Origin of the sequence: Methanoregula sp., from assembly GCF_035543475.1 — an archaeon.
In the GTDB taxonomy this organism is placed as follows: domain Archaea; phylum Halobacteriota; class Methanomicrobia; order Methanomicrobiales; family Methanospirillaceae; genus Methanoregula.
In genome coordinates, this window is sequence record NZ_DATKKA010000031.1 from 1 (window position 1) to 42937 (window position 42937).

Here is a 42937-nt window from a genome sequence, read left to right on the forward strand (position 1 = left end):
TCCCACAACACTTATTAGCCCTCCCCTACCATAGTATAAAGCACCATTCATGGAGCAGCGGATCATCCGTTGCGAGTGTCTGAGAAGATGCGAGATTCCTCTGTTGAGGTAGCCAAGCCTGGTATGGCGCAGGTTTGCTAAACCTGTGTCCCAAAAGGACTCGAGGGTTCAAATCCCTCCCTCAGCGCTTCAAAGAGACAATCTCAAAATCGAGGGGATTGGATGGCTCAGGAAGAAGAAATACGATACTTTGTACGGATTGGCACGACCGATCTGGACGGCACGAAGTCGGTGCGGGTTGCACTGACCGGCATCAAGGGTGTCGGCAGGCATACCTCCACGGTCATCTCCCGGATGGCCAAGGTTGACGAGTACGCAAAGCTCGGCCTCATGGACGAGGAATCAGTCAACCGGATCCGCGCCGCGGTGGAGAAGTACGCCGGCAGCATCCCGCAGTGGATGGCAAACCGGCCCAAGGACCTCTACACCGGTGAGGACAAGCACCTCATCGGTGGCGACGTTGCGCTTGCCCGCGATGAAGACATCAACATGATGCGGAAGATCCGCTGCTACAAGGGCATCCGGCATGAAACCGGCCAGAAGGTCCGCGGGCAGCGCACCAAGTCCACCGGCAGGACCGGCACGACGGTTGGCGTCAGCAAGAAGAAGGAAGGAGGCCAGTAAGCCATGGGATATCCAGGTAAGAACCATAAGTCATACCAGACGCCCAAGCGCCCGTTCGAGAAGACCCGGATCGAGGATGAAACCCGGCTCGTCATCGAGTACGGCCTGCGCAACAAGCGCGAGGTCTGGAAAGCCCAGAGCCACTTAAGGAAATACCGCAAGGCCGCCCGTGAACTGCTCGCCCTTATGTCGAGCACAACCAACCAGACGGTCTTTGAGGCAAAGAAATCCGAGCTCATCAGCCACATGCAGCGCGCCGGCCTCCTTGGTCCCGATGCGGACATCGACAATGTCCTCGCGCTCAAGACCCCGGCCCAGCTCGAGCGGCGGCTCCAGACCCTTGTCTACCGCAAGGGTCTCGCCCGCTCGCCCAAGCAGGCACGCCAGCTGGTCACCCACGGCCATATCGCGATCGGCGGCCGCCGGGTTACCATCCCGGGCTACCACGTTACCCGGGGGGAAGAGACCACCATCTCCTATGCCGGGAAATCCCCGTTTGTCGATGCAGCACATGCAGAGCGGACCCGGATCACCAAGCCCACGGGCGCAGGGGTGAACTAAGATGGCGGCAAACGATAAGGAAAAGTGGGGCATTGCACACATCTTTGCCTCATTTAACAACACGATCATCACCGTCACCGATCTCTCCGGCGCAGAGACGGTCACCAAATCGAGCGGTGGCATGGTCGTCAAGCAGGACCGGAACGAGAGCTCCCCGTACGCGGCTATGCAGATGGCAGCCAATGTTGCAGCCGTTGCACGCGAGAAGGGCATCGTTGGTGTCCACGTGAAGGTACGGGCCCCCGGTCAGGGCAAACAGCGCAGCCCCGGCCCCGGCGCCCAGGCAGCCATCCGTGCCCTTGCCCGTGCGGGCATGCGCATCGGACGGATCGAAGACGTCACGCCAGTCCCGCATGACTCCTGTCGCCCCAAGGGCGGCCGGCGCGGAAGGAGAGTGTGATGGAGATCGAATTCGCGAGTCTGGACGACACCGTTGCACGCTTCACGCTCTCAGGAGCGAAGCCCGGCCTGGCAAACGCGTTCCGGCGGGCAATGATCGGCGAAGTGCCGACCCTTGCCATCGAGGAAGTGCGCATCTACGACAACACGAGCGCACTTTTCGATGAGATGCTGGCGCACCGGCTCGGGCTCATTCCCATCAGGACCGATCTTACCAGTTATTCGACTCAGGACAACTGTTCGTGCGGGGGGGCGGGCTGCCCGTCCTGCACGGTTACCTACACGCTCAGCGTTGAGGGTCCCAGGCTGGTCACCTCCAGTGACCTCATCCCGCAGGACCCCAAGGCCGCACCCGTCAGCGACAATATCCCCATCGTGAAGCTCATCAAGGGGCAGAAGCTGGTTATCGAGGCGCGTGCCGTCCTCAACATGGGCAAGGTACACGCAAAATGGCAGCCGACCCTCGTGTGCGGGTACAAAAACCACCCGATCATCACGATCAGCCCCACCTGCGACGCGTGCGGGATGTGCGTGGACGAATGTCCGCGCAGCATCCTTGCGGTCAAGGGCAAGAAGGTCGAGGTCATCGAAGGCAAGCTTCCCGACTGCTCCATGTGCCGGCTCTGTGAGCGGGCCTGCATGGCAAGCGGCATCGGGGAGGAACCGGCGATCAGGATTTCAGCGGCTCCCGACCGGTATATTTTTGCGGTCGAGAGCGACGGGTCGTTATCCACCAAGGAGATCATGGTCCAGGCGCTCCGCTTCATAAAAGAGCAGGCAGAAGAGCTGGAGAAACAGACTAGCGAAATTTCAGGGGAGGAGAAGAAATGACACGAATCGTGGAGAAGACGAACCCCCGTCTGAGCAACCTCATTGTGCTCCTGAAAAACACGTCACGGGAGAATGAGGCAAAGATCTGGCGCGAAATTGCAGGCAGGCTGGAGACCCCCAACCGGAACTATGCGGAGGTCAACCTGTCCAAGATCAACCGCTACGCCCACAATGGCGAGACCATCCTTGTCCCCGGCAAGGTACTGGGCAGCGGCGTGCTGGAGCAGTCCGTGAAGATCGCGGCGCTGAATTTTTCCGAATCAGCGACAAGCAAGATCCAAGACGCAAAAGGGCAGTGCATGACCATCGAGCAGCTGTTAAAGGACAACCCCAAGGGAAGCGGTGTCCGGATCCTGAGGTGAACAAAGTATGGTTACCGTAATCAACGGGGACGGGCTCATCTTGGGACGGCTCGCAAGCACGGTCGCCCAGCGTGCCCTCGCCGGCGAAGAGATCGCGATCGTGAACGTCGAAAAGGTCATTATCTCCGGCAGCCGTGCACGCGTACTGGGCAACTACTACCACAAGCGCGAGCGCGGGTCAACCGACTGGGGTCCGTACTTCCCCCGCCGGCCAGACCACGTGGCCAAGCGCACGATCCGGGGGATGCTCCCCTACAAGCGCCCCCGCGGCGTGGAAGCGATGAAGCGCATCAGGTGCTACGTCGGCGTGCCGGTACAGTTTACCGGTGCAACGATGGAGGTCCCCGAGGGAATCCACATGGACCGGCTCAACACCCCGCAGTTTGTCACGCTTGCAACGGTCTGCACCGCGCTCGGGGCAAAATTCTAAGGTGGTCACCATGGCAAAGATCATAAACACCAGCGGAAAACGTAAGACAGCAATCGCCCGGGCCACCGTCAAGGCCGGCAAGGGCATCATCCGGGTCAACTCCGTGCCACTCGAGCAGTACGGCACCGAGACCACCCGCATGAAGATCGCCGAGCCGCTCCTCCTCGTTCCCGGCGCAAGCAGCGAGATCGATGTGACCATCGACGTATCCGGCGGCGGGGTCATGGGACAGGCCGAGGCCGTGCGCACCGCGCTCGCCCGGGGCATCCTTGAGTGGACCAACGATCCCGCGATCAAGGACGTGTACCTGGCATACGACCGGACGCTCCTCGTCAACGACTCGCGCCAGAAAGAGACCAAGAAGCCTCACGGCCGTGGCGCACGCAAGAAGTTCCAAAAGTCTTATCGTTAAACCAAAAGATATATGAGAGGTCGAAAATCTTGATACCCGTTCGATGTTTCACCTGTGGGAAAGTAATTTCCCCGGCGTGGGAAGAATTTAAGGCGCGGCGGGAGAAAGGCGAGGATCCCAAAAAGATCCTCGACGATCTCGGTATCACCCGATACTGCTGCCGGCGTATGCTTCTCACCCATAAAGAGATCATTGATGAGCTCAACCCGTACCAGTAAGATGACAAAAGGGGTCGTGGGGTAGCCTGGACTATCCTATTGCGTTCGGGACGCAGTGACCTGAGTTCGAATCTCAGCGACCCCATTTTCAAAAAGTACACAGATCATGGAATTATTTTGAGGACAAGGAATGCAGGCACAGGTTTACACCCGGTATGAACGGGCGAGGATCATTGGAGCAAGGGCTCTGCAGATATCAATGGGTGCTCCCTTACTTATCTCTACTTCCCGGATCGATCCCCTGGAGATCGCAATCGAGGAATTCAACGCAGACATTATCCCCATTACCGTAAAGCGAAGATGAGAGGAGAGGCGTATATGACGATCATTGAGGCAATCGAGCTGCGGACAATTCTCGACAGCCGGGGCAACCCGACCATCGAGGCCGAGATCGTGACCGCAGGCGGGTTTGGCCGGGCTGCAGCCCCGAGCGGGGCGAGCACCGGGGCGGCAGAGGCAAAGGTCCTGCCCCCCGGTACGGCGATCGAGAACGCCGTCCAGAACCTGATCCCGGCGCTCATCGGGATGGACGCAACCGATCAGGAGGCGTTTGATGACCAGCTCCGGGATATCGATGGAACGCCGAACTTTTCCGGGATCGGGGCGAACGTGGCGGTCTCCCTCTCCCTTGCAAACGCCAAGGCTGCGGCCTCGGCGCAGGGACTCCCGCTCTTCCGGTACCTGGGCGGGGCATTCGTGCGCGAGCTCCCGCTCCCGCTCGGGAACGTGATCGGCGGCGGTGCACACGCCACGAACGCGACCGAGATCCAGGAGTTCCTGGTGGTCCCGGGTGGCGCGACGGACGCGGAAGAGGCGGTCTTTGCCAACGCCGCAGTCCACCGGATTGTAAAGGATCTCCTGAAAAAGAAAGGGATTGCCGCCGGCAAGGGTGATGAGGGTGCATGGGCACCGCAGATTGACGATGCCCTCGCATTTGAGCTCATTGCCGAGGCAACCAGGCAGGTGGAGGACGAGATGAATGTCTCGGTCGATATGGGCATCGATGTTGCATCGAGCCAGATGTGGAACGGTTCCGGTTACCAGTACCGGGACCGCGTCCGCTCGACCGAGGACCAGATCGCCTACATTGCCGAACTTGTCGACAAATACGATCTTGTCTATGTCGAGGATCCGCTCCACGAGGACGACTTTGATGCATTTGCCGAGCTGAACAGCCAGGTCGGCGACCGGTGCCTGGTATGCGGGGACGACCTCTTTGTTACCCAGGTCGACCGCATCGAGAAGGGCATCGAGACCGGATCCGCAAACTGCGTCCTTATCAAGCCAAACCAGGTCGGGACACTCTCCGACACCTTCGAGGCAGTACGCCTCGCCCACGCCCATGGTCTGGACACGGTGATGAGTCACCGGTCCGGTGAGACCACGGATACCACTATTGCGCACCTTGCCACCGCATTCTCCTGCATTTTCCTGAAATGCGGCGTGGTCGGCGGTGAACGCATCGCAAAACTCAACGAACTCATCCGCATAGAGGAACAACTATGACCCAAGTCAACGAGATGGAAATAGAATTAAAAGAACCGCTCATCCCCGTCGAGGAGTACCTGGCCGCCGGCGTCCACATCGGCACCCAGCAGAAAAGCGAGGACATGAAGAAGTTCATCTACCGCGTCCGCGGTGATGGGCTCTATATCCTGGACATCCGCGAGACCGATGCCCGGATCAAGACTGTTGCCAAGTTCTTAAACCAGTACGAGGCACCCGACATCCTCGTCGTCACCTCCCGGCAGTACGGCCAGTACCCGGCCAAGAAGTTCGCCGACACCATCGGTGCGATGTCCGCCACCGGCCGGTTCATCCCGGGTCTCCTGACTAACCCAGTCCTTGACGGTTACATCGAGCCCAAGGTTGTCGTTGTCACCGATCCGATCGGTGACGCCCAGGTCATCAACGAGGCCGTCCAGTGTGGTATCCCGGTAGTAGCACTCTGCGATACCAACAACATGACCAAGTTTGTCGACCTTGTGATCCCCACCAACAACAAGGGCAGAAAGGCGCTCTCGATGATCTACTTCCTCCTCACCCGCGAGATGCTGCGCCTCCGGGGCATCGCCACTGGCCTGACCCAGGAAGATTTCGAAACCGAGATCTAAAAAGGATCCCTTCGATCCCCTTTTTGGATCGATCGTTACATATAACAGAACGACCAGAGGGTTGATCCGATGAAGACGCGTTCATGCGCCGTTAGTGGAATGTTCTATCCCCGGGATCCCTCCCACCTGACACAGCTCCTGGAAGGGTTTTTCTCCCGGACTGTACCGGGAGAACCGGCCCTGGGGATCGTCAGCCCGCATGCCGGCTACATCTATTCCGGGCAGGTGGCAGCCCACGCGTTTTCCCGTATTGAGCCTGGTTTTTCCGGTACCTTTGTGGTGATCGGCCCTTCCCACCACGGGTACCTGACCAGCGTTTCTGCCATCCCCTGGGAAACCCCCCTGGGGCTTGTCGATACCGACACGGAGTTTGCCGAGAAGCTCGACATCCCGGTCGATGAACCCTCCCACGCGGAAGAGCATTCGATCGAGGTACAGATGCCGTTTATCAAGTACCGGTTCCCCCGGGCGAGGGTGGCCCCGATCATGATGGGCGAGCAGGACCCTGCCCATGCTGCTGCCGTTGCCGAGAAGATCGTGGCTGCAGTCCGGCTGACGAAAAGGGAGATCCGGGTGGTGGCCTCCAGCGATTTCTCGCACTATGTACCCGATGCACAGGCAAAAAGCGGGGATCTCTATGCGATCGAACCGCTCGCACGGCTCGACACAAAAGAGTTCTACCGCAGGATCCGGGAGAAACGGGTGACAGCGTGCGGGTACGGACCAATCAGCGCTATGGTGGCCGTCAGCCAGTGCATGGGGGCTGGCCGGGCCGAGCTGATCCGGTACGCAACAAGCGGGGACGTGACCGGCGACCGGGACCAGGTTGTGGGGTACGCGGCCATTGCGGTGATGTAGGTTGGCAACGTGGAGTGCGCCGGGCAAGGTGTTTTTGTTCGGCGAGCATGCAGTGGTATACGGAAAGCCTGGCATCGCCATGGCTATCAAGCCCCGGGTCTTCGTGACCGTCCGTAAGTCAAAGCGCCCGGCGCGGGCGAAATCGCCCTATATTGACGGGTGTTTCGAAGCGATGGGCGTGACGGGGAGCGTGTACATCAACTCCCAGATCCCCAGTTCGTCGGGCCTGGGGTCGTCTGCGGCGGTTACGGTCGCGACGCTCTCCGCGATAAACGATGAATTTGCCCTCGGCAAGAGCAGGGAAGATATCGCAAACATGGCATTCGAGATCGAGAAGACCGTACAGAAAGGACGGGCGAGCCCCACGGACACCACGGTCTCCACGTACGGCGGGATCGTCCTGATCTGCAAGGGGTCGCGAAGGCGGCTCGCGCCCCAGAATATGTATCTGGTGATCGGCGATTCCCTGGTCTCGCACAGTACATCAAAGATGGTAGAACAGGTAGCAGACCTCAAGAAGGCAAACCCGGAGATTGTCGACCCGATCCTGGATGCGATCGAAGGGGTGAGCCTTGCGGCGATCCATCACCTGAGTAACCCCCGGGAGCTGGGACGGTACATGAACATGAACCACGCGCTCCTCGAAGCGCTGGGCGTCGGGCACCCGCAGCTCTCCCGGCTGGTGCTTGCATCGCGGTCTGCCGGGGCATTCGGTGCAAAGATCACCGGGGCAGGTGGCGGTGGCTGCATGGTGGCCCTCTGTGCAAAGCCGGTCCGGCACCGGGTGGCCCAGGCGATCCAGTCCTGCGATGCGCGGGCAATCGTAACCGGGCTCGATACCGAGGGCGCACGGAAGGAGAAGAATGTCTGATCGCATTATTCTCAAGCTGGGCGGCAGCGTAATCACGGATAAGGGCGCAGACTGTACTGTCAATAAGAGCGCCCTTGCCGGGATTGCATCGGCCATTGCCGGGGCCCCACCCGCGACCCAGATCGTGGTGGTCCACGGTGCCGGCTCCTGCGGGCACCCTGAAGCCCGGAAATACCAGCTGGATCGCGGTGCGACGGCTGGTCACACGGAAGGGATCGGCATTACCCACGATGCGGTCAGCTCCCTCAACACCGCGGTCGTTGCAGCGCTCCGGGATGCCGGCGTGCAGGCAGTGGGTATCCACCCGCTCCATGCCGGTGTTGCCGACCAGGGCAGGCTGGTCGCGTTCGAGACCGGGCACATGGAAAAGATGCTCGCGCTCGGGATGGTTCCTGTGATCCACGGCGACGTGGTGATGGACCTTTCACGCGGGGCCTGCATTGTTTCGGGCGACCAGCTCGTGCGGCATCTCGCGGTGGCACTGAAGTGCACCCGCGTGGGGCTCGCCACCGATGTACCGGGAGTGCTGGATGGAGGACGCGTGGTCCGGGAGATTACCCCGCGGACCGTGCACACCCTCCAGATCGGCAGCTCGTCACATACCGATGTTACCGGTGGAATGAAAGGGAAAATTGACGAACTGCTCGGGCTTGCTGCTGCAGGCACCGAGTCAGGCATATTTTCGGTCTCGCGCCTGGGCGATTTCCTCGCCGGAAAAGATCATGGCGGGACCACCGTGAGAGGAGGGTAAGGAAATGGCTGATAAGAAACGGTTCACATCATCGCGCAAACTCGACCACCTGCGCATCTGCGCAGAAGAGGCGGTCGAGTCCGGCGATGCAGGGTTTGGTGATGTCAGGCTCGTTCACAACGCGCTGCCGGAATGCGACATGCGCACCATCAACCTGTCCACCCGCTTTTTAGGCCACACCCTCTCTTCCCCCCTCTTTATCTCGGCCATGACCGGGGGTCACCCCGGTACAAAGGATGCCAATGCCCGCTTAGCCCGGATCGCCGAGCGCTTCGGCCTTGGCATGGGTGTGGGCTCCCAGAGGGCGGCCCTGGAGAACCCGGCGCTTGCGGAAACGTTCTCGGTGGTCCGCGATGAGGCACCCCATGCATTTCTCGTGGCAAACCTTGGCGCTGTGCAGCTCCGGGACCATGGGACAGCGTGGGCCGAGGAAGCAATCGGGATGATCGGCGCGAACGCGATCGCGATCCATCTCAACTTCCTCCAGGAGGCCATCCAGCCGGAAGGCGACCATAATGCCACCGGCTGCCTGGCAGCGGTAACCGATCTCTGCGCAGAGATCAAGACCCCGGTTATCATCAAGGAAACCGGGTGCGGGATCTCGCGGGAGGTTGCCCGCCAGTGCTGGAGCGCGGGTGCGGCGGCGATCGATATTGGCGGCTGGGGCGGGACGTCCTGGGCGGCAGTCGAGAGCTTCCGGGCCAACCGGAAGGATGCAGAGGGCCGGGCCCTCAAAACCCTGGGCGAGGACTTCGCCGGCTGGGGGATCCCCACGGTGGTAAGTCTTGCCGAGGTGGCAGGCACCGGAAGCCCGGTGATCGCATCGGGCGGTATCAGGAGCGGTATCGATATGGCAAAGTGTCTGGCCCTCGGTGCAGACCTCTGCGGCATGGCACTTCCGCTGTTGAAACCGGCACTGGAGAGCGACGAGGCACTTGCGTGCAGGGTCGAGACGATCCACCGCGAGCTGGCGGCCTCGATGTTTCTGTGCGGCGCCGCACGGATCCGGGATATGCGCCGGGCACGTCTCCTCATTACAGGGAGGACCCGGCAGATGATGGATGATGGCAATCCTGCGTAATGCAGGAGAACCCTGACTGATTACAACAAAGACACCACGCGGGTGGTAAAGAGTGCCCGCGGGTGAGATACACAGGAGAAAAACATGGATATAGAAATTATTGCAGTGGGCGGATACGACGAGGTCGGGCGGAATATGACCGCTGTCCGCTGCGGAAAAGAGATTGTCATTTTTGACATGGGGCTCCGTCTGGACCAGGTGATGATCCACGAGGACGCAGAGCTCGAGAATATGCATTCCCTGGATCTGATCAAGATTGGGGCAATACCTGACGACACCATGATGAACTCGGTCGAAGGGACCGTAAAGGCGATTGTCTGTTCCCACGGGCACCTCGACCATATCGGGGCGATCCCGAAGCTCGCGCACCGGTACAATGCGCCGATTATTGCCGCGCCCTATGCGACGGAACTGATCCGGCAGCAGATCTCCGGCGAACAGAAGTTCGGGGTCAACAACAAGCTCTTCGCGCTTCGCGCCGGCCAGCGGTACACCATCTCGCAGCACCTGGTGCTCGAGTTTGTCCGGGCCCAGCACTCGATCATCGATACCGTGACCCCGGTGCTCCACACCCCGCACGGCGCGATCGTGTACTCCTGCGACTTCAAGCTCGACCGGACACCGGTCATCGGGGAGCCCCCGGACTTTGCGCGACTCCGCCAGATTGGAAAGGAAGGCGTGCTCGCGCTTATCGTAGAGAGCACGTACATCGACCGGCCCGGGCGATGCCCGAGCGAGCGGATCGCCCGGGACCTTGTCCGGGACGCCATCACCAGTTACGAGGACGACAAGAGCTCCATCATGGTCTCGACCTTCTCCTCCCACATCGCCCGTGTCAAAACCGTGGCGGAGTGCGCCCATGAGATTGGGAGAAAACCGGTGCTCCTTGGCCGCTCCATGGAGAAGTACGCAGTTACTGCCGAGCAGATGAAGATGGTCTCACTCCCGCAGGACACGAGCGTCTTTGGGAACCGCCGGACGGTCGACCGGACCCTGCGACGGATGATGAAGGCGGGAAAGGACAAGTTCCTGCCCATCATCACCGGCCACCAGGGAGAACCGGGGTCTATCCTGACCAGGATTGCTCTCGGCGATACGCCGTACCAGATCTCCAAGGGCGACAAGATCCTCTTCTCGGCAAATGTCATCCCCAACCCGATGAACTTCGGACAGCGGTACATGGTCGAGGCGCACCTGAAGATGGCCGGCGCCCGGCTCTTCCCGGACCTTCACGTGAGCGGGCATGCGTACCGCGAGGACCACTACGAGTTTGTCAGCCTCTTAAACCCGCAGCACATCATCCCGGCCCACGGCAATATCCGGATGACGGCATCGTACGCGGAGTTCACCAAAGACCTCGGCTACGTGCTGGGCAATGATGTGCACGTGATGTCAAACGGCCAGCGGCTCAAACTGAACTGAAGGAGTGCATCCATGTCCGACCTATCCGCCTACTTAAAATCGGTTGCACAGCAGATCGACGGCATGATCGGGAAAAACTTCACCCATGCCGGTGGGGAGCTTGACAGGGCATCGGCCCACCTGCTCTCTGCGGGGGGAAAAAGGCTCCGCCCGGCAGTCGTCATGCTCTCGGCAGATGCGATTAGGCATGGCAGCTCACGGGATGTCATGCCGGCGGCACTGGCACTCGAAGTCACCCACACCTTCACCCTGATCCATGACGATATCATGGACGGGGACTCGCTCCGGCGGGGTGTGCCCACGGTCCATACCAAGTGGGATATGCCGACCGGGATCCTTGCCGGGGATGTCCTGTACGCCCGGGCATTCGAGTTCATCTGCCAGGCAAAGGCGGACGAAGGCCCCAAGGTACGGGCTGTTGCCCTGCTCGCCCGGGCCTGCGCCGATATCTGCGAGGGCCAGCACCAGGACATGTCGTTCGAACACCGGACCGATGTGACCGAGCAGGAATACATGGATATGGTCGCAAAGAAGACCGGAGTGCTCTACGCGGCCGCAGCGGCAATTGGAGGAACGCTCGCGGGAGGAAACGAGGAACAGGTCCATGCCCTGTACCAGTTCGGGCTCAACACCGGCATCGCGTTCCAGATACAGGACGATCTTATCGATCTCCTGACACCTCCTGAGAAGAGCGGCAAGGACCAGGGTTCTGACCTCCGTGAAGGAAAGCAGACCCTTGTCATGATCCTTGCCCGGCAAAAGGGCGTGGATCTCCTGAAGTACCGGCGCGAGCTCTCGCCGGCGGATATTAAGGCAGCCATTGGCGAGCTCACTGATGCCGGTGTCATCGATGCCGTGAAAGGAAAGGCATTTGCTCTCGTGGCGGACAGTAACCGGCTGCTCGGTGCGCTGCCGGCAACAAAGGAGCGGCAGCTCCTCATGGACATCGGCGAATTTTTCGTCACCCGGAGCTTCTAGGATGGCCGGGGACGAGATCCGGGCCGCCCTCTTTTTGTGTGCACTCCAGAACGCGGTCAAGCACGGCGGGGTCCCGCAGGCAGGGGCGGTCATCGGGATGGTGATGGGGGCACACCCCGAGCTGCGCAAACAGGCAAAGGAAGTGTCTGCGGCGGCAAAGGATGCGATTGCTGACGTGGCCGCGCTCTCCCCGGAGGAGAGAGTAGCAAAACTCCAGGCCCTCTCCCCGGAGATGTTTGCCGCCCTCCACGAGAAGCACGAGCACAAGAAGGTGCTCCCGGATCTGGAAGGAGCGGAGAGAGGCGTGGTCATGCGGTTTGCCCCCAATCCCTCGGGCCCGCTCCATATCGGCCATGCCCGCGCCGCGGCGCTCAACGATGCCTACGTGAAGCAGTACGGCGGGCGGTACATCCTCCGGATCGAGGATACGGACCCCAAGCGCGTTGACCCCGAAGCCTATGAGATGGTAAAAGAGGATATTAAGTGGCTGGGCCTTGGGATCACCGAGACGGTGACCCAGAGCGAGCGCTTCCCCATCTATTACGATCTCTGCAAACAGCTCATTGAACGGGGCGGGGCGTATGTCTGCACCTGCGAGAACGAGCATTTCAAGGCGTTAAAAGATGCGAAAAAGGCCTGCCCCTGCCGCGACCAGCCGGTTGAGACGGCGCTTTTGCTCTGGGAAAAGATGCTGAATGGTGGATTTAAAGAAGGCGAGGCCTCGGTCCGGGTCAAAACGGATCTTTTGAACCCCGACCCGGCAATGCGGGACTACCCGATTTTCCGGATTCTCGATTCCCCGCGGCACCCGAAAGTGGGGGATGCAAGGGTCTACCCGCTCATGAACTTCTCGGTAGTCGCCGATGACCACCTGCTGGGCGTGACACACGTGATCCGGGGCAAGGACCATATCGCCAATACCCGGCGCCAGCGCTACATCTACGATCACTTCGGCTGGACGGTGCCGGTGTACCGGCACTATGGCCGGATGGGTATCGAGGGCGTGGTCCTCTCCACCTCCCAGATGCGCCTGGGGATCACCGAGGGAAAATATACCGGCTGGGACGATATCCACCTCGGGACGCTCCGTGCACTCGATCGCAGGGGGATCCTCCCCGATGCGGTAAAAAACGCCATGCTTGCAATTGGGATCGGGGATACGGATATTTCGTTCTCGTGGGACAACCTCTATGCCGAGAACAAGAAGCTCGTTGACCCGGTCGCCAACCGGTACTTCTTTGTGCCGGAACCGGTGAAGGCCGTGGTCGAGGGTGCCCCGCACCGGACCGCCCAGGCCCCCCTTCACCCGGGCGATGCAGCCAAAGGCACCCGGGCGCTCCCGTTCGAAGGTACGGTCATGCTCCCGGGTTCGGAGATCGTGCCGGAAGCAGCGATGGTGCGCCTCAAGGATCTCTTCAATGTGAAGATCGCCTGGAACGGCATGGCAGCCTCGTTTGCCTATGGCGGCGATTCCCTTGCCGATGCTCGTGCAGCAAAGGCGCATATCATCCAGTGGCTGCCGGCGCAGCAGACCCTGCCCTGCACGCTGCTCACGATGGAAGGTGAGCTCTCTGGTGTGTGCGAGCCTGCCGTGGCAAAAGAGCAGGGAAACGTGATCCAGTTCGAACGGATCGGTTTTGTCCGGATTGATGCGGTGACACCCGGCGGAGTCCGGGCATACTTCACCCATACATGAGCCCCCGTTGCATCCCCGGGGAAAGGCAGGTATCCCGCACCCGGGCCTTTTTTTAGAATACGTGTATCCTCGTGAGAGTTTCCGGGTGACAATCAAGTCATAATATTTTAATAACTCAATACCGGATATTGATACGTGGAGAATCCACCCCGCTACTATAAATTTACCGATGAATTTCCTAGTGTAACCGAGATCGAGAAGTGGGTTGCCGGCTACCCGAATGCCGAACAGCTGGCGCAGATCATCTCCCGATCCTACGATTACATCCGCAAGCTCCCCCTCTCCGGGCTCCGCGAGCACTATTTTGACGAGGATCTCTCGATATCCTGACGGCTGGCTGTGCACAATCTGCCGGAACAAGAGGAGATATACGATTATCCCGCACACCGGTATGCAGCGGAAGTGATCGAAACGGGGGGCCGCCGGTCTGTGCCACAGTCATCTCTCCTCCACACGTACCTTGCGGGGTTCCACGGCCCCTCGGGCGAACCGGTGGAGACCGATGAAGGTACCGGCCTGAACCGGATCCGGCAGTATACCGGGGAGTTCTGGACAGCACGCCAGCGTCAGGCTTCCTCCCTGCACGAGGTCTCGTACCGTGCCTGTTTCAAGCCACAGCTGCCCCTGTTCTTCATCGACCTGCTCACGCAGGAAGGCGATATCGTGTACGATCCCTTCAGCGGGAGGGGGACCACCGCGATCGAGGCCGGGCTCCGGGGCCGGCGGGTGCGGGCAAACGATGCAAACCCGCTCTCGCAGGTTCTTACCGAGCCGCGGTTCTCTCCACCCTCCGCCGGGGAGGTGGCAGAACGGCTGGAAACCATCCCCCGGGGGGACGATCGGGCAGAGATCGATCTCTCCATGTTCTACCATCCCGATACTGAACGCGAGATCGTGGCCCTGCGCCGGTACCTTCTCGAAAGAAAGGAGGACGGGACCGCCGACGCCGTGGACCGCTGGATCGCGATGGTGGCAACGAACCGCCTGACCGGCCATTCGAGTGGCTTCTTCTCGGTCTACACCCTCCCCCCCAACCAGGCGGTTTCGCCCAAAAGCCAGGAACGGATCAACCGGAAACGGGGCCAGGTACCGGAATACCGGGATACGCACCGGCTCATCCTCCGCAAGACACGGAGCCTTCTTGCCGGCCTTACCCCTGAAGAGCTCGCGAACCTCCGCCGTGCCGGGGCCGATGCCCGGTTCTTTACCGGGGACGCCAGGAACACGCCGGGTATTGCCAGCGGCTCGGTACGGCTCACCGTCACCTCGCCGCCGTTTCTGGACATCGTCCAGTACCGCGAGGACAACTGGCTCCGGTGCTGGTTTGGCGGCCTCGACAGCGGGGCAATCGGCCGTCGCATCACGATGGCACGGACGGTTGCGGAATGGGAGGACGTGATGGGTGAGGTGTTCCGGGAGCTCTTCCGCATCACCGCCCCGGGGGGGTATGTGGCCTTCGAGGTGGGTGAAGTCCGGAAAAAGACCATACGGCTCGAGGAACATGTAATCCCCCTGGGCATCGCTGCCGGGTTCCTCTGCGAGGGAGTCCTCATCAACCGGCAGGTATTCTCCAAGACCTCCCATATCTGGGGGGTCGGGAACAACCGGTCCGGTACCAACACGAATCGGATCGTGGTCTTCTCCAAACCATGAGGGGTTTTCCCGGATTACCGGGCGTATCTTTCTTTTTTGGCGCTTTGTGCGGCCACACGCGGGCCGGCAGTCGGAGGGGATAAGCCAGTGTTAAGTATCCCCACTGCCAAACTGTATCCATGGTCACCCGTATCCGGCGGTATGCGCAGATCATCGATATCCTTTGGAAGTACGGTTTTGGTATTGCACTGGAGAAAGCGTTCCCGGGCAAGACCCGTTTCCGCCTGCCGGGTACGGAGGAGAAGCAGCCGGACCAGTCCACGGTCTATGAACGGGTGCGGCTGGCCCTGGAGGAGCTCGGGCCCACGTTTGTGAAGTTCGGGCAGATCATGAGCACGAGGACGGAGATCTTCCCTCCTGAGCTCATCGCCCAGCTCAAGAAACTCCAGGACCATGCCAAGCCCCTGCCTTTTTCTGAAGTCATCGGCGTGATCCAGCAGACCTGCCCCAACCTCGAGGACTGGTTCTGCGAGATCGACGAGGCCCCGGTAGCCTCCGCCTCGATCGGGCAGGTCCACCGTGCGGTCCTCCGGGACGGGACCGTGGTGGCGCTCAAGGTCCAGCGCCCCGGGATCCCGGATGTTATCGAGAACGACCTTGCCATCCTCCAGTCCATGGCAGAGCGGATCGAGGCGGTCTTCCCGGAGAGCCGGATGTACAACCCGGCGGGGCTCGTCCAGGACTTTGCCACCCAGATCCGGAAAGAACTGGACTTCACCCGCGACGGCCGGAACGCGGAACGGATGGCACGCAACTTCCGGGATGTGCCAGGCATCCATTTCCCAAAAATTTACTGGGAATATTCGTCCTCCCGGCTGCTTGTCATGGAGTTTGTCAAGGGTGTACGGATCGACAACGTTGAGGCGATCACTGCCCAGGGAAGCGATAAGCACGAGATTGCTGTCCGGGGATTTAACGCGTACCTGAAGATGATCTTCGAGGACGGCTTCTTCCATGGTGATCCCCATCCCGGCAACCTTCTCATTTCAGAGATGGGAGACCTGGTCTTCCTGGACTTCGGCATCGTCGGGGTACTGCGCCCCGAAAAGAAACAGCTCTTCATCAACCTGCTCTTTGCCCTGACCACCGACGATGTCGATATGATTCTCAAGACGCTCGAGGGCTTTGGGATCTTTATTGCCGAGGAGCACCGCGAGGAGCTCCGGGACGACCTGTACATCATGTTGCATGATTTCGGGGGCGGGGACGAGATCGCCCAGTTCAATTTCGGTCTCATGATCAACGAGCTTACCGAGGTAATGCGGCGGTACAGCCTCAAGGTGCCCATGAGCCTCATGCTCCTGTTAAAGACCCTGGTGATGGTCTTTGATGTGGCAGTACGGCTCGACCCGCAGTTCTCCTTTGGCGGGGAGGTCACCCCCTACCTGCGCAAGCTTGCAGACTCAAACGTGCTCTCGGCAGGCTACATGAAGCGGGCATCGAATTCTCTTCTCGAGGCGGTCGATGCGGCCTTCGACCTGCCCCGGAATGTTAACCTGATGCTCAAGCGCCTCTCGACAGGGACCGTCCGGCTCGAAGTGGTTGATACCGACCTAAAGAAACTCCAGATGGCACTGGACCGGGCCAGCGACAAGATCATGATCGGTCTCGTGGTGGCAGCGCTCGTGGTCGGTTCATCGCTGGTGCTTCAGGCCTCGCCCGTCACCCTGCCAAAAGAGATCATGTGGGTCGCGATCCTTGGGTATACCGCGGCGGTACTCTGCGGGTTCTATGCAATCTACCACGTCATCTTCCTGAAACTGCGGCTGGAGCGGTGAGGCGGGACAGCGTCTTTTTTTTAGACTGTTGACCGGGGGCAGATGCGTGCCCAGTGACGGATCTTTTCTGCGAGGGGCATGCCGGCATAGGCAGGGCTGGTCGAGGGGAGGACAAGGCCGGGCAGCCCCGGGTTCAATCGGTTAAAGTAGCGGCCGGCAGTGCCTCCGTTCAGTGCGATGCACCGGATGGTCGGGTGCGCTGCAATAAATCCCCGGATATCGTTCGGGACCGGGTCACGGATCGCAGTGTCCATACTCCCTTCGCGCCTGCAGCTGCAGAGTACGTCCCAGAGGGCGATCCGGTGTTCTGCGAGGAGGGCGGTACGGGCAGCATAGGGAAGGTCTGGATCGATCCCGAACAACTGCTCCATGATCTTCCAGAACTGATTCTTGGGGTTCCCGTAATACTCGCCTTTTTCAAGCGACATCCGGCTGGGGAAACTGCCAAGAATCAGGACTTCCGGGTCCCTGCCGGTGACCGGAGAAAGGCCGGGGGCGGGTTGTGTCATAGAGACAATACCAAAAAAGAAGGATGTTCTATGGTTTTTTGTAATAGAGGAGACAGTGGCAGTGCCCGTCCTTTGCAATCTCGTCCTTGTGGTAGACACACGGGCATTCGATGGCGCGGTCACGTTCCTCGTCGCCGCTCCGCAGCCGGCAGGGGCAGTAGGGCCTCCCGAACTTCTTCTTGTTCCGTACCAGCCCCCGGATCACGATATTGAGGTGGTCTTCGTCAGGATTGAGTATCCATCCGTTCTTGCGGGCGATCGCATGCGCCCATTTGAGCATATCTGCTTCCGTTTCCGCATCGTCAGTCATGACAGATCACCCCGTCTGGTTGGTACACGCGTATTTTCTTTGGACCACTTATGTGTTGTGGAATTCTTACCGGGTCCGTTTTTCGGGTTTTTTCGATGATTTGGCCTTCTTTCCCGCCGATGCGGTTTTTGGCGCCCTGGTGATCCGTGCCGCCACCCGGTTGTAGGTCGCCATCACGTCACCCTTGTTGAACCGGTACACGTCCTTGTCGAGAGACTCGCCGGTTTTTTTGTCCCACAGGCGCATCGAGTCCATGCTGATCTCGTCGCCGAGATAGATGGTCTTGTTCTGCCGCCCGAACTCCAGCTTGAAATCCACAAGGGTGATTCCCTCTTTTGCAAGCAGGCCAACGAGAAGAGTGTTGATCTTCAGCGCGATTGTCTTGATCTTTTTGAGTTCTGTCGGTGTTGCGAGTTTCAGGGCCACGATCAGCTCATCGTTGAGCATCGGGTCATGTCGGGAATCGTCCTTGTAATCGATCACGATGACCGGCGGTTTCAGGGGGCTCCCCTCCACAAACGGGTAGTTCCTGACAATAGAGCCCGCCGCAAAATTCCTGACAATCACTTCAAGAGGGATCATGGACAGTTCGCGGACTGCCATCCGGTTCTCGTCCAGCATCTCGAGAAAATGGGTTTTGACACCGTTCTTTTCCAGGTAGGAGAAGAAGAATGCCGAGACGCCGGCATTGTAACTGCCCTTGTTCTTGAGCGTGTCCTTCTTGCCACCGTCAAACGCGGTGATGTCATCGCGAAACTCGACGATCAGTGTTCCTTTCGCATCCGTACGGTAGACCGATTTGGCTTTCCCGGTATAGAGGAGTTTTTTCTGCTTCACGGTTGGCCGCTCCCTCTGCTAATACGTTGGTCGAGCCGGTTTATTAGGGGTTGCAGGCCGGGGTCGAACCAGCCCATCCGGATGAACCGTGGATAAATGCACAGACGCTCCTGCAGGAGGGTGGCCTCCCCTGCGATCTTTCTCAGGTCTGCGAGAGCCGGCCAGGGGTGCTCCGGGTTCACATAATCGATGGTGACCGGGGAGATCCCTCCTAGATCGCTGACCCCGCAGCCGATAAGCCGGGATGCGTCAATGAGGTTGGGGGCTATCTGGATGGAGATCTCATCGGGCAGGATCCGCCGCGCCATCGTTATTGTATCACAGATCTCCTGTGTCTCCGGCACCCGGAACGCTGCCATCGGCGTATTGTCCTTGGGGCAGAAGTTCTGGAGGATGATCTCCTGGATATGCCCGTATTTCTGATGGATGTCCCGGATGGCCACCAAAGACTCCTCGCGGTCGCGAGCGCTCTCACCAATCCCGAGGAGCAGGCCGGTGGTAAACGGGATCTTCAGCCGTCCTGCGTCCTCCATCATTGCGAGGCGCACCTCCGGATCCTTTCCTTTCGATCCCTGGTGCGCCGGGATCCGTGCGGTGGTCTCCAGCATCAGCCCCATGCTGGCATTGACGGGCCGGAGCCGTTTCATCTCCCCATACGTGAGGATACCGGCATTGGTGTGCGGCAAAATCCCGTACCGGATGGCGAGCCGGCACATGGCCTCACAGTAATCGAGAATGGAGTCATACCCTGTCTGTTCCAGGCAGGTACGAAAGCCGGGCTCCTCTTCCGGGTGCTCGCCGAAGGTGAACAGTGCCTCGGTGCACCCGGCCTCCTGCCCCCGCGCGAGGACTGCCTCCACCTGGTCCGGCAGCATGACGCACCCGTCGCGGACCGGGGTGCGGAACGAGCAGTACCCGCACCGGTTCCGGCAGACACTGGTGAGTGGCAGAAAGACATTTTTGGTGTAGGTGACCACCCGGGGCTGCATACAGTACGGTTCTTTTTGTACATGTTAAACACTGGCGGCGGGGCGTCTCCCTGTGGGGTCATGGCCTGCTGGATGGCATTTATATGTTCCCCGCGAAATAGAATGTTCATCGGATTCGACCAAGGTCCCGTGATACACCGTGATCCCCCTCATTCTCATCGATGCAAAGACCGACCGCTGCGCTGCTACCGGAAAGTTCCTCGCCGGGACCGGCGCCTACCGCGTGATCACGTCATCGTCCCCTGAGGTGACCCTCAGCCGGAACATCACCGCCGGGCCGTGTGTGGTAATTGCCGTCCGGGAAGAGGGACAGGACGGCCTGGTCTTTGTTCGCCACCTGCGGGAGAAGAAGATCGAGCTTCCGGCGATCATCCTTGCGGCGGCCTATGAGCCGGAAGCGTTCCGCATGGCCGTGGAGAACCGGGCAGAGTACCTTGTCATGGCAGGGGCCCCGGACACCTGGTACCCGGTCCTCTCCCTGCTGGTGGAAAAGGCCCTTGCAATACGCCGGCTGCAGGACGAGGCCGAGACGCTTTCCAAGAAACTCAATCTCGTCGGGAGCGTCACCCGCCACGACGTGTTAAACCAGCTTACGGCTGTCGGCGGATACACCGAACTGCTGGAGATGATGGTGACCGATCCTACGATGAAATCGTATATCGAGAAGGAGCGGTTTGCCCTTGACAAGATCCGGAGGCAGTTCCAGTTCGCCAAGGACTACCAGAACCTCGGGACCGAACCCGCCGTCTGGCAGCCCATCTCCTCCGTGATCCGGCGTGCCCGTGATATTGTTCCTGTCAAGGAAGTGACGATTACCGATACCAGCGGGAATGCCACGATCCTCGCCGACCCGATGGTGGAGAAGGCCGTTGCCCAGCTGCTGGACAATGCCGTACGCCACGGTGGCAAGGTAACGGAGATCCGCTTCTCTGTCCGGGACGAGGAGACCGGAGGGCTTCTTGTTGTCGAAGACAACGGTACCGGTATCCTGCCTGCAAACAAGGAGCGGATCTTCGAACGCGGGTTTGGGAAGCGTACCGGCTGGGGACTCTTCCTCGTTAAAGAGATGCTTGCGCTCACCGGGATAACAATCGCGGAGACCGGCGTGCCGGGCACCGGGGCACGGTTCGAAATCCATATCCCTGCCGAATCGTTCCGGAAGAACGGGAAAACGGCGGCAGCCTGAATAAGCCTTTTTTACGGATCCCGGATACCCACGTAGATATCTACTTGGGGTTTCTTTTTATCCGTGAACCTGCTGTCGTACACCTCGAAATCGCAGGTATAGGTCCGGGGCAGGTCGGTTCCCCAGATCCCGGCCCAGATGTTTACCACGGCATCCGGCATCCGGCCCCGCGCCGGAAAATAGGCATAGGTCTGGGCGGGGATCTGCCGGACGGCAAGGCCTTTAGGGGGAGTCCCTGCTTTTACCACACCGCAGCCGAGAAGATAGCTGTATTCTCCTGTCCAGTCCGAGGCATAACCGGAATAGACTGCATACATCACCGGCGGGATGATCCGGTGGGGGATCCGTGCAGCGGCGTTCGTGGTCAGAAATTCCTTCCAGCAGGCCGGGATATCGGTCACACTCCTGCCGTCCGCATTACAGGTCCTGCGCTCGATCCCGATGACTGTCCGTGCGGGGAGCCTGACCGTGGTGTAAGGGGGTGCCTCCATGCTGTACACTATTGCTGAGCGGTGTTGTTAAACCTGCACCCGGAACGAGCGTGGGGGAGATATCAGCACCTTTTTTTGATCGTCCTGCATATGGACGTATCACATGTGTCCCCATGCCCTGATCCCGTTTAAACCGGCAGGCCCCAAGAGCCGGCTCTCCGGCATCCTCTCCCAGGAGGAACGGGAAGCCTTCGCCCGCGCCATGCTCGAGGATGTGATCGCTGCCGCCAAGGATGCCAACTGCAGCCCGGTGATCGTTGCCACTGAGCTCTTCGACTCCGAGGATGTCCAGGTCACCATCGCCGACAAGGACCTGAGCGGTGCACTCAACGAAGTGCTCTCCCAGGCAGCAGGGCCGGTCCTGATCCTCATGGCCGACCTTCCCCTTGCAACCGGCCCTGCGATAAGGAGGGTGGTCACTACCACCAGCGACATCGGGATCGTGCCCGGTCGCGGCGGGGGGACCAACGCGATCTTTGTGCGGGAACCGGCAAAGTTCCATGTTGATTATTACGGCATGAGTTTTTTGAAGCACACAAAGATTGCACAGGAAGCCGGGCTCTCCTGCGAAGTGATCGATTCGTTCCTGCTCCACACGGACATCGACGAGGAAGAAGACCTTGTAGAGATCCTGACGCATGGGACCGGCGCCAGCCGTAAGTATCTCGAAGGGCTTGGCTTTGTCCTCGCTGCGGAGAACGGGCGGGTGGGCGTGAAGCGGCAGACATCCGCTGCCTCCCCGCGGACCTGATTCATTTTTCCGGTGCGGGCCAGCCCCTTTCCGCGGGGCACCTCGCAAATCTCCTCCCCTTCTGACGGCATCCGGGGATACTATAGGCTCAAGTGTATAGTGCACCCTATACATGGAGTGCCGGATCACTATCTCCGGGACACAGCAGGACGTGGAAAAACCCGTGGACTCGACTGCACAATCGGATGAAGGCACTTCTCTTCCCGCAGGCGCTCAGGCCGCCCCGGCCCGGGAGCCACATTACAAGTGGATCGCTCTCTCGAACACGACGATTGCCATGTTCATGGCAGCGGTGAACGGCAGCATTATCCTAATCTCGCTTCCCGCCATTTTCAAAGGGATCAATATCGATCCGCTCACCTCGTTCCAGTACCTGCTCTGGATCCTGATGGGCTACGGGATCGTCACTGCCACTCTCCTGCTCAGCTTCGGGCGGCTCTCGGACATGTACGGGAGAGTAAGGCTCTATAATATCGGGTTTGCCATCTTTACCCTCGGGTCCATCCTTCTCTTCCTGACCCCCGATACCGGTGATGCCGGGGCCATCGAGCTCATCGTCTTCCGGATTGTCCAGGCCGTGGGGGCCTCGTTTATCTTCTCCAACAGCGCCGCGATCCTCACCGATGCCTTTCCCCCTGATGAACGGGGAAAGGCGCTGGGCCTCAACATGGTGGCAGCGCTCTCGGGGCAGTTTGTGGGCCTTTTAATTGGCGGGATCCTTGCGGTCTTCCACTGGCGGTATGTCTTTTTGATCAGCGTGCCATTCGGCGTGATCGGGACCATCTGGGCCTTTCTCAAGCTCAAGGAACCGGCCTACGGGAAGCGCACCCAGAAGATCGATATCTGGGGGAACCTCTCCTTTATCGGGGGCCTGACCATCTTTCTTGTCGGTATCACCTATGCCCTGCTCCCGTATGGCACATCCTCCATGGGGTGGACAAACCCGTGGGTCGTCGCTGCGCTCACGAGCGGGATCCTGCTCCTTGTGGCATTCCCCATCATCGAGACCCGGGTCGAGGATCCGATGTTCCGCATGGATCTCTTCCGGATCCGCAACTTTGCCTTCGGCAATGCCGCCGGATTTATGTCTGCCCTTGCCCGCGGCGGGGTCATGATCGTCCTCATTATCCTGCTCCAGGGGATCTGGCTGCCGCTGCACGGGTACAGCTTTGAGTCCACGCCCTTCTGGGCCGGGGTCTACATGCTGCCGCTCACCATCGGATTTGTGGTGATGGGGCCGCTCTCCGGCATCATCTCCGATAAGTATGGTGCCCGGTGGATCAGCACACTGGGCATGGTGCTCGTCGGGATCTCGTTCTTGATCCTCGCCATCCTGCCGTTCAACTTCGATTACCTGCCATTCGCGCTGGCACTCCTGATCATGGGGATTGGAAACGGCATGTTCTCCTCGCCCAATGCAGCGGCGATCATGAACTCCGTGCCGCCCGAAGAGCGGGGTGTTACATCCGGGATGATGTCCACACTGATAAACTCGGGTTTTGTCCTCTCCATGGGGATGTTCTTTACCATCATCGTTGTGGGGCTCACGGCCGGGTTCCCCCCGGCACTTGCGGGGGCGCTCTCGGCCGCAAATGCCAGCCCGCTCATCCCCGCCATGGGTGCGATCCCCCCGACCGGTGCACTCTTTGCTGCATTCCTGGGGTATAACCCGGTCCAGATGATTCTCGGGGGCCTCTCCCCGGCGCTGCTTGCCCCCCTTGCCCCGGCAACCCTTGCCACCCTTACCGGTGTGGTCTGGTTTCCGACAACGCTTGCCACCGCTTTCATGCCCTCCCTTGCCCTTTCGTTCTATATCGGGGCGGGGATCTCGTTTGTGGCCGCAGTGCTCTGCGCGATGCGGGGGGAAAAGTACGTTGCTGAGAGCGAGGAGGAGGCCCCTGACGAAGCCGGGGCCGCAGATCCGCAAGAAGTATCTGGGGAGAACTCACAGTAGGACATAGTGCAGGAGTATTACCGATGACCGAACCCCTCTTTCACAGGATCCTGATCGCAACCGACGGTTCGGAGAAGAACCGGGCCGCCCTTGAAGAGGCCATCCGCGTGGGCAGCCAGAGCCCGGGAACCACGCTCTACGCCGTGTACGTGATCGATACGGGGACGTTCTCCACTATGTCGGCGGACATCCCCCTGGGGGACACCTACAGTGTCTTCCGCGCCGAGGCAGAGCAGGCATTTGCGCGGATCCGATCCCTGGCCGGGAATACCCGGGTCGAGACCACCCTCCTCGAAGGGCGGCCGGCCACCGAGATCGTAAAGTTTGCCACGAAAAAAAAGATTGACCTGATCGTGATCGGCACCCAGGGTAAACGCGGGCTGGAACGCCTCCTCCTGGGGAGCGTGGCCGAAGAGATCATACGCTCGGCACCCTGCAGGGTGCTTGTAGTGAAGTAACGGCTCCCTTTTTCTTTGTGCCGTGGGCCCGGTATTTCTTTAACACCCGGCACCCATCTGTACCTGATGACCCTTCCTGACTGGTTTACCCTCGTTCTCATCGGGATCGACGTGCTGGTATTCATGGTCGGAATCCGGGCGGCCGTGATCGGGAAGAAGATGTACGGCTGGTTCCTTGCACTGGCCTTCTTCCTGTTCTGCGTTAAGGAAGCCCTGCCTTTCAACGGGGTAGCCATCTCTCCCGCTGCTGCGCTCGTCCTGTCCGTTGCCGGCATCGCCTCGGCACTGTACGCATTTTACCTGATCGCAAAATCCCTTCCGTCCTAAAGAAGGGAACGTCCCGTCAGTAAAAGCGGCGGGCCGGCACGGTGCCCTGGTCAGTCTTCTTTTGCACAGCCGGGATGTGTATTCCGGAACCGGATGAGCTCATCACAAAACTCTCCCAGGTACTCGTCCATGGAGAGACTCCCTTCCTGGAACCGGCACTCCTCTTCCTCAATTACCCGGTTAATCCGGTCCTTTGTGGGGAGCAGGAGGTCGATCTTCACTCCGGCCTTCTCCGCACCCCGGACTAGGGCCTCGCGGAAGAGGCCGATACAATAGGCAATCCGGTACGTGTACGTGTGCCGGGTCTTTTCCAGGTACCCTGCTATCCGGTCGGTCTCTATCGAGAGGAAATCCTCTCTGATCTTCTCATCGTTTACCTTCCCGAGCATGTACTTGTAGTGCGCATAGGGGTACATGGTTTCGAGCTCGGAAGGAACGATGCCGCAGGTCCCGAAGATCACGATATGGTACTGCGATTCATCGAATACCTGCCCGATGATCATCCGGATGAGCTGGTGGCTCGGGCTCGCGCTGTAGGGTTTCCGCATTGCGCAGGGCATGAAGATCGCGATTTTTTTGGGCTGCACCTCGTACTCGTTGATGATATACCGGTAAGAGTCTTCGAATTCCCTAAGGTAAAACGGGGGATCGGTGAGAAACGGTCTGTCCTTATCGTTCTTTGCTCCTGGCGGGGGTGTTCCCATGTTCTTCGTAAAAGAATCGGTTACGCAGGAGATGAAACAACCGCCCGGTCCGCGGGGTTTTTGTGCTCACTGCAACGAGGAATAGGTTTTTAGCATTCTCTCTACTAATCTCCCCCTAAGATGGACAGCATCCCTGATCCGACGCTGAGGAGCCAGACGCTCTGTTTTCTGGGCGGTTTTATCACGGTAACCCTGGGTTTTTGCGTGCTGCTTGTCGGATATTTTTTCGGTCCCGAAATACTGGTTTACGCGGGGGGCGGGGTCATCTGCAGTGCGCCGGTAGTGCAGATTATTCTCCTTGTCTTCCAGTCCCGCACCCGACAGGATACGTCCCGGGTGTCAGCCCGAAAAACGCCGTCTCCTGATCCTGCTGTCCTGTATACCGATCGCCTTGTCACTATCACCGGAAGGGGCATAACGTTTGCCGCGTACTCGTTTCCCCTGGGGCATAACCGCGAGGTTGCCTTTGCGGATATCGATCATATCACGGTCAGCGAACCCTCGCTTTTGAATGGTAAATGGCGGATCTGGGGATCCGGGGACCTGCAGACCTGGTTCCCGCTTGATATTCACCGGCCCTCGCGAGACCGGATCTTTGTTGCCACCCTGAAATCCGGACGTCCCCGTATCGGATTTACCGTTGAGGACTCCTCAAGGGTCATTGCACTTCTCGAGGAACACCGTGTGCCGGACCACCCCTCCGGTGACCGTCCGGGTTTTTCCGGAGGATCGCGGTGACCGGGCCGCGCCCCGGCACCGGTTCCGCCCCGACAAAAAGAGGACTTTTTTGCGGGAAGGCCGGCTACTATGCGCGGTACCGGCGGCCGTACCCTCCCGGGGTGTTCGACACCCTCATTTCGCGGTCCGGCATCGTCCCGCCGGCGCGGATCCTGGATCTCGGATGCGGGACCGGGAACATGGCGATCCCGCTTGCGGAGCGGGGTTTTCTGGTCCATGCCGTAGACCCGGAGCCGGAAATGCTTGCCGAGGGCCACCGTCGTGCATCGGCCATGCACCTGGAGGAAATATCCTGGCATTCCGGGTCCGATGGTACCCTGACCAGCCTTGGTCTCCCCCGCTTCCGGCTCTGCACGATGGGCCTCTCTTTTCACTGGATGGACCGTCCGGCCGTGCTTGCAACGCTCGACAGCCTGATCGAACCCGGTGGAGGGATTGCCTGCATCAGCCGGAATGACAGTTTCTTCACCCACCTCGGGAACAGCTGGGGAGGTGCGGTCGGGGATGTGCTCCGCGAGATGCTTGGCGATGCCTGGGATTACTCAGGGCGGCTGGCACGCGGGAAGGAGGATCGCCACGAGGAGATCTTTATGGCCTCCCCGTTCCCGGTCATCGAGGAATACGTATTTCCGGTACAGGAAGAGCTGACCGTTGATGAGATCATCGGCCTCCAGCTGAGCACCTCGTATGCCGCTCCCGAACTCCTTGCAGGCCGGAACGCGGAATTCCGCGACCGGCTCACCCGGCGCCTCCTCGATCGGGAACCTTCCGGGAGATTTACTGACGAATCCGTGGTCCGGCTGCTCCTTGCTTCACGCGAGGGAGCGTGAGCAGTCACCGGGCCGTCTCTTTTTTCCCTGATCACAGGTACACTAGTGATCAACAGAGTCTCGGCGTGAAGGCAGGTGAAAAGCGGTATGCGGTGGTATATCTGGATTCTTGCGCTGGTGGTGATCTGTATCCTTGGAGCCGGCTGCACGTCAACACGGATCCAGAATACAGCCATCACGGTTATGAGCGATAACCTCGATTCATTTACCCCGGTCAATACCGGTTCGTTCGATTTTTATACCACAGATTTCCAGATCGAGAACCCCACCAATGTAACATTCGAGAACATCGAGGTCCAGGTCAGCCTGATGCCAATCACCGCGTACTGCCATTCGCAGTCAGCGAGTTTCGAGATCCCGTCGATGGCCCCTCACCAGAAACTCAAAGAGACGTTCTCGTTCTCCGAATTTGCCGATCTCGACTGTGCCTATAACTTCACGTCTTCGGTAACCTCGGACCAGCCCTAGGTCCCGCAAAAAGACATACGGGCGAAAAAGAGAAAAGTACTGGCAGTTACCGGCAGCAGTTCCGGAAAACGCCCATAAACAGGCACTCATCGGCATCGATCGTATCAACGCCGCACTCGTCCCCGATGGTCATCCCCAGGCCCCGGACCAGGGCGGCCGGCGTACACTCGTCTGCCTCCCCCATCACCAGCTCGGCAGCTGATGCGATATTGTCTGCAACCGCCCTTTTGGTGACTTCCAGTTTCCGTCCGAACAGGTCAGAGCGCCCCCGGTCATCGATAACGGAGGTGATCCCGGCGCATCCGATGGCCACCCCGGAACACCCGAGACGCATTGCATGCGTGCGGCTGTCAGCCACAATGACCCCGATCCGGGCATGGCACCGCCGGAAGATCTCACCTTTTATACGCACGGCACTCCCATCCGGGTCTTTTGGCAGAGGAACAATGCACCCGGGAGGGGCATTCGAGGCGTCCACACCGGCATTGGGGAGGAGCGTGCCCTGCTTCATGCAGAGCAGAAATCCCGGAATCCCCCCGACGATCGAATCGCTCTCGGAGAGAACCACTTCAACCGTCCGGGGGTCCATGTGGTACCGCTCCGCGAGCTCCATGGCCCGGGGTGAGGGGGTGACCGTATCAAGCCGGACCACGTTTCCTTCTGCGGTTGCCACCGCGGTCTCGGCGAGGACAAGGATGTCTCCGTCAGAAAATCCGCCGCAAGCAGATGCGGCCGCCGCAATGATCCGGTCGGTAAACGGGTCGCCGGGCCGGATGATGCCCGTGGAGAGGCCGGATACCGAGAACGAGGGGTTCATGTCCCTTTCACCAGCTGCTCGTATACCCTGATGGTGTCCCGGGTGGCTGCCACATCATGGGTCCGGATGACCGATGCGCCTTTTTCCAGCAGCTTTGTTGTGACCGCAAGGGTGCCCGGGAGCCGGTCTTCCGGTTCCTGGTTAAGGAGCATCCCGATAAAGGTCTTCCTCGACACAGCGGCGAGTACCGGGCGGTCAAAGCACAGGAACGTCTCGAAATGCCGGCAAAGCTCCCAGTCGTCCTCTACAGAACGGAACGGTGTCCAGATGCCGATGGCCGGGTCAAGGACGTACTCCTTCACGCCTGCCGTCTCGCATCGCCGTACAACCTCTTCGAGCGAGGCAAGGGTGGCATCTACCCCGATCGGGTCGCCCGGTATCTGGCTTGTCGCCATCAGAAAGGCCGGCAGACCGGCGTCCGCCACCTTCTTTGCATAGGCCGGGGAGACAAAACCGCTGATATCGTTTGCCGCATGAATATCGTGTTTCAGGCAGACATCAAGCACACCCGGGTGCATGGTATCCACGGAAAGGGTGATTCCGCTCCCGTCCAGTTCCTTAAGAGCGCCGTCGATCCGTTCTGCCTCCTCCCTCCCGCTGATCGGCTGGGTGTTCGGGGCTGTACTCCGGGCACCGATATCGATCATGTCGGCGCCCTGCTCGACCATCGCCACCGCCGTTTCGTGGACCAGATCGATGGGGATGAACGAGCCACGGTAGAACGACTCGCCGCTGCAGTTGATCACACCCATAATGCGGGGAGGCGCACCTCCGCCGATATCCAGTTTGTTGACCCGGCAGGATCTCATGGTGTCCTCATCACCGCGGCAGCAAAGGTGTTCTCCATGAGCGTGGCGATTGTCATCGGGCCCACACCGCCGGGCACCGGGGTGATGGCCGATGCGACCTCTTTTACCGCTTCAAAGTCCACGTCCCCGACCAGCTTGCCGTTGAGCTGGTTGATACCGACATCGATGACCACCGCTCCGGGTTTTACCATCTCCGGGGTGATGAAATGCGCCTTTCCCGTTGCCGATACCAGGATGTCCGCCTGCCGGAGCTCTGCGGCAAGGTTCCGGGTCTTGCTGTGGCAGATGGTTACGGTCGCATCGGCATTGGTGAGCAGTGCTGCCATCGGTCTCCCGACATCGATACTCCGCCCGGCTACCACCGCCCGGGCACCGGCCACGGGGATGTGATACTCGGCAAGGAGGGTCATGATACCCTTGGGCGTGCAGGGAGCAAAACGGGGCCTGCCGCTCATCAGAAGACCAAGACTCGTGGGGTGGAACCCGTCCACGTCCTTTCCCGTGTCGACCGCAGCGATCACCCGCTCGGTGTCCACCCGTCCGGGGAGCGGAAGCTGGACAAGGATGCCGTTGATGTCCGGATCCCGGTTGAGCCGGGAGACCGCTTCAAGCACTTTATCCGTGGTGGCGTCACCAGGGACCTCGATCCCGACAGAACCGATACCGACCCGCTCGCAGGCCCGGTGCTTCATGCGGACGTACATCTGCGATGCCGGGTCGCTGCCTGCGATCACGGTGGCAAGCCGGGGGTACAGCCCCGACTCACCAATCGCTTCCTTGAGGAGTTCGAGCCGCTTTTCCGATACCGATTTCCCGTCAAGGATGGTGACCATTGCCGTATCCTCCCTCTACCTAGTAAAAATGGGAAAAGAGGTTATTATACTGTCGGGTAGATCGGGAACTTCTGCGCCATCGCCGTAACGTCCCGGCTGATGTTCTTGATCAACGTCTCGTTCTTGATATCCTTGACGATCGAGGCGATCCAGGTACCGATCTGGCGCATCTCGGCCTCTTTCATGCCTCTCGAGGTAACGGCAGGGGTGCCGACCCGGAGGCCGCTCGTCACAAACGGGCTCTTGGTCTCGTTGGGGATCGTGTTCTTGTTCACGGTGATATTGGCTTTGCCGAGTGCCACTTCCGCCTCGAGACCGGTCAGGTGCTGGTTGGTCAGGTCGATGAGCATGAGGTGGTTGTCAGTGCCGCCCGAAACAAGCCGGATACCGTTGTTTGTCAGGGTCTCGGCAAGCACCTTCGCGTTCTTCACGATCTGCTTGTTGTATTCCGTAAACGAGGGCCTGAGGGCCTCCTCGAAACAGACCGCCTTTGCCGTGATCGTGTGCATCAGCGGGCCGCCCTGCATGCCGGGGAAGACCGCCTTGTCGATTGCCTGGGCGTACTCGTTGTTGCACATGATGGCGCCGCCGCGGGGCCCCCGTAGGGTTTTGTGGGTGGTGGTGGTGGTGAAGTTGACCACCCCGACCGAGGTCGGGTGCTGGCCGGTGGCGACGAGACCGGCGATGTGGGCGATATCGGCCATGCAGTAGGCGCCGACGTCATCGGCGATCTCCTGGAACGCCTTGAAGTCGATGGTCCGCGGGTAGGCAGATGCCCCGCAGACGATAATCTGGGGCTTCTCCTTCTTTGCCATCTCACCAACGGCGCCGTAATCGAGTGTTTCCGTTTCGGGGTCAACGCCGTACTGGGCGACCTGGTAGAACTTGCCGGTGAAGCTGACCGGGGAACCGTGAGAAAGGTGCCCGCCCTGGTTGAGCTTCATGCTCAGGATCTTCTCTCCCAGTTTCATGTACGCAAAATAAACCGCCATGTTTGCCTGGGTACCCGAGTGGGGCTGGACGTTCGCGTGCTCGGCGCCGAAGAGTTTTTTGAGCCGGTCCCGGGCCAGGTTCTCCGCCATGTCATGAAACTCGCAGCCGCCGTAGTACCGCTTCCCCGGGTAGCCCTCGGCATACTTGTTGGTCATGATCGACCCCATTGCCTCGAGCACGGCACGGCTTACAATATTTTCGGACGCGATCAGCTCCAGCCCGTTTGTCTGGCGGAGCCGTTCCTTTTCGATGATATCTGCTATTTCTGGATCGGTTTGGGAAAGAAACGACATATGGTTACACGTGCGTTTGGATCAGGTAATACCTTTTCTTAGGAGGAGCGCGAGGAAGAGCGGGATTGCAGTGTCATCGTCGTATCGTGTGGGGATATATAAGCATTTTTTCTGCCAGAAAAGGCGCGTAGGGCCCGGATCGGCCCATTATCAGGAAGGCTGCCCCTCTTTTGAGGGGAGAAGGAAGCACAAACCTTTTTTTCTCATCCGCAGATCACTACTATTATTAATAAGGAGTGCGCCGCACCAGTATATATCAGAACATATACGGGTATTGCATGGTGCAACCGGATGCAAAGATCAGGTATCTTGAGTTCGAACTTGACGAAAAGGAGAAAATGGTCAACATGATGGAAAGTTCAGGAAGCGGTGCCGGCGAGGACCGCGTTGCCGCGCTCGAAAAGAAGGTCAATGAGATGGAAGCACTGGTCAAGGGCCTTACCCAGGAACTTCTTGACCTCAAGTCCATCGCCATGAAGATGTCCAAGCAGACCGAGGAACGCAGCCGCCAGGAGCTCAAGCGCGTGCAGCCTGTCGCCCAAGGGGCACCCGCGGCCGCACCCGGTGGTGCATCAGGGTCCCAGGCCGCAGGCAGCACAGTCGTGTTCCGCAAAGGTGCCCGCGCGTCTGACGCCGAGCCGGAGGCCCCCCCCGAACCCGCGATGGACATGATCATGCAGCCGGACGGGACGATGAAACTCGAGCCCCGGCGCGGGGACAAGAACTACATCGTCGCATCGGCAGGATATGGCCGGAACAAGAAGGGTGTCTCCGCCAAGCCCAAGCAGAGCGATCTGATCTACGCCGTCGAAGAAGACAAGTCCGATGCAGCAAAGAAGTAAGGACGACGGGGAGCCGGATCTTTGCACATCACAGAGCTCGAGATAGACAATTTCAAGTCTTTTTCAAAAAAGACAAAAATTCCCTTTTTAGAGGGTTTCACCGTTATATCAGGTCCGAACGGCTCGGGCAAGAGTAATATCATCGATTCCATCCTTTTTGTGCTCGCACTCTCGAGCTCCCGCAATCTCCGGGCCGAGAAACTCACCGATCTCATCAACCTCAACTCCGGAAAGAACATCGCCGAGGTGGCCATTGCCTTCTCGGACGGGACAAAGATCCGGCGCCGGATAAAAAGGACCGGCAACGGCTACTACAGCTATAACTACCTCAACGACCGGCTCTGCAAGCAGGGCGATATCGTCGACCACCTCGCGAAGTTTGGGATTATCCCGCACGGGTACAATGTCGTCATGCAGGGCGACGTGACCCGGATCATGGAGATGAGCGACTTCGAGCGCCGGAAGATCATCGACGAGATCGCCGGGGTCTCCGAGTTTGACACGAAAAAGCAGCAGTCGCTCTCCGAGCTCGATGTGGTACGGGAGCGCATCGAGCGCGAAGAGCTCCTGCTCATCGAGCTCGCGAAACGGGCACACGAGCTCAAAAAAGAGCGGGAGCATGCCCTTGAATACCAGAAGTGGCAGAAGGAACTCGCCTTCTTCCAGGGATGCCGTTCCGCCGCCCAGCTCCACGCGAAGGAAAAAGAGCGCCTCACCCTCCTCTCTTCTGCCGAGGAGCAGAAGATCAGGATTTCCCGGATCGAGGCTGACCGGGGCATTGAGGAGAACGAGCTTGCGTACCTCAAAGCCGATCTCGCCGATGTCGACGATCTCATCAACAAGAAGAGCGGGCCCGACTACCTGAAGCTGATTGCTGATCTCGAAGAAGCCAAGAGCGGGATCAAGCTCGCAGAGCAGACGATTGGCCGGCTCAAAAAGGACAAAGAGGCAAATCTCGAAGGGATCAACCGGGTCTTTGCCGATACGAAACGGGCCGAGGCCCGGGTTGCCGAACTCTCCGACCAGATCCGGACTCTTTCCATTGACCGGACCAACATCGCGATGGAAGTGGCTACAGCCAAAGCCCAGGTCGAGAAGATCGAGACGGAGATCCGCCGGTACTCCTCTGATACGGAGGTAGCGCGCCAGCAGCTCTTTGCCCTGATGGAGGAAGCGGAGGCAAAGAAGGGAGAGCGTTCCGCGATCCTCCACCAGCAGGATATCCTCATCGAGAAAAGCCGGATGCGGACGAGCGAACTCGAACGTCTGACCACGCTCCAGAAACAGCTCGATGAGGAGTTCGCGGTCAAGCAGGCACAGCTTGAAGAGAACGAGCGTACGATCGGAGATCTTTCCGGCCGGAAAAAAGAGCTTGATCGGAACCTCTCCGAGCTGGAGAGCACCCTCTTCGCCCACCGTTCGTCCCTTGAACGGCTCCGCGGCGAGATGAAGGACGCCGAGCAGGACGCAATCCGGCTCGAGGCTGCCCAGCAGGCCCGGGGGGAGTCGGGCGGGAAAGCGATCGAGGCCGTGAAAGCCATCGAGGGTGTCCACGGTACCATCATGGAGCTGGGCCGGGCCCCCCCGGAATACACAACCGCTCTCAACGTGGCAGCGGGGAACAAGATCCAGTTCGTGGTCTGCGATACCGATCAGATCGCCACCGACGCGATCCGTTACCTGAAAGACGAGCGGCTTGGCCGGGTCACGTTTCTCCCGCTCAACAAGCTCAAACCCCCGCAGCTGCCTCCCCTCAAGGAGCCGGGCATCATCGATTACGCGGTCAACCTGCTTGACTACGATCCCGTGTACGACAAGGCCTTTGCCATTGCGCTCGGGGCAACCGTGGTGGTCGATACACTCGAGCGGGCAAGGAAGCTGATCGGGAAGTACCGGATAGTCACCCTTGAAGGGGAACTGCTGGAGAAGAGCGGGGCGATGACCGGAGGATCGTCAAGGAAACCGGCGAAGGGTTTCGGTGCTGCCGTGGACGATGAGATCGTCCGGATCCGCTCCCGCCTTGCTGAATTGTCCGGGGAGGCAGCAACGCTTGAGGCTGCGGTAAAAAGGATGACCGAGGAGGTGGACGGTAAACGGGCACAGAGGGGAGAGATCGACCAGGATCTGGCCCGGGCCGGTGCCATCACCGGGGAGTATACCCGGCGGTTCGAGGCGATCACGGTCGAAAAGCAGACGATCGAGGCAGCAGTTGCCCGGCAGAAAGAGGAGACCGGCACGAGCGCGGCGGAGCTTGCCACCCTTGAAGGGGAACTCTTTGCGGTCACCGAAGCGATCAACGCAGTCACCGCAAAACTTGACGGCATAAAGAAGAAACTGGACGACACCAACATCCCGGCCCTCACCGACCAGATGGAGAAGAAGAAAAAAGAGATCGAGGAGGCGGAACGGCGCCTGCGCAACAAGGAGGCGGACATGAACGATGCCTCCCGCGAACGCCAGCATTTCAATGCCCGGATCGGCGAGCTGGCCGAGGAGCGGGCGCGGTTCGATGAGCGGAACCGGCAGATCGATGCGGAAGTGGCTGCATCCAATGATCAGATTGCGTCGTACAGGTCCGTGATCTCGGGACTCGAGGAGAAACAGAAAGAGTTCTCGGGGGAGCTTGACGAGCTGCGTAAAAAGCGGGCCGGGATCTCCGAAAGTATCCATGCCTCGGAGACGAAACTGATCAAGTTCGATTCCGATAAGGAGCGCTTTACGATCCAGCTGGCCGCCCTTGAGGAGCGGGCGCAGGCGCTGACAAACGAGATCGCCTCCCTTGTGGCCATTGTCGGGGAGGTCACAACCGACCTGACGCTGACCGAGATCGAGGGGAAGATTGCCGATGCCGAACTGGCACTCCACAAGATCGGCGCCGTCAACATGCTCGCCATTGAGGAGTACGAGAAGATCCAGCGGCAGGTCGAGGAGCGCACGGAGCGCAAGGAGACCCTCTCCAAGGAGCGGGCGAACCTTATCGAGCGGATCGAGAAGTACGAGCAGATGAAGTTCGAGGCGTTCATGACCGCCTTTAAGGCCATTGACACGAACTTCCGCGAGATCTTTGCCCGGCTCACGAGCGGGAGCGGGAACCTGGTGCTGGAGAACGAAGAAGATCCCTTCACCGGCGGTCTCACCTTTGCGGTCAAACCCCGGGACAAGAAAGTCCACCTCCTCTCCTCCCTCTCGGGCGGGGAGAAATCGCTCACCACGCTCGCATTTATCTTCTCCATCCAGCACCATATCCCGGCACCGTTCTACGCCTTCGATGAAGTGGATATGTCGCTTGACGGTGCAAACGTAGAAAGGATAGCGAACATGATCCAGGAGCTCGCTCCCTCGTCGCAGTTTGTCATCGTCTCGCTGCGTAAGCCCATGATCGAGGCGGCGCAGAGGATCATGGGCGTGACGAGCCGGCCGGACAAGAGCACGCTTGTTACCGGAGTCAAGGTCCATGGCTGAGCCAAAGAAGAACCGGCGCCGGGCGAACCCGGCTCCAAAGGGCGACGCTGTGACAGGCTCATATGAGGATACGGTTCAGGAGAGTGTGCAGCCCGGAACGGTTCCCGGGGACATTGCACCCTCCGCCGTTCTCCCGGAACCACAGGTACCTTCAGATTCTCCTGCATCCGGGGATGCCCCGGCTGCACCCGAGCCTCCCGGTGTCGAGGACCCGGTTGAGATCCTCGTCGGGCTTGCGGAACGGGGCGAGATCGACCCGTGGAACATCAACATCATCGAGGTGACCGACCGGTTTCTCACCGAGCTGGAGAAGTGCCGGCAGCTCAATCTCCAGATCTCTGGGCGCACCCTCTTTTACGCAGCCACCCTCCTGCGCATGAAGTCCGAGCTGCTGGATATTGCCCCGGATGAAGACGAGGACACAGGAGAGGGTGGCGAGGATTTCGATCTTGGCGAGGGGCTTGATTTTGAGGACGAGGGCCGGTTCGGCCCCATCGAGCGGCTGGAACGGGAGATCCAGCGCCGGCTCGACAGAAAGAGCCTGCGGAAAAGCCCCGTCACCCTCTTCGAGCTGATCATCGAGCTCAAGAACCTGGAAAAGGAGGAGCGGAGGCGTCGCCGCCTGCCCCCGGTCGATGAGGACTACCTCATCGAGGCCGATGATGTGGTGGGCATCGCCCACGAGGAGGGGTACCAGGACTCAGCCCGCCAGGTGATCGAGGAGTGCCTGGCAAACGCCGACCCGGCAACCGAGATCACGCTTGTCGAGCTCTGCAGGGATCTGGGCTGGGGGCTTCCCGAGGTCTACATCCCGCTGCTCTTTTTGGCCCTGGACGGGCAGTGCGCCCTCCGGCAGGAAGAATTCTTCGGGGATATCTACGTCCACGTGGTCAGGGCGGACGAACAGCCCTGACGGGATCCAGCGACCAAAAAGCCGGGGCTGGCCGGGGTCTACTACCCGCCCGGTGAAGCATGAGCATATTTTTTCCTGATGTGAACCGGGTACCGGAGGGTAAAGACGATCCCTGTGGCAAGGAACACATAGGTAAGCAGGGCAGCGGCCTGTCCTGCCGGGCCCGGGAGGACCAGTGCGAGGTAATTCAGCAGGGCATTAACCGTAAACACACTGCCCCACACACCGGTCATCTGAATGTTGACCCGGAGAAAGACCGGGTTGTCATGGTGTGCCGGATCCACCATCTCCCGGGCATACTGCAGGGTAAACGGGACGCCGGCCAGGATCGAGCCAAACGCAACGGCCGCAAGCACTGCGTTGATCAGAACCCCGCTCCAGATGAGGATCCCGGCCTGAGCCAGCCCGACCGTTGCAACCAGCAGGCCCCCGAACAGGACGAGGCTTGCCCACGTCAGGATCCTGCCTTTTTTGAGATCGGGAAAGCCGGCAACAACGGTGACCAGCGTTGCTGCCCCCAGAGCCACTATCCTGCTCTGGACGGACGGCCCGGCGAGAAGCCCATAGACAATCAGGGGGACAAACCCGAGCAGGATCCCCGCCCTGCTGCCTGCGGCCGGAGATCCCATATCAGCTGTCCCCGAGCACGGCTTTAAACGGCGCTACCATGTGGTACTTCATGTCGGCAAACACTTTCTTCCGGAAGCCGGGGATCCGGGTCAGCGGGATGAGGATCGCATTTGCAAGCCTCGTTTTGAGATCTGCCTGCGGGAAATCGAGCATCCTGTGGCTTTTGTAGTACCGGTAATCGGCCTGGAAGACCAGTTTCATCGGTCCGCAGATACCATCCCGGAAGATCTTGTGGCCGCCGGTAGCGTAGAATGTCCGGGGCGGTATGTACCCTGCCTCTGCACCCTGCACGAGCCGGGTGGCCATGGTATCGAGCAGTCCGTCGAGTTCAGGGGAGCTCGCTACCTCATCGGTGACAAAGAATGCCTGGGATCCGGAACTGTCCGCCCACGCAGAGAGGATCTCCCGGAGATGGGGGACCTGTGCGAGGGGGCCGGCGATCACAAACCCAATCTGTTTTCCGGGAAGACCGGGGACGTGTCCCTTGAAGAAGCTCCGGTCAAAGAACTGTTTCCAAGCCGAGGAGAGGTACCGGTCATGGAGGGAACCGGCCATGACGATGATATCCGCAGGTGCCAGTTTTTTTGTGTAAAAATCCACGTATCCGTCGGTATATACGCAGGTGTTGTCGTACCCGCACTGGCAGCACCCCAGGCAACCGCCCCGGATGTCCAGTTCCCGGAGGTTGATGGTCTCGACCGGTCCGGTAAAAGCGGCCCGGATCCTTTCTCTCATTGCGGTCAGGTTGGGAGAACCGCCATCATCGTCGGTAAGGATGACTACCTTCTGTGTACCGGAATCTGTCCTTTTCTGCTCCTGGTTCGGGGCATAGACGAGGTCTGTCGGGACCAGGGGCGGGTTTACCCTCTGCACCGGGATCTTCTCCTTTATTGCGGCAAAGATGAGGGAGGTAAATTTTTCGAACCGGAGGCGTTCTGTTTCCTCCAGGAGATCCATCATCGCCGCAGAGTACCCACCCAGATACTGCATGCCGAGATCCTCGCTGACTGCCCGGATATATGCATGGGCGGTCTGGTCGAAGTAATGGATCGAGGTAGACAGGGCAGCGGCATATTTTCCGGAAAACGCATCCTGTGCATCCCGTTCAAAGACCAGCTCGACAAAGCGCTTGTACTGGGCACAGACCAGCATATAGTAGAGCGGGAATGCCCAGAGCACGAGGTCTGCAGACCGGACCTTCCCGAGGATGGCAGAAAACTGCGCCGGATCCCTCTCGATCTTTTTTATCTCGTGTGCCACGCTGACAGTTTCAAAGGAGTGCTCCGGGAATCTCTTTTTGAGGTACACCACGTACTGCATCGTGACGCTGACTTCTCCTTTGGGGCTCCCGTTGAGGACAAGGATCTTCATTGCGGTCACCGCTTCCCGGCTCATTCATCCGAAGGATGGCTGGAGGTTTCCAGAATTTTCCGTGCAAAATCCTGCAGGGTGTCGGCCTTCACCAGCGCAATACCCCGCTCTACATCGCCCAGCACAAGCAGGATATCCCCGGGTTTGATCTCAAAGATCTCACGGGCTTCCTTGGGGATCACGACCTGTCCCCGCTCCCCGACTTTTACGCTGCCGAAGAGATGCCTGGTCTTCTCTTTTCGTGGGGCCACCATCTCATCGATCAGGTTTTCCTCCTGCTTATGTTTCATATTTTTCATACTTTTCTTATTTGTTCGATTTATCATATAATTCTTCTGCCGCAGCAGTTCCCGGTGCAAAGGAGACTAAAAAGAGAGGTTATTGCGACAGGCAGTCCGACATCCAGCCGGTCACCTGGTAGGTCGGGGCACCGCTGTCGGGCCGCATGTCGTTATCGATGCGCCACTCGAAGAGGCCGGCAAGGTTATGCTCTTTTACATAGGCACACTTGGCTGCCACCGTTGCCTGCGTATCAGGCCCGACATTATCCGTATATCCCGATTCACTCTCAACTCCCCCGATCATCTTCCCGTACGGGAAGCCGGCAGCAGCATAGGAATCGGCGTAAGAAGCGAGATCGTACTTATCGCCGGTCCCGTAGGACATGATGTTTATCTGGTCCACACTGTCCTGTGTTGCGGCAACCGTCTGCGGCGACTCGACCCCGGGCCATACCGTGTAGGTCAGCAGGTAGGGACGGCCATGCGGATTGTTCCCGGCTGCCGCAAACGTGGCGTGGCAGGCCGAGAGAAGCGAGGTCAGCTGGGGTGCATAATCATCGATCTGGTGGCTCTCCCAGTCCATATCGTAGCCATCAAGATCGTATGCCTTCAGGTAGGCAAGGGCACTGTCGGCAAACTTCTGCGGGTCCTGTGCAGCCTGCAGGTACTGGGGGTCCAGTTCCTTCTCATCGAAATTGGAGGTGATAAAGATCTCCGCGTTCGGGTTGTTCTCGCGGCAGAGTGCCACTATCTCCCGGATCCGGCGCTGCATCTCTGCCCGCCGTGTGGCATCGTCAGCAGAACTTCCTGTGGGCAGATCGGTAAGCACCCCCTCATTTACCGTCGCAAACCCGATGTAGAGGCGGTTGATCTTTGTCCACGGGATCTGGTCTTTTGCTGCCATGACCAGGTTATAGGTATCGTCATTCGGGTCTGGGTAGAGGTACCAGTAGGCGGCGATCACCCTGCCCTCAGCCGGGGAGACGGGAGCTATGGCGGTAGTCTCGCTGACCACAGGGGTATTCTGCCCGGCAGCGGGAGCAGCACTCTGGGTGCATCCTGCAGCAACAAGGAGCACCGCTGCAAGGATCATGAGAAGGAGCGTTGGTTTCATTTCCGGCAGTCCGTGGTATCTACGGGAATCGTCCGTACCGTCCCCTATAATAGTTCCGGCAGGGAATCCGCCCACGCCTCGACCTTTTTCCTGGTCGCATCGCGGGTATACGAGGATACCGTGATGCGGTTCCGGGCAAGGCTGACAAAGTAGATCCCGTCGTCCGGGTCATGACATTTCAGGATCGCCGAGAAGAGGTCCGCCTCCTTCCGGTGCCGGATCTTTCCCCGGTGGGCTGAGATGTTAGCCACATTCGAGATCATGGCAGCGACCCCGGTCTCATAACCTTCGACAGAATCGTAGACCTCCGAGCTTGTCCCGATACGTTTTCCCGACAGGGTCGTGTAGGCAAACTTCGCGGTATACATCTCGCGGACAGCCTTGACCGGCGGATAGTTCTTTCTCATGGAGAAATACGGGGTACAACCGAGCGGGTTTGACCGGACAAGCTTCCTGACAAGGGTGTCAAAGGAGGCGATATCGGGGATCGGGCGTTCTAAGGCCCGGCTGGCACTCTGGGATCCGGGTCGGGGGATAAAGACCGGCATATACTTATGTAATCGTATCCGGACGAAGAAAGCCTTGACGGTCGTTTGTGAGGGGGTCACATCATGTAAAACTGTTTTTGGCCGGCCTGCTGCCGGTCTCATCACTCTCTCCAAAATTTCCTGTTTTTTTCGACGTGAAAAAGGGAGATGGGTTGTCCATTTTCCTGTATTTTGGCAGAGCCGGTCCTTGGCCCTCAAACAAAAATGGATCGTGTGACCCCCTGCACAGTGAGCGCATTTTTACGGGTCAGTAGCATTGAACATCCATTTTTCAGAAGATGATTTCGATCCACTGTCTTCAGGATCGGCAAGGTCTTAGTAAGGGGGTCACATATACCATAACTGTTGTCCGGGGAGAACCGGGGCCGGTGCCTTCCCGCCCCGATCCTTCCCACTAATATTATCATCTGTCCGCCGGGATGGTATACTATGGATTACGGAGCTATCGTTTCAGATGCGGCCGGCTATGCAAAAACCGCACTTGTAAAAAACCCGGTTACCTGGCTGGTATTCATCATATGCAGCCTGCCGTTTGCCCTCTTTAAGTTCGTATGCGACCCGAAGACCATCATTGCCGGGGCGAAGATCCACTGGGAACTCATCCCGTGGACCCAGATCATCCTGCTCTTCCTTGCCGGATTCCTCCTCTCGTTTGTCGTCTCTGGGTATATCGTCCGGGTCTACCGCGGGACAACGCCCCCGCCCTCGTTTAATGCCTGGGTTTCCCTGTTCATTGACGGGATCAAGCTGACCATTGTCGGTTTCATCTGGCTGGTCCCGGCCATGATTCTATTTATCGTCGGGTTTGTCATGATCGTATCCGCTACTGTGCTCGGTACCGCATCGATGCCCTCACTGATGTCGGCCGGTCTCATTTTCCTGCTCATCGGGCTTATCGTCCTTGTGATCGCCGCAATCTATGCGGCCCTTGGCACCGTGCGGTTTGCCCGGACCGGCAGCATGCGGGAAGGGCTCCGGTTCTCCGAAATCACCAATACGATCCAGGCGATCGGCTGGGGCTCATACATCCTCGCCCTCATCATTATGGGGGTGCTGGTGATCCTCGTCTCCCTTATCATCTCCCTTTTTGCGCTGATCCCGTTCGTGGGATGGGTGATCGAGCTCATCCTTATGCCGTTTGTCCAAGTCTTCTCCGCCCGGTACATCTCACGGGTTTACGATCACAGCGTCCCGCCGGCGCCGGCCCCGGCAGTATAATTTTTTTGGAACCGGTGAATGCACCCACCCTCTTGTTTTTCCGGGACGTACCTTTCTGGCGTACCTGTGCGCAGGGTGGGGTAAGATCCGGCGAATTTCCTGCGCGATCCCGTGTGACATCAGATCCGGGGCATGGCCGATCCGGCTCTGATACGCTGACCGGACGGGCCATTCTCCCGAAATCCCGTGAAATTGCCGTTTTCTCCGGAAAACCCATCAGTTCCCGTTTCTCCCAATGCGGATACTTTTCCGAAACCCGCCAAATCAACCCCGAAATCCCGTTCTGTGCCTGCAATGAATGCCATCAGCCTGTTTAATGCCGGCCCGGTCTCCCGGCCAGCGGAGAAAATTGCGGTGTTTCGGGGATAATCTTTAAATGGTTGTCTGAGGAATAATGTGATCCACAATTCTGATGAAGACCCGACGAAGACCGCACTTGTGCGGGTTCGGGTCCGAAGGGAGAGGGAGCAGGCAACAAGGTATAAATAATCCTGCAACCTACATTATGAGCCCGTGTTCAAATCAAAACACGACGAAAAACGTGTGGTGAAGAACCAACAACGACCGGCAAACCGGGGCTTGGTTCCGAACACAAAACAATGCAGGTAACAAGGTATAAATACCGAGAAAACCTACATTATGAGCCCGTGTTCAAGTGAAAATCACGACGAACACACGCAACTTTGATGGAGATCCAACAATACCCGGCATGACCGGCGTTGGTTCTGACGTTGATACTGGCAATGCGGAAATTTGTTTAGTAACCGCTAATTCCTCGAATTAAGGTTCAGATATTAGTGTGCGTACGTATGTACAATTTGAATTCTGGTTGATCCTGCCAGAGGCCACTGCTATCGGAGTTCGATTAAGCCATGCGAGTCGAGAGGTGTAAGACCTCGGCATACTGCTCAGTAACACGTGGACAACCTACCCTGAAGAGGGGGATAACCCCGGGAAACTGGGGATAATACCCCATAGACTATGGATGCTGGAATGCTTTGTAGTTGAAAGGTCCGCCGCTTCAGGATGGGTCTGCGGCCGATTAGGTTGTTGTTGGGGTAACGGCCCAACAAGCCTGTAATCGGTACGGGTTGTGGGAGCAAGAGCCCGGAGATGGATTCTGAGACACGAATCCAGGCCCTACGGGGCGCAGCAGGCGCGA

48 protein-coding genes, 2 tRNA genes and 1 rRNA gene are annotated in these 42937 nt (G+C 59.2%); 36 read left to right on the forward strand and 15 right to left on the reverse strand.

Going from position 1 to position 42937, the window contains the following annotated elements; all coding sequences use genetic code 11:
- The first annotated feature begins 102 nt into the window (after positions 1-102).
- The 23 genes from VMS83_RS10170 to VMS83_RS10280 all read left to right on the forward strand — a co-directional run bounded on the left by VMS83_RS10170 (position 103) and on the right by VMS83_RS10280 (position 17099).
- Positions 103-187, forward strand: a tRNA-Ser gene (locus VMS83_RS10170).
- 35 nt (positions 188-222) lie between these two features.
- Positions 223-684, forward strand: coding sequence for a 30S ribosomal protein S13 (locus VMS83_RS10175; RefSeq protein ID WP_325412430.1), 462 nt, complete (start codon positions 223-225; stop codon positions 682-684).
- Positions 685-687: 3 nt separating this feature from the next.
- Positions 688-1245, forward strand: coding sequence for a 30S ribosomal protein S4 (locus tag VMS83_RS10180; RefSeq protein ID WP_325412432.1), 558 nt, complete (start codon positions 688-690; stop codon positions 1243-1245).
- Position 1246: 1 nt separating this feature from the next.
- Complete coding sequence (locus VMS83_RS10185; protein ID WP_325412434.1) at positions 1247-1645, forward strand: 30S ribosomal protein S11; 399 nt, start codon at positions 1247-1249, stop codon at positions 1643-1645.
- Positions 1645-2475, forward strand: a complete 831-nt coding sequence (locus VMS83_RS10190; protein ID WP_325412436.1) for a DNA-directed RNA polymerase subunit D — start codon at positions 1645-1647, stop codon at positions 2473-2475. The genes VMS83_RS10185 and VMS83_RS10190 overlap by 1 nt, the downstream gene beginning before the upstream one ends.
- Positions 2472-2837 (forward strand): 50S ribosomal protein L18e, encoded by a 366-nt coding sequence (locus VMS83_RS10195; protein WP_325412438.1) that lies wholly within the window; start codon positions 2472-2474, stop codon positions 2835-2837. Before VMS83_RS10190 ends, VMS83_RS10195 begins: the two co-directional genes overlap by 4 nt.
- 7 nt (positions 2838-2844) lie before the next feature.
- Entirely contained in the window at positions 2845-3267 is a 423-nt protein-coding gene (locus tag VMS83_RS10200) for a 50S ribosomal protein L13 (RefSeq protein WP_325412440.1), read from the forward strand.
- 10 nt (positions 3268-3277) lie between these two features.
- On the forward strand, positions 3278-3679 hold the full coding sequence (locus tag VMS83_RS10205) for a 30S ribosomal protein S9 (RefSeq protein ID WP_325412441.1): 402 nt from the start codon (positions 3278-3280) through the stop codon (positions 3677-3679).
- A gap of 29 nt (positions 3680-3708) precedes the next feature.
- Entirely contained in the window at positions 3709-3897 is a 189-nt protein-coding gene (locus VMS83_RS10210) for a DNA-directed RNA polymerase subunit N (RefSeq protein WP_325412443.1), read from the forward strand.
- 10 nt (positions 3898-3907) lie between these two features.
- A tRNA-Pro gene (locus VMS83_RS10215) sits at positions 3908-3982 on the forward strand.
- A gap of 45 nt (positions 3983-4027) precedes the next feature.
- A complete protein-coding gene (locus VMS83_RS10220; protein ID WP_325412445.1) occupies positions 4028-4201 on the forward strand; it encodes a DNA-directed RNA polymerase subunit K in 174 nt (57 codons plus the stop codon).
- A gap of 14 nt (positions 4202-4215) precedes the next feature.
- Positions 4216-5403 (forward strand): phosphopyruvate hydratase, encoded by a 1188-nt coding sequence (gene eno / locus VMS83_RS10225; protein WP_325412446.1) that lies wholly within the window; start codon positions 4216-4218, stop codon positions 5401-5403.
- Entirely contained in the window at positions 5400-6011 is a 612-nt protein-coding gene (gene rpsB, locus VMS83_RS10230; RefSeq protein ID WP_325412448.1) for a 30S ribosomal protein S2, read from the forward strand. Before eno ends, rpsB begins: the two co-directional genes overlap by 4 nt.
- Before the next feature lie 69 nt (positions 6012-6080).
- Positions 6081-6869, forward strand: a complete 789-nt coding sequence (amrB, locus tag VMS83_RS10235; RefSeq protein WP_325412450.1) for an AmmeMemoRadiSam system protein B — start codon at positions 6081-6083, stop codon at positions 6867-6869.
- Position 6870: 1 nt separating this feature from the next.
- Positions 6871-7740, forward strand: coding sequence for a mevalonate kinase (gene mvk / locus VMS83_RS10240; protein WP_325412452.1), 870 nt, complete (start codon positions 6871-6873; stop codon positions 7738-7740).
- On the forward strand, positions 7733-8491 hold the full coding sequence (locus VMS83_RS10245) for an isopentenyl phosphate kinase (protein WP_325412454.1): 759 nt from the start codon (positions 7733-7735) through the stop codon (positions 8489-8491). The genes mvk and VMS83_RS10245 overlap by 8 nt, the downstream gene beginning before the upstream one ends.
- A 4-nt stretch (positions 8492-8495) precedes the next feature.
- Positions 8496-9572, forward strand: coding sequence for a type 2 isopentenyl-diphosphate Delta-isomerase (fni, locus tag VMS83_RS10250; protein ID WP_325412456.1), 1077 nt, complete (start codon positions 8496-8498; stop codon positions 9570-9572).
- An 84-nt stretch (positions 9573-9656) separates the two neighbouring features.
- The gene (locus VMS83_RS10255) at positions 9657-10994 is read left to right on the forward strand and encodes an RNase J family beta-CASP ribonuclease (RefSeq protein WP_325412458.1); all 1338 of its coding nucleotides are present in this window, start codon (positions 9657-9659) and stop codon (positions 10992-10994) included.
- A gap of 12 nt (positions 10995-11006) precedes the next feature.
- Positions 11007-11972 (forward strand): polyprenyl synthetase family protein, encoded by a 966-nt coding sequence (locus VMS83_RS10260; RefSeq protein ID WP_325412460.1) that lies wholly within the window; start codon positions 11007-11009, stop codon positions 11970-11972.
- 1 nt (position 11973) lies between these two features.
- Positions 11974-13668, forward strand: a complete 1695-nt coding sequence (locus tag VMS83_RS10265; RefSeq protein ID WP_325412462.1) for a glutamate--tRNA ligase — start codon at positions 11974-11976, stop codon at positions 13666-13668.
- Positions 13669-13803: 135 nt separating this feature from the next.
- On the forward strand, positions 13804-13998 hold the full coding sequence (locus tag VMS83_RS10270) for a hypothetical protein (RefSeq protein ID WP_325412463.1): 195 nt from the start codon (positions 13804-13806) through the stop codon (positions 13996-13998).
- 162 nt (positions 13999-14160) lie between these two features.
- A complete protein-coding gene (locus VMS83_RS10275; protein ID WP_414674917.1) occupies positions 14161-15321 on the forward strand; it encodes a DNA methyltransferase in 1161 nt (386 codons plus the stop codon).
- Between the two features lie 119 nt (positions 15322-15440).
- Positions 15441-17099, forward strand: a complete 1659-nt coding sequence (locus VMS83_RS10280) for an AarF/ABC1/UbiB kinase family protein (protein ID WP_325412466.1) — start codon at positions 15441-15443, stop codon at positions 17097-17099.
- 20 nt (positions 17100-17119) lie between these two features.
- Here the strand turns inward: VMS83_RS10280 and VMS83_RS10285 are convergent, their stop codons facing one another.
- From VMS83_RS10285 to cofG, 4 genes are all read right to left on the reverse strand, one after another.
- Positions 17120-17608, reverse strand: a complete 489-nt coding sequence (locus VMS83_RS10285; protein ID WP_325412468.1) for a DNA-deoxyinosine glycosylase — start codon at positions 17606-17608, stop codon at positions 17120-17122.
- Between the two features lie 28 nt (positions 17609-17636).
- Positions 17637-17918, reverse strand: a complete 282-nt coding sequence (locus VMS83_RS10290; RefSeq protein ID WP_325412470.1) for a ferredoxin-thioredoxin reductase catalytic domain-containing protein — start codon at positions 17916-17918, stop codon at positions 17637-17639.
- 66 nt (positions 17919-17984) lie between these two features.
- The gene (purC, locus tag VMS83_RS10295; RefSeq protein ID WP_325412471.1) at positions 17985-18755 is read right to left on the reverse strand and encodes a phosphoribosylaminoimidazolesuccinocarboxamide synthase; all 771 of its coding nucleotides are present in this window, start codon (positions 18753-18755) and stop codon (positions 17985-17987) included.
- Entirely contained in the window at positions 18752-19744 is a 993-nt protein-coding gene (cofG, locus tag VMS83_RS10300) for a 7,8-didemethyl-8-hydroxy-5-deazariboflavin synthase CofG (RefSeq protein WP_325412473.1), read from the reverse strand. The genes purC and cofG overlap by 4 nt, the downstream gene beginning before the upstream one ends.
- Positions 19745-19883: 139 nt before the next feature.
- On the opposite strand from cofG, the gene VMS83_RS10305 reads away from it, so the two are divergent.
- Positions 19884-20930, forward strand: a complete 1047-nt coding sequence (locus tag VMS83_RS10305) for a hybrid sensor histidine kinase/response regulator (protein ID WP_325412475.1) — start codon at positions 19884-19886, stop codon at positions 20928-20930.
- An 11-nt stretch (positions 20931-20941) separates the two neighbouring features.
- On the opposite strand, the gene VMS83_RS10310 is transcribed toward VMS83_RS10305, so the two are convergent.
- On the reverse strand, positions 20942-21421 hold the full coding sequence (locus VMS83_RS10310; RefSeq protein WP_325412477.1) for a GyrI-like domain-containing protein: 480 nt from the start codon (positions 21419-21421) through the stop codon (positions 20942-20944).
- A 103-nt stretch (positions 21422-21524) separates the two neighbouring features.
- On the opposite strand from VMS83_RS10310, the gene cofC reads away from it, so the two are divergent.
- The 4 genes from cofC (at position 21525) to VMS83_RS10330 (ending at position 24911) form a co-directional block, all read left to right on the forward strand.
- Positions 21525-22172, forward strand: a complete 648-nt coding sequence (cofC, locus tag VMS83_RS10315; RefSeq protein ID WP_325412478.1) for a 2-phospho-L-lactate guanylyltransferase — start codon at positions 21525-21527, stop codon at positions 22170-22172.
- 112 nt (positions 22173-22284) lie between these two features.
- On the forward strand, positions 22285-24126 hold the full coding sequence (locus VMS83_RS10320; protein ID WP_325412480.1) for an MFS transporter: 1842 nt from the start codon (positions 22285-22287) through the stop codon (positions 24124-24126).
- A 23-nt stretch (positions 24127-24149) separates the two neighbouring features.
- Positions 24150-24584 (forward strand): universal stress protein, encoded by a 435-nt coding sequence (locus VMS83_RS10325; protein WP_325412482.1) that lies wholly within the window; start codon positions 24150-24152, stop codon positions 24582-24584.
- Positions 24585-24650: 66 nt separating this feature from the next.
- Positions 24651-24911 carry a hypothetical protein gene (locus VMS83_RS10330; RefSeq protein WP_325412484.1) on the forward strand — a complete coding sequence of 87 codons (261 nt, stop codon included), beginning with the start codon at positions 24651-24653 and terminating at the stop codon, positions 24909-24911.
- 50 nt (positions 24912-24961) lie between these two features.
- Here VMS83_RS10330 and VMS83_RS10335 read toward each other — a convergent pair whose 3' ends face one another.
- Positions 24962-25615 (reverse strand): DUF5591 domain-containing protein, encoded by a 654-nt coding sequence (locus VMS83_RS10335; protein WP_325412486.1) that lies wholly within the window; start codon positions 25613-25615, stop codon positions 24962-24964.
- Between the two features lie 120 nt (positions 25616-25735).
- Here VMS83_RS10335 and VMS83_RS10340 point away from each other — a divergent pair, with 120 nt between their 5' ends.
- The 3 genes from VMS83_RS10340 to VMS83_RS10350 all read left to right on the forward strand — a co-directional run bounded on the left by VMS83_RS10340 (position 25736) and on the right by VMS83_RS10350 (position 27651).
- A complete protein-coding gene (locus VMS83_RS10340) occupies positions 25736-26353 on the forward strand; it encodes a hypothetical protein (RefSeq protein WP_325412488.1) in 618 nt (205 codons plus the stop codon).
- The gene (locus VMS83_RS10345) at positions 26350-27183 is read left to right on the forward strand and encodes a class I SAM-dependent methyltransferase (protein ID WP_325412490.1); all 834 of its coding nucleotides are present in this window, start codon (positions 26350-26352) and stop codon (positions 27181-27183) included. The genes VMS83_RS10340 and VMS83_RS10345 overlap by 4 nt, the downstream gene beginning before the upstream one ends.
- Before the next feature lie 87 nt (positions 27184-27270).
- Positions 27271-27651, forward strand: coding sequence for a hypothetical protein (locus tag VMS83_RS10350; RefSeq protein WP_325412492.1), 381 nt, complete (start codon positions 27271-27273; stop codon positions 27649-27651).
- Positions 27652-27697: 46 nt separating this feature from the next.
- On the opposite strand, the gene cofE is transcribed toward VMS83_RS10350, so the two are convergent.
- The 4 genes from cofE to glyA are packed head-to-tail and all read right to left on the reverse strand — an operon-like array spanning position 27698 to position 31396.
- Entirely contained in the window at positions 27698-28468 is a 771-nt protein-coding gene (cofE, locus tag VMS83_RS10355) for a coenzyme F420-0:L-glutamate ligase (protein WP_325412494.1), read from the reverse strand.
- Positions 28465-29277: a dihydropteroate synthase gene (gene folP, locus VMS83_RS10360; protein ID WP_325412496.1), complete on the reverse strand. Its 813-nt coding sequence runs from the start codon at positions 29275-29277 to the stop codon at positions 28465-28467. The genes cofE and folP overlap by 4 nt, the downstream gene beginning before the upstream one ends.
- Positions 29274-30110 (reverse strand): bifunctional methylenetetrahydrofolate dehydrogenase/methenyltetrahydrofolate cyclohydrolase FolD, encoded by an 837-nt coding sequence (folD, locus tag VMS83_RS10365; protein WP_325412498.1) that lies wholly within the window; start codon positions 30108-30110, stop codon positions 29274-29276. The genes folP and folD overlap by 4 nt, the downstream gene beginning before the upstream one ends.
- Before the next feature lie 44 nt (positions 30111-30154).
- The gene (gene glyA / locus VMS83_RS10370) at positions 30155-31396 is read right to left on the reverse strand and encodes a serine hydroxymethyltransferase (protein ID WP_325412500.1); all 1242 of its coding nucleotides are present in this window, start codon (positions 31394-31396) and stop codon (positions 30155-30157) included.
- Positions 31397-31674: 278 nt separating this feature from the next.
- Here glyA and VMS83_RS10375 point away from each other — a divergent pair, with 278 nt between their 5' ends.
- From VMS83_RS10375 to VMS83_RS10385, 3 genes are read left to right on the forward strand one after another with little or no spacing between them, the layout of a single operon-like run.
- Positions 31675-32238 (forward strand): DUF7518 family protein, encoded by a 564-nt coding sequence (locus tag VMS83_RS10375; protein ID WP_325412502.1) that lies wholly within the window; start codon positions 31675-31677, stop codon positions 32236-32238.
- A gap of 21 nt (positions 32239-32259) precedes the next feature.
- The gene (gene smc / locus VMS83_RS10380; protein WP_325412504.1) at positions 32260-35700 is read left to right on the forward strand and encodes a chromosome segregation protein SMC; all 3441 of its coding nucleotides are present in this window, start codon (positions 32260-32262) and stop codon (positions 35698-35700) included.
- Entirely contained in the window at positions 35693-36613 is a 921-nt protein-coding gene (locus tag VMS83_RS10385; RefSeq protein ID WP_325412506.1) for a ScpA family protein, read from the forward strand. Before smc ends, VMS83_RS10385 begins: the two co-directional genes overlap by 8 nt.
- Positions 36614-36654: 41 nt before the next feature.
- Here VMS83_RS10385 and VMS83_RS10390 read toward each other — a convergent pair whose 3' ends face one another.
- From VMS83_RS10390 to VMS83_RS10410, 5 genes are all read right to left on the reverse strand, one after another.
- On the reverse strand, positions 36655-37242 hold the full coding sequence (locus tag VMS83_RS10390) for a hypothetical protein (RefSeq protein WP_325412508.1): 588 nt from the start codon (positions 37240-37242) through the stop codon (positions 36655-36657).
- A 1-nt stretch (position 37243) separates the two neighbouring features.
- Positions 37244-38614: an NAD(P)H-dependent oxidoreductase gene (locus VMS83_RS10395; RefSeq protein WP_325412510.1), complete on the reverse strand. Its 1371-nt coding sequence runs from the start codon at positions 38612-38614 to the stop codon at positions 37244-37246.
- 20 nt (positions 38615-38634) lie between these two features.
- Positions 38635-38913: an AbrB/MazE/SpoVT family DNA-binding domain-containing protein gene (locus tag VMS83_RS10400; protein WP_325412512.1), complete on the reverse strand. Its 279-nt coding sequence runs from the start codon at positions 38911-38913 to the stop codon at positions 38635-38637.
- A gap of 79 nt (positions 38914-38992) precedes the next feature.
- The gene (locus VMS83_RS10405; protein WP_325412514.1) at positions 38993-40009 is read right to left on the reverse strand and encodes a glycosyl hydrolase family 18 protein; all 1017 of its coding nucleotides are present in this window, start codon (positions 40007-40009) and stop codon (positions 38993-38995) included.
- A gap of 44 nt (positions 40010-40053) precedes the next feature.
- Positions 40054-40659 (reverse strand): hypothetical protein, encoded by a 606-nt coding sequence (locus VMS83_RS10410; protein ID WP_325412516.1) that lies wholly within the window; start codon positions 40657-40659, stop codon positions 40054-40056.
- Positions 40660-40986: 327 nt separating this feature from the next.
- Here VMS83_RS10410 and VMS83_RS10415 point away from each other — a divergent pair, with 327 nt between their 5' ends.
- Together VMS83_RS10415 and VMS83_RS10420 are read left to right on the forward strand one after the other, a co-directional pair.
- A complete protein-coding gene (locus VMS83_RS10415; RefSeq protein ID WP_325412518.1) occupies positions 40987-41775 on the forward strand; it encodes a DUF4013 domain-containing protein in 789 nt (262 codons plus the stop codon).
- An 822-nt stretch (positions 41776-42597) separates the two neighbouring features.
- A 16S ribosomal RNA gene (locus VMS83_RS10420) occupies positions 42598-42937 on the forward strand; the annotation flags it as partial.

What these genes read in the sequence shown, in the direction of transcription:
- VMS83_RS10260 (WP_325412460.1), top strand. Translation starts at nt 11,007, where the DNA reads ATGTCCGACCTATCCGCCTACTTAAAATCGGTTGCACAGCAGATCGAC.
- VMS83_RS10245 (WP_325412454.1), top strand. Translation starts at nt 7,733, where the DNA reads ATGTCTGATCGCATTATTCTCAAGCTGGGCGGCAGCGTAATCACGGAT.
- VMS83_RS10280 (WP_325412466.1), top strand. Translation starts at nt 15,441, where the DNA reads ATGGTCACCCGTATCCGGCGGTATGCGCAGATCATCGATATCCTTTGG.
- VMS83_RS10390 (WP_325412508.1), bottom strand. Translation starts at nt 37,242, where the DNA reads ATGGGATCTCCGGCCGCAGGCAGCAGGGCGGGGATCCTGCTCGGGTTT.
- VMS83_RS10395 (WP_325412510.1), bottom strand. Translation starts at nt 38,614, where the DNA reads ATGAAGATCCTTGTCCTCAACGGGAGCCCCAAAGGAGAAGTCAGCGTC.
- VMS83_RS10285 (WP_325412468.1), bottom strand. Translation starts at nt 17,608, where the DNA reads ATGACACAACCCGCCCCCGGCCTTTCTCCGGTCACCGGCAGGGACCCG.
- VMS83_RS10200 (WP_325412440.1), top strand. Translation starts at nt 2,845, where the DNA reads ATGGTTACCGTAATCAACGGGGACGGGCTCATCTTGGGACGGCTCGCA.
- cofE (WP_325412494.1), bottom strand. Translation starts at nt 28,468, where the DNA reads ATGAACCCCTCGTTCTCGGTATCCGGCCTCTCCACGGGCATCATCCGG.
- amrB (WP_325412450.1), top strand. Translation starts at nt 6,081, where the DNA reads ATGAAGACGCGTTCATGCGCCGTTAGTGGAATGTTCTATCCCCGGGAT.
- VMS83_RS10185 (WP_325412434.1), top strand. Translation starts at nt 1,247, where the DNA reads ATGGCGGCAAACGATAAGGAAAAGTGGGGCATTGCACACATCTTTGCC.
- VMS83_RS10205 (WP_325412441.1), top strand. Translation starts at nt 3,278, where the DNA reads ATGGCAAAGATCATAAACACCAGCGGAAAACGTAAGACAGCAATCGCC.
- VMS83_RS10180 (WP_325412432.1), top strand. Translation starts at nt 688, where the DNA reads ATGGGATATCCAGGTAAGAACCATAAGTCATACCAGACGCCCAAGCGC.
- folP (WP_325412496.1), bottom strand. Translation starts at nt 29,277, where the DNA reads ATGAGATCCTGCCGGGTCAACAAACTGGATATCGGCGGAGGTGCGCCT.
- VMS83_RS10405 (WP_325412514.1), bottom strand. Translation starts at nt 40,009, where the DNA reads ATGAAACCAACGCTCCTTCTCATGATCCTTGCAGCGGTGCTCCTTGTT.
- VMS83_RS10310 (WP_325412477.1), bottom strand. Translation starts at nt 21,421, where the DNA reads ATGGAGGCACCCCCTTACACCACGGTCAGGCTCCCCGCACGGACAGTC.
- folD (WP_325412498.1), bottom strand. Translation starts at nt 30,110, where the DNA reads ATGGTCACCATCCTTGACGGGAAATCGGTATCGGAAAAGCGGCTCGAA.
- rpsB (WP_325412448.1), top strand. Translation starts at nt 5,400, where the DNA reads ATGACCCAAGTCAACGAGATGGAAATAGAATTAAAAGAACCGCTCATC.
- VMS83_RS10400 (WP_325412512.1), bottom strand. Translation starts at nt 38,913, where the DNA reads ATGAAAAATATGAAACATAAGCAGGAGGAAAACCTGATCGATGAGATG.
- VMS83_RS10175 (WP_325412430.1), top strand. Translation starts at nt 223, where the DNA reads ATGGCTCAGGAAGAAGAAATACGATACTTTGTACGGATTGGCACGACC.
- cofC (WP_325412478.1), top strand. Translation starts at nt 21,525, where the DNA reads ATGTGTCCCCATGCCCTGATCCCGTTTAAACCGGCAGGCCCCAAGAGC.
- VMS83_RS10325 (WP_325412482.1), top strand. Translation starts at nt 24,150, where the DNA reads ATGACCGAACCCCTCTTTCACAGGATCCTGATCGCAACCGACGGTTCG.
- glyA (WP_325412500.1), bottom strand. Translation starts at nt 31,396, where the DNA reads ATGTCGTTTCTTTCCCAAACCGATCCAGAAATAGCAGATATCATCGAA.
- fni (WP_325412456.1), top strand. Translation starts at nt 8,496, where the DNA reads ATGGCTGATAAGAAACGGTTCACATCATCGCGCAAACTCGACCACCTG.
- VMS83_RS10195 (WP_325412438.1), top strand. Translation starts at nt 2,472, where the DNA reads ATGACACGAATCGTGGAGAAGACGAACCCCCGTCTGAGCAACCTCATT.
- VMS83_RS10220 (WP_325412445.1), top strand. Translation starts at nt 4,028, where the DNA reads ATGCAGGCACAGGTTTACACCCGGTATGAACGGGCGAGGATCATTGGA.
- VMS83_RS10375 (WP_325412502.1), top strand. Translation starts at nt 31,675, where the DNA reads ATGGTGCAACCGGATGCAAAGATCAGGTATCTTGAGTTCGAACTTGAC.
- cofG (WP_325412473.1), bottom strand. Translation starts at nt 19,744, where the DNA reads ATGCAGCCCCGGGTGGTCACCTACACCAAAAATGTCTTTCTGCCACTC.
- VMS83_RS10255 (WP_325412458.1), top strand. Translation starts at nt 9,657, where the DNA reads ATGGATATAGAAATTATTGCAGTGGGCGGATACGACGAGGTCGGGCGG.
- VMS83_RS10335 (WP_325412486.1), bottom strand. Translation starts at nt 25,615, where the DNA reads ATGGGAACACCCCCGCCAGGAGCAAAGAACGATAAGGACAGACCGTTT.
- VMS83_RS10340 (WP_325412488.1), top strand. Translation starts at nt 25,736, where the DNA reads ATGGACAGCATCCCTGATCCGACGCTGAGGAGCCAGACGCTCTGTTTT.
- VMS83_RS10415 (WP_325412518.1), top strand. Translation starts at nt 40,987, where the DNA reads ATGGATTACGGAGCTATCGTTTCAGATGCGGCCGGCTATGCAAAAACC.
- VMS83_RS10190 (WP_325412436.1), top strand. Translation starts at nt 1,645, where the DNA reads ATGGAGATCGAATTCGCGAGTCTGGACGACACCGTTGCACGCTTCACG.
- eno (WP_325412446.1), top strand. Translation starts at nt 4,216, where the DNA reads ATGACGATCATTGAGGCAATCGAGCTGCGGACAATTCTCGACAGCCGG.
- VMS83_RS10320 (WP_325412480.1), top strand. Translation starts at nt 22,285, where the DNA reads ATGGAGTGCCGGATCACTATCTCCGGGACACAGCAGGACGTGGAAAAA.
- VMS83_RS10350 (WP_325412492.1), top strand. Translation starts at nt 27,271, where the DNA reads ATGCGGTGGTATATCTGGATTCTTGCGCTGGTGGTGATCTGTATCCTT.
- VMS83_RS10410 (WP_325412516.1), bottom strand. Translation starts at nt 40,659, where the DNA reads ATGAGACCGGCAGCAGGCCGGCCAAAAACAGTTTTACATGATGTGACC.
- VMS83_RS10290 (WP_325412470.1), bottom strand. Translation starts at nt 17,918, where the DNA reads ATGACTGACGATGCGGAAACGGAAGCAGATATGCTCAAATGGGCGCAT.
- VMS83_RS10330 (WP_325412484.1), top strand. Translation starts at nt 24,651, where the DNA reads ATGACCCTTCCTGACTGGTTTACCCTCGTTCTCATCGGGATCGACGTG.
- VMS83_RS10385 (WP_325412506.1), top strand. Translation starts at nt 35,693, where the DNA reads ATGGCTGAGCCAAAGAAGAACCGGCGCCGGGCGAACCCGGCTCCAAAG.
- VMS83_RS10265 (WP_325412462.1), top strand. Translation starts at nt 11,974, where the DNA reads ATGGCCGGGGACGAGATCCGGGCCGCCCTCTTTTTGTGTGCACTCCAG.